At 72.6% G+C, this 57,671-nt stretch carries 50 protein-coding genes and 1 tRNA gene (2 of these 51 only partly in view); 30 read left to right on the forward strand and 21 right to left on the reverse strand.

The features are described from left to right. From ACYVOM_RS27830 to ACYVOM_RS27840, 3 genes are all read left to right on the forward strand, one after another. A protein-coding gene (locus ACYVOM_RS27830) for a serine/threonine-protein kinase (protein ID WP_460306477.1) crosses the window boundary here: on the forward strand, positions 1-776 show its 3' portion. 829 nt of this gene lie to the left of the window's left edge; 776 of the gene's 1,605 nt are visible here — the last part of the coding sequence; the start codon falls outside the window, past its left edge; the stop codon is at positions 774-776. A gap of 77 nt (positions 777-853) precedes the next feature. Next, a complete protein-coding gene (locus ACYVOM_RS27835; protein WP_460306478.1) occupies positions 854-1,285 on the forward strand; it encodes a Zn-ribbon domain-containing OB-fold protein in 432 nt (143 codons plus the stop codon). Further along, positions 1,282-2,469, forward strand: a complete 1,188-nt coding sequence (locus ACYVOM_RS27840; protein WP_460306479.1) for a lipid-transfer protein — start codon at positions 1,282-1,284, stop codon at positions 2,467-2,469. Before ACYVOM_RS27835 ends, ACYVOM_RS27840 begins: the two co-directional genes overlap by 4 nt. A 164-nt stretch (positions 2,470-2,633) precedes the next feature. Here the strand turns inward: ACYVOM_RS27840 and ACYVOM_RS27845 are convergent, their stop codons facing one another. The 3 genes from ACYVOM_RS27845 to ACYVOM_RS27855 form a co-directional block, all read right to left on the reverse strand. Beyond that, complete coding sequence (locus ACYVOM_RS27845) at positions 2,634-3,161, reverse strand: RNA polymerase sigma factor (protein ID WP_460306480.1); 528 nt, start codon at positions 3,159-3,161, stop codon at positions 2,634-2,636. 83 nt (positions 3,162-3,244) lie between these two features. Then, complete coding sequence (locus ACYVOM_RS27850; RefSeq protein WP_460306481.1) at positions 3,245-3,727, reverse strand: hypothetical protein; 483 nt, start codon at positions 3,725-3,727, stop codon at positions 3,245-3,247. 5 nt (positions 3,728-3,732) lie between these two features. Next, positions 3,733-5,922: a hypothetical protein gene (locus ACYVOM_RS27855; protein ID WP_460306482.1), complete on the reverse strand. Its 2,190-nt coding sequence runs from the start codon at positions 5,920-5,922 to the stop codon at positions 3,733-3,735. Between the two features lie 2,103 nt (positions 5,923-8,025). On the opposite strand from ACYVOM_RS27855, the gene ACYVOM_RS27860 reads away from it, so the two are divergent. After that, positions 8,026-8,595: a hypothetical protein gene (locus ACYVOM_RS27860; protein WP_460306483.1), complete on the forward strand. Its 570-nt coding sequence runs from the start codon at positions 8,026-8,028 to the stop codon at positions 8,593-8,595. Positions 8,596-8,721: 126 nt separating this feature from the next. Here ACYVOM_RS27860 and ACYVOM_RS27865 read toward each other — a convergent pair whose 3' ends face one another. Then, complete coding sequence (locus ACYVOM_RS27865) at positions 8,722-8,931, reverse strand: PspC domain-containing protein (RefSeq protein ID WP_460306484.1); 210 nt, start codon at positions 8,929-8,931, stop codon at positions 8,722-8,724. A gap of 434 nt (positions 8,932-9,365) precedes the next feature. Then, positions 9,366-10,004, reverse strand: a complete 639-nt coding sequence (locus tag ACYVOM_RS27870; RefSeq protein WP_460306485.1) for an HAD family hydrolase — start codon at positions 10,002-10,004, stop codon at positions 9,366-9,368. Between the two features lie 93 nt (positions 10,005-10,097). Here ACYVOM_RS27870 and ACYVOM_RS27875 point away from each other — a divergent pair, with 93 nt between their 5' ends. Next, the gene (locus ACYVOM_RS27875; protein WP_460306486.1) at positions 10,098-11,129 is read left to right on the forward strand and encodes a phosphotransferase family protein; all 1,032 of its coding nucleotides are present in this window, start codon (positions 10,098-10,100) and stop codon (positions 11,127-11,129) included. A gap of 45 nt (positions 11,130-11,174) precedes the next feature. Here ACYVOM_RS27875 and ACYVOM_RS27880 read toward each other — a convergent pair whose 3' ends face one another. Next, positions 11,175-12,275 (reverse strand): hypothetical protein, encoded by a 1,101-nt coding sequence (locus ACYVOM_RS27880; RefSeq protein ID WP_460306487.1) that lies wholly within the window; start codon positions 12,273-12,275, stop codon positions 11,175-11,177. 148 nt (positions 12,276-12,423) lie between these two features. Between ACYVOM_RS27880 and ACYVOM_RS27885 the strand changes: the two genes are divergently transcribed. Next, entirely contained in the window at positions 12,424-13,944 is a 1,521-nt protein-coding gene (locus tag ACYVOM_RS27885) for a serine/threonine-protein kinase (RefSeq protein WP_460306488.1), read from the forward strand. Positions 13,945-13,989: 45 nt separating this feature from the next. On the opposite strand, the gene ACYVOM_RS27890 is transcribed toward ACYVOM_RS27885, so the two are convergent. Continuing rightward, positions 13,990-14,937, reverse strand: coding sequence for an LLM class F420-dependent oxidoreductase (locus ACYVOM_RS27890; RefSeq protein ID WP_460306489.1), 948 nt, complete (start codon positions 14,935-14,937; stop codon positions 13,990-13,992). Positions 14,938-14,955: 18 nt separating this feature from the next. Further along, entirely contained in the window at positions 14,956-15,723 is a 768-nt protein-coding gene (locus tag ACYVOM_RS27895) for an SDR family oxidoreductase (protein ID WP_460306490.1), read from the reverse strand. 67 nt (positions 15,724-15,790) lie between these two features. Here ACYVOM_RS27895 and ACYVOM_RS27900 point away from each other — a divergent pair, with 67 nt between their 5' ends. Further along, positions 15,791-16,177, forward strand: coding sequence for a DoxX family protein (locus ACYVOM_RS27900; protein WP_460306491.1), 387 nt, complete (start codon positions 15,791-15,793; stop codon positions 16,175-16,177). Here ACYVOM_RS27900 and lysX read toward each other — a convergent pair. Next, on the reverse strand, positions 16,174-19,380 hold the full coding sequence (lysX, locus tag ACYVOM_RS27905) for a bifunctional lysylphosphatidylglycerol synthetase/lysine--tRNA ligase LysX (RefSeq protein ID WP_460306492.1): 3,207 nt from the start codon (positions 19,378-19,380) through the stop codon (positions 16,174-16,176). The genes ACYVOM_RS27900 and lysX overlap by 4 nt on opposite strands. 145 nt (positions 19,381-19,525) lie before the next feature. On the opposite strand from lysX, the gene ACYVOM_RS27910 reads away from it, so the two are divergent. The 3 genes from ACYVOM_RS27910 to ACYVOM_RS27920 are packed head-to-tail and all read left to right on the forward strand — an operon-like array spanning position 19,526 to position 24,046. Further along, positions 19,526-21,169: a serine/threonine-protein kinase gene (locus tag ACYVOM_RS27910; protein WP_460306493.1), complete on the forward strand. Its 1,644-nt coding sequence runs from the start codon at positions 19,526-19,528 to the stop codon at positions 21,167-21,169. Between the two features lie 28 nt (positions 21,170-21,197). Then, positions 21,198-22,808, forward strand: a complete 1,611-nt coding sequence (locus tag ACYVOM_RS27915) for a serine/threonine-protein kinase (protein WP_460306494.1) — start codon at positions 21,198-21,200, stop codon at positions 22,806-22,808. A 44-nt stretch (positions 22,809-22,852) separates the two neighbouring features. Beyond that, entirely contained in the window at positions 22,853-24,046 is a 1,194-nt protein-coding gene (locus ACYVOM_RS27920; protein WP_460306495.1) for a serine/threonine-protein kinase, read from the forward strand. Positions 24,047-24,052: 6 nt separating this feature from the next. Here ACYVOM_RS27920 and ACYVOM_RS27925 read toward each other — a convergent pair whose 3' ends face one another. Genes ACYVOM_RS27925 through ACYVOM_RS27935 form a run of 3 tightly spaced genes read right to left on the reverse strand, consistent with a single transcriptional unit; the run spans position 24,053 to position 25,961 of the window. Beyond that, entirely contained in the window at positions 24,053-24,904 is an 852-nt protein-coding gene (locus tag ACYVOM_RS27925; RefSeq protein ID WP_460306496.1) for a hypothetical protein, read from the reverse strand. Positions 24,905-24,928: 24 nt separating this feature from the next. Then, positions 24,929-25,375 carry a DUF6114 domain-containing protein gene (locus ACYVOM_RS27930; protein WP_460306497.1) on the reverse strand — a complete coding sequence of 149 codons (447 nt, stop codon included), beginning with the start codon at positions 25,373-25,375 and terminating at the stop codon, positions 24,929-24,931. Next, positions 25,362-25,961, reverse strand: a complete 600-nt coding sequence (locus ACYVOM_RS27935; protein WP_460306498.1) for a DUF6230 family protein — start codon at positions 25,959-25,961, stop codon at positions 25,362-25,364. The genes ACYVOM_RS27930 and ACYVOM_RS27935 overlap by 14 nt, the downstream gene beginning before the upstream one ends. A 275-nt stretch (positions 25,962-26,236) precedes the next feature. On the opposite strand from ACYVOM_RS27935, the gene ACYVOM_RS27940 reads away from it, so the two are divergent. Further along, entirely contained in the window at positions 26,237-26,845 is a 609-nt protein-coding gene (locus ACYVOM_RS27940; RefSeq protein WP_460306499.1) for a TetR/AcrR family transcriptional regulator, read from the forward strand. Positions 26,846-26,993: 148 nt separating this feature from the next. Further along, positions 26,994-28,205, forward strand: coding sequence for a PucR family transcriptional regulator (locus tag ACYVOM_RS27945; RefSeq protein WP_460306500.1), 1,212 nt, complete (start codon positions 26,994-26,996; stop codon positions 28,203-28,205). A 78-nt stretch (positions 28,206-28,283) separates the two neighbouring features. Here the strand turns inward: ACYVOM_RS27945 and nagA are convergent, their stop codons facing one another. From nagA to ACYVOM_RS27965, 4 genes are all read right to left on the reverse strand, one after another. Continuing rightward, complete coding sequence (gene nagA, locus ACYVOM_RS27950; protein ID WP_460306501.1) at positions 28,284-29,402, reverse strand: N-acetylglucosamine-6-phosphate deacetylase; 1,119 nt, start codon at positions 29,400-29,402, stop codon at positions 28,284-28,286. Next, entirely contained in the window at positions 29,399-30,004 is a 606-nt protein-coding gene (locus tag ACYVOM_RS27955; protein ID WP_460306502.1) for a hypothetical protein, read from the reverse strand. Before ACYVOM_RS27955 ends, nagA begins: the two co-directional genes overlap by 4 nt. Positions 30,005-30,133: 129 nt before the next feature. Next, entirely contained in the window at positions 30,134-30,733 is a 600-nt protein-coding gene (locus ACYVOM_RS27960; RefSeq protein WP_460306503.1) for a hypothetical protein, read from the reverse strand. An 88-nt stretch (positions 30,734-30,821) separates the two neighbouring features. Beyond that, entirely contained in the window at positions 30,822-32,864 is a 2,043-nt protein-coding gene (locus tag ACYVOM_RS27965) for a beta-glucosidase family protein (RefSeq protein ID WP_460306504.1), read from the reverse strand. 315 nt (positions 32,865-33,179) lie between these two features. Here ACYVOM_RS27965 and ACYVOM_RS27970 point away from each other — a divergent pair, with 315 nt between their 5' ends. The 9 genes from ACYVOM_RS27970 to ACYVOM_RS28010 all read left to right on the forward strand — a co-directional run bounded on the left by ACYVOM_RS27970 (position 33,180) and on the right by ACYVOM_RS28010 (position 44,321). Beyond that, positions 33,180-33,791 (forward strand): LuxR C-terminal-related transcriptional regulator, encoded by a 612-nt coding sequence (locus ACYVOM_RS27970; protein ID WP_460306611.1) that lies wholly within the window; start codon positions 33,180-33,182, stop codon positions 33,789-33,791. Positions 33,792-33,873: 82 nt separating this feature from the next. Continuing rightward, the gene (locus tag ACYVOM_RS27975; RefSeq protein ID WP_460306505.1) at positions 33,874-35,859 is read left to right on the forward strand and encodes a hypothetical protein; all 1,986 of its coding nucleotides are present in this window, start codon (positions 33,874-33,876) and stop codon (positions 35,857-35,859) included. Next, complete coding sequence (gene pelF, locus ACYVOM_RS27980) at positions 35,856-37,346, forward strand: GT4 family glycosyltransferase PelF (protein ID WP_460306506.1); 1,491 nt, start codon at positions 35,856-35,858, stop codon at positions 37,344-37,346. The genes ACYVOM_RS27975 and pelF overlap by 4 nt, the downstream gene beginning before the upstream one ends. Further along, positions 37,343-38,722, forward strand: coding sequence for a hypothetical protein (locus ACYVOM_RS27985; protein WP_460306507.1), 1,380 nt, complete (start codon positions 37,343-37,345; stop codon positions 38,720-38,722). The genes pelF and ACYVOM_RS27985 overlap by 4 nt, the downstream gene beginning before the upstream one ends. Before the next feature lie 10 nt (positions 38,723-38,732). Then, positions 38,733-39,764, forward strand: coding sequence for an SDR family NAD(P)-dependent oxidoreductase (locus ACYVOM_RS27990; RefSeq protein ID WP_460306508.1), 1,032 nt, complete (start codon positions 38,733-38,735; stop codon positions 39,762-39,764). A 40-nt stretch (positions 39,765-39,804) separates the two neighbouring features. Continuing rightward, on the forward strand, positions 39,805-40,518 hold the full coding sequence (locus ACYVOM_RS27995) for a sugar phosphate nucleotidyltransferase (RefSeq protein WP_460306509.1): 714 nt from the start codon (positions 39,805-39,807) through the stop codon (positions 40,516-40,518). Then, positions 40,515-41,360 (forward strand): NAD-dependent epimerase/dehydratase family protein, encoded by an 846-nt coding sequence (locus ACYVOM_RS28000; protein WP_460306510.1) that lies wholly within the window; start codon positions 40,515-40,517, stop codon positions 41,358-41,360. Before ACYVOM_RS27995 ends, ACYVOM_RS28000 begins: the two co-directional genes overlap by 4 nt. Next, positions 41,354-42,082: a spherulation-specific family 4 protein gene (locus tag ACYVOM_RS28005; RefSeq protein WP_460306511.1), complete on the forward strand. Its 729-nt coding sequence runs from the start codon at positions 41,354-41,356 to the stop codon at positions 42,080-42,082. The genes ACYVOM_RS28000 and ACYVOM_RS28005 overlap by 7 nt, the downstream gene beginning before the upstream one ends. Before the next feature lie 37 nt (positions 42,083-42,119). Next, on the forward strand, positions 42,120-44,321 hold the full coding sequence (locus ACYVOM_RS28010; RefSeq protein WP_460306512.1) for a hypothetical protein: 2,202 nt from the start codon (positions 42,120-42,122) through the stop codon (positions 44,319-44,321). Between the two features lie 6 nt (positions 44,322-44,327). Here the strand turns inward: ACYVOM_RS28010 and ACYVOM_RS28015 are convergent, their stop codons facing one another. The 5 genes from ACYVOM_RS28015 to ACYVOM_RS28035 all read right to left on the reverse strand — a co-directional run bounded on the left by ACYVOM_RS28015 (position 44,328) and on the right by ACYVOM_RS28035 (position 47,643). Further along, a complete protein-coding gene (locus ACYVOM_RS28015; RefSeq protein ID WP_460306513.1) occupies positions 44,328-45,221 on the reverse strand; it encodes a ribonuclease Z in 894 nt (297 codons plus the stop codon). Between the two features lie 56 nt (positions 45,222-45,277). Then, on the reverse strand, positions 45,278-45,799 hold the full coding sequence (locus ACYVOM_RS28020; RefSeq protein WP_460306514.1) for a hypothetical protein: 522 nt from the start codon (positions 45,797-45,799) through the stop codon (positions 45,278-45,280). Positions 45,800-45,938: 139 nt separating this feature from the next. Further along, complete coding sequence (locus ACYVOM_RS28025; RefSeq protein WP_460306515.1) at positions 45,939-46,676, reverse strand: hypothetical protein; 738 nt, start codon at positions 46,674-46,676, stop codon at positions 45,939-45,941. A gap of 199 nt (positions 46,677-46,875) precedes the next feature. Then, positions 46,876-47,184: an integration host factor, actinobacterial type gene (gene mihF, locus ACYVOM_RS28030; protein WP_123668907.1), complete on the reverse strand. Its 309-nt coding sequence runs from the start codon at positions 47,182-47,184 to the stop codon at positions 46,876-46,878. Between the two features lie 387 nt (positions 47,185-47,571). Continuing rightward, positions 47,572-47,643, reverse strand: a tRNA-Arg gene (locus ACYVOM_RS28035). A 125-nt stretch (positions 47,644-47,768) separates the two neighbouring features. Here ACYVOM_RS28035 and ACYVOM_RS28040 point away from each other — a divergent pair. The 9 genes from ACYVOM_RS28040 to ACYVOM_RS28080 form a co-directional block, all read left to right on the forward strand. Then, positions 47,769-48,149, forward strand: a complete 381-nt coding sequence (locus ACYVOM_RS28040; RefSeq protein ID WP_460306612.1) for a response regulator transcription factor — start codon at positions 47,769-47,771, stop codon at positions 48,147-48,149. Between the two features lie 76 nt (positions 48,150-48,225). Beyond that, a complete protein-coding gene (locus tag ACYVOM_RS28045; protein ID WP_460306516.1) occupies positions 48,226-48,873 on the forward strand; it encodes a hypothetical protein in 648 nt (215 codons plus the stop codon). Then, positions 48,870-50,294 (forward strand): diaminopimelate decarboxylase, encoded by a 1,425-nt coding sequence (gene lysA, locus ACYVOM_RS28050; protein WP_460306517.1) that lies wholly within the window; start codon positions 48,870-48,872, stop codon positions 50,292-50,294. The genes ACYVOM_RS28045 and lysA overlap by 4 nt, the downstream gene beginning before the upstream one ends. An 11-nt stretch (positions 50,295-50,305) precedes the next feature. Further along, entirely contained in the window at positions 50,306-51,574 is a 1,269-nt protein-coding gene (locus ACYVOM_RS28055) for a homoserine dehydrogenase (RefSeq protein ID WP_460306518.1), read from the forward strand. Positions 51,575-51,685: 111 nt separating this feature from the next. Continuing rightward, entirely contained in the window at positions 51,686-52,741 is a 1,056-nt protein-coding gene (gene thrC / locus ACYVOM_RS28060) for a threonine synthase (protein ID WP_460306519.1), read from the forward strand. After that, positions 52,738-53,658: a homoserine kinase gene (gene thrB / locus ACYVOM_RS28065; protein WP_460306520.1), complete on the forward strand. Its 921-nt coding sequence runs from the start codon at positions 52,738-52,740 to the stop codon at positions 53,656-53,658. Before thrC ends, thrB begins: the two co-directional genes overlap by 4 nt. 299 nt (positions 53,659-53,957) lie before the next feature. Next, positions 53,958-55,913 (forward strand): transcription termination factor Rho, encoded by a 1,956-nt coding sequence (gene rho / locus ACYVOM_RS28070; RefSeq protein ID WP_460306521.1) that lies wholly within the window; start codon positions 53,958-53,960, stop codon positions 55,911-55,913. 184 nt (positions 55,914-56,097) lie between these two features. Beyond that, positions 56,098-57,393: a sensor histidine kinase gene (locus ACYVOM_RS28075; RefSeq protein WP_460306522.1), complete on the forward strand. Its 1,296-nt coding sequence runs from the start codon at positions 56,098-56,100 to the stop codon at positions 57,391-57,393. Between the two features lie 52 nt (positions 57,394-57,445). After that, on the forward strand, positions 57,446-57,671 hold the 5' end (the start) of the coding sequence (locus ACYVOM_RS28080) for a response regulator (RefSeq protein WP_460306523.1). The gene runs 401 nt beyond the window's last position; only the first 226 of its 627 coding nucleotides appear in the window; it begins with the start codon at positions 57,446-57,448; its stop codon lies beyond the right edge, outside the window.

The raw sequence follows: 57,671 nt of genomic DNA on the forward strand, positions 1-57,671 counted from the left end.
ACCCGCATCCGACCGCACGGGATACCTTCCCCGTTTCCCCTTCCCCGCAGGCCACTCCTTCCTTCCCCGAAGCGCGCACCGATCCCGACCGGGACTCCGACGAGACCGTCGAGGCGCGGCGCGGAGGGCGTCTCGGCGTGGTCTTCGGAGCCGCGTCGCTGGTCGTGGCCCTGGCCGCGCTCGGCGGGGTCGGATACGTCGTTCTGGAAGGCAGGGGGACCGGCGGGACCGCCTCGGAAGGCGGCTCGGGAGTCGTCCCCCCGGACGATCCCGGCGCGCTGGGCGGAGGACTCGAAGGCGACGGCGCGGAAGCCGAGGTCTTCCCCGAGGAGGAGGTCGGGCAGATGCCCGCGCTGATCGAGCCGCAGACCACCGGCGAGGCGTGCGGGGCGACCGCGCTGCACGGCAGCGCCGCCGAGTGCACGGTGACCGCCGAGTGCTGGGCCGGGGTCGCCCAGACGGGCGACGAGCGGACGGCGGGTCTGCGCTCCTGCGACGAGCCGCACACGTGGGAGACCTTCGCGGTCGGGAAACTGCCGAAGGGCGTCGGCTGGAAGGCCGGCGCGGTCGACCGGAGCGCGCGGATCCGCGCGATCTGCGCGGAGGAGACGCTCGACCTGGTCCTCACCGGCAAGGGCCGCAAGCTGGCGAAGCCCGCGCAGTGGAGGATCGAGGTGCTGCCGCCGTCCGAGCACGAGTACGGGGGCGGCATCCGGTCGTACCGCTGCCTCGCCGGAATCGGGCTCGACGAGCTGACCTTCACCGTCACCCGCTGACCCGGGCCCGGGGTGTCCCGCGCGGGAGGCTTGCGGTTATAGTCAAGCGGTCGCTTGGTTGGTTTCGGAGGTGTCGGTTGGCTCAGAAGATGGCCGTCGAGGGATGGTTCTCGGTGGAGCCCGCGGCCCTGGTCGGGACGCGGTGCGCCGTCTGCGGGACGCCTTACTTCCCCCGCAACGAGATGGCCTGCCGCAACCCCGGATGCACCGGGGCCAAGGACGGGTCCGAACTGGAGCCCTACACCTTCTCCACGCGGGGCAAGGTGTGGTCCTACGCGGACGCGCGGTACAAACCGCCGCCGCCCTACATGTCGCCCGAGCCGTTCCGGCCCTACGTCGTCGCGGCCGTCGAACTCGAAACCGAGAAGATCGTCGTCCTCGGCCAGGTCGTCCCCGGTGTGGGCGTCGACGACCTCGCCGTCGGGCAGGAGGTCGAACTCACCGTCGGCACCCTCTACACCGACGGCGACGACGACTACCTCGTCTGGATGTGGAGGCCCGCCGAATGAGCCGGGAGATCGCCGTCCTCGGCACGGGCATGCACCCGTGGGGGAAATGGGGCAGGAACTTCGTCGGATACGGCCTCACCGCCGCCCGCGAGGCGCTCGCCGAAGCAGGTCTGGAATGGACCGACGTCCAGTACGTCGCGGGCGCCGACACCATCCGCAACGGGTACCCCGGCTTCATCGCCGGAGCCACCTTCGCCCAGGCACTCGGCTGGTCCGGCGCGCGCGTGTCGTCGAGCTACGCGGCCTGCGCCTCCGGCGCGCAGGCCGTCGCGAACGCCCGCGCCCAGATCCTCGCCGGGCTCGCCGACGTCGCCCTCGTCGTCGGCGCGGACGCCGCGCCCAAGGGCTTCTTCGCGCCCGTCGGCGGCGACCGGCCCGACGACCCCGACTGGCTGCGCTTCCGCCTCCTCGGCGCCACCAACCCCCTGTACTTCGCCCTCGCCGCCCGCCGCCGGATGGCCCTGTACGGGTCCACGCCGGAGGACTTCGCGCTCGTCAAGGTGAAGAACGCACGGCACGGCGCCGCCAACCCCAACGCCAGGTACCGCAAGGAGACCAGCGTCGCCGAGGTGCTCGAATCGCCCATCGTGGCCAGCCCCCTGCACCTCATGGAGATCTGCGCGACCAGCGACGGCGGCGCCGCGCTCGTCCTCACCTCGATGGAGTTCGCCAGGTCGCGGGGGCTGAACCCCGTCCGGATCGCGGGCCTGTCGACGGTGACGCCGACCTTCCCCAAGACCGTCATCGACCTTCCCGACTTCGCCACCGACGCGGCCATGACCGTCGCGGAACCGGCCAGGCCCTTCCGCGCCGACCTCGCGCACACCGCGTACGAGGAGGCCGGGGTGGCCCCGTCGGACGTGTCCCTCGCGGAGGTCTACGACCTGTCCACGGCCCTGGAACTCGACTGGATGGAGGACATCGGCCTGTGCGCCCCCGGCGAGGCCGAATCCCTTCTCCGAGCCGGCGAGACCGCGATCGGCGGGCGGATCCCCGTCAACCCGTCAGGCGGGCTGGCCAGCTTCGGCGAAGCCATCCCCGCCCAGGCGATCGCCCAGATCTGCGAACTGACCCGCCAACTCGAAGGCCGCGCCGAAGGCCGCCAGGTCGCCTCCCCGACGGTCGGCGTCGCCGTGAACCAGGGCCTCTTCGGCCACGGCAGCGCCACGATCGTCACCCGCTGACCCGCTGAGGCGCCCGCCGCGGCCACACCCCGGCGCGGGTGGAGCCGCGCGGCCAGGAGGTCGTGGAACCGGGCGATCGCGAGCGCTTCCCGCAGCGGGGTCACGATGCGGCAGGTGCCTCGCGCGGCGGGGGCATGATGCCGAGAGTGCCTCGCGTAGCGGGGTCAGGATCCGGCGAGTGCCTCGCGCAGCGTGTGGCGGGCCCGGTGCAGTCTGCTGCGCACGGTCGCAGATGCGATCCCGCAGCGGTCCGCGACCTCGGCGTCGGACAGATCCCAGTAACCGTGCAGGATCACGACACTCCGGTAGTGCGGCGCCAGCCGGACGACCGCCGCTCGCAGATCCACGGCGCCGGCCACCTCGTCCTCCATCGCGCCGCCCGGGTCCTGCGGCGGCTCGGGCATCCGCTCGACCGGAACCGGCAGCCGTCCCCTGCGCCGGTGCTCGTCGATCGCCAGATTGACCACCATCCGGTACAGCCACTTACTGAGCGACGCCCTCCCGTCGAAGCCGCAGGCCTTGGACCACGCCCGGATATAGGTGAGCTGCCGCAACTCATCGGCTTCATGGGCATCACGCGCGATCCGCCGGCAGTACCCGTCGACGATCCCGCCCGCCACTCCCACGAACTCCTCAAAGGCCCCCGCATCCCCCCGAGCGACCCGCCCCATCAACCCCACCTCATCGACCACCCCGCCCAGCCCCTTCCCTCGCCACTGGGACCGTAGAACCCGTCCCCACCCCGAACCCCCTCACCCGAGGGACTCCGTCCGGGTCAGAGGGAGTTGAGGTACTCGGCGGTCTGGGGGTCGAGGGAGAGGTCGGGGGCGGCGGCGCGGAGGGTGGTGGCGAGATGGGCCGACAGGTCGGGGTGGGCCGACAGCGCGAGCAGGTCCACGGTGAGGTCGCGTCCGGCCGTGTCCTCCAGATGGAGGGTCGGGCGGGGGGACGGGGCGAACTTGACCCTGGTCAGCTTGGAGACGCGGACCCAGGACGAGCCCGAGCGGAACCACTCGTTCCCGGCGGACATCGTCGCCTTGCGGGACCAGGCGATCAGCGCGACCACCCCGGCGAGGACGACGACGGCACACCAGACCAGCGGGTTGGCGACCCAGGCGAGGTCGCCCGTCGACAGCGTCAGCAGGACGGCGGCCAGCGCCACCGCGCCCGCGAACGCGGTGCCGTACGCGCGGGGCCCGCGCCCCGTCCAGACGACGGCGGGACCCTGGCCGGGTGGTGGTTTCGGACGGCGAGACACGGACCTCACCCTGCCAGAGACCGGACGGCATAGCGCAGACGGGCCTCGACGATGGCGTGTTCGTCGGCCGGGCAGGCCAGCAGCACGCGGGCGCGGGAGATCAGCGGTTCACCCGACAGCCCCGTCTCGGCCGCCAGGCCCGCGATGAGATCCCGCAGCTCGTCGCGCTGGTAGGCGACGATGGAGCGGCCGGGCACGAACCCGCTGGGCGGGCGCGGCGCCGGCACCCCGGGAGGTGCCGCGGCCGCGACGGGTGGTCGCGCGGTCCCGCTGGAGTCCAGCACGGTGAATCGCGCGGCGAGCGCGCCGAAGAACGTCGACGCGGGGGTAAGCGTCCGATCGGCGGGGATCTCCCCGCCCTCGCCCAGGATGATCACGCGGGGCGCCAGCCACAGCAGGAAGAGCGCCTCCGCGCCCTCCCCGGAGTGGTCGACGACGACCACGTCGAACGCGTCGGGAGTGGGGGACACGACCGTGGGCACCTTGTCCAGCGGCATGATCCACAGCGGCAGAGACTCGGGCGCCGGACTGCCGCCCGCCCTGCGCAGCGCCCAGGCCCACGCCTCTGCCGCGGCGAGCGCGGTCTTGGCCTCGGCGGCCTGCGCCTCGGCCCGCGCGAGCTCGGCCTCGGCCGCCGCCTCCGCCGCCGAGCGCGGCCGGTCCAGCAGGTAGGACGAGGCGTGCGCCCACCGCCAGGCCTCCTCCCACGTGTCGGGGGCGAGCACCGGGGACTCCGCGAGCGCGGGGTGGATCGCGTCGAGCCTCGCCAGGAGTTCCGCGCAGCGCAGCTCCGCGCGCTGCTCTTCCCGGGCGGCCTCCAGCGCGGCGAGGCACCGCTCGTAGGCGGGCAGGTCGCGTGCGGACAGGGCCGCGGCCGCCGCCGTCAGCTCCGGGGGCGCGCCGCCCCGCCGGATCTGGAGGTCGACGGCCTGGCGCAGCGACGCGAGCGCCGCCCACGCCGTCGAGGCCCGGCGCCGGACCCGGACGGTCTCCAGCGCGCTGCGATAGGTGATCCACTCCTCCGGAGAGGTCAACGGCACGGTGAGACCCGTTCGGCGGAGCAGGCTCGCGGTCTCGGCGATGGCGCGCAGCGCGGCGCGGACCTGCGCCAGCCGCGTGTACAGCCCGGCGAGCTGCGCGACCATGCCGTCGAGCGCCGGGGTCTCGGTCAGCTCGACGCCGGCCGCCGCCCAGGCCGAGACCAGTTCGTCGACGGCCTGCCGGCCTTCCAGCGCGGCGATGACCACGTCGAGCAGCTCCGGCGTGGCGGGCGGATCCCCGTCGACCGCCGCCTCGGAGAGCAGCGGCTCGGCACGGCGCTGGACGCCGGGGCGCAGCGGGCCGCGCTTCAGCGCGCCGCCGCCCGCGAGGTACTCGCGCAGCTCCCGGGCCACGGTGATCAGATCGCCTTCCGAGCCCGCTGGCAGCAGCACCCAGCGGGCGCCGACGGAGCGCAGCGCGCGGTCGGCCTCCGCCGCCCGCGTGCCCAGCGCGGCGAGCCGCTCCCAACCGGCGGACGGACCCGCCATGCCGTCGCGCAGCGCCCGCAGGGCCCAGTCGGTGCTGTCCCAGCTGACGCCGAGTTCCGTCAGGGCGCGGTGCACCGCGTTCGCGGCGGCCTCCAGCCGGTCCACCACCGCAGGGTCACGGTCGGCGAGGCGCTGGGCCAGATCCCCGGCGGGGTCCGGCGCGGGGACCTGCGCCACGCTGATCAGCGCCCGCACCTGGTCCGCCCCCGGCAGCGAACCCGGCTCCGGCAGCACCTGTCCGGCCCTGGCCTGACGCCTCGGGGTCCGCGCGGCGAGCAGCGTGCCCAGCTCAGCGGCCTCGGCCGCGCTCAGCGGTGGCCGCTCCGGCAGTCCCGGCAGCACCGGCGGCCAGGAGTATCCCGACCGCAGAAGCGCCCGCACTTCCTGCAGCGACCCGCGCAGACCGGGCCCGAAGTCGTAGGAGACGTCCGCCGCGAGCTCGACCAGCACCTCGCGCAGTCGGCCCACCTCCCGATCGCATGCCGCGGCCCGAGCCGCCCGATCGGCCAGAACCCGCTCATAACGCTCGGGATCGTGCACCGACACCCGCTGCCCGAGCCCCCGCACCTTCTCCACGACATCCGCCCGCCCGCCCGCGACCGTGACGGCGAGCCCCGCCAACTCCGGCGGCAGCGCGTCGCGCAACTCCCGCGGCCGCCCCGTCACCGCCAACACCCGCTGCCCCCGCCCCAACAGCGCCGTGAACAACCCTCCCGCCGCCTTCCGATCCCGCACATGCGCCAACCGATCCTCCACCCCCGGCCGCAAGAACCTCCCCACCCCACCCGGCACCCCCCCAACCCCAGGCACCTGAACACCACCCGGCACCCCCACGACGCCAGCCACCCCTACGCCGCCCGGCGACCCCACAGCACCAGGCACCTGTGCCGCGCCCGCCGTCGCCGCGACGCCAGGCACCTGAACGGTGCCCGCCACCCCAGCACCAGACGTCCCTATGCCGCCCGGCGTCCCAACGGCGCCAGGTACCTGAACGACGTTCGCCGCCCCCGCGACGCCTGGCAGCGAGCCCGGCCCAGAACCCGCTTCACGTCCGTCGGGCCCGGGCCCGCCCGCGTCGCCCCCTCCGACCGTTCCCTTTCCAGGCGCGGCCTCCCCGCTTCCAACCAAGCCCCCGCCCGGCTCCGAGCCCTCACGTCCCATCTCACCCTGAGCTCCCGCTTCGTGCGAGTCCCCGTCACCCCGCCCATCGGCCCCCAGGGTCGCCGCAGCATCAACGGCCTTCCCACCACGACCTTCAGAGCTGCCCGCGAGCCTGCCACCTGCGCCCTCTCCCAGGCTCCCGATCCTCTCTCCCGCCCCAGCCGCGGACACTGCCTCCACACCGTGCTCGGCACCACCATGCACGTCAGCTTCCAGGTGCTGCGCCTCGCCGACTCCGACCAGCCCGCGCCCTCCGGCCTCGCCTGTCCCAGCCGCTGCCGTGGCTGCGTTGCGCTCGGCTTCGCCGTGCGATCGCGTGCCCGACACCTCCGCTGCATCGCGGCCCACGCCACCCTGCGCGTCGGCTTCCGGGCGCTGTGCCCCGCCGAATCCCGCCCCGCCTCGCCGTCCGGCCTCGTCTGTCGCAACGCGCGCCGCGGCCGCGCTGGCCATGGCTCCGCCATATTCGTTCCGGTCGGGCGATTCCGCCCCTGAAACCCCTGCTGTGCCGTGCTCCGCGCCGCCTTGCGCGCCGCCTTGCGGGCGCTGCGCCCCGGCGAATCCGGCCCCGCCGCGCCCTCCGGCGTGGCCTGGTCCAGCGCCTGCCGTGGGCTCGGTTGCGGTGGCTGCGTTGCGCTCGGTGTCGCCTGTCGCGGTGGGCGCTGCCGGCTGGATCGCCGCGGCTGTGCCGTGCTGTGCTCCGTCGTGCGGGCGTGCGCCGGGGATCGCTGTTGCCGAGGGGCCTGGATCGGTGCGCGGGTCGGATTTGGGGGGCTTTATTGCGTTGGGGCTTGTCTTGTCGGTTGTTGCGAGGGTGCTCGCGTGGTCGTGGGCCGGTGTTTTCGGGAGCTGCGATGTGGTCGGTGCTGTGTGCTGCGTTTCGGGGCGCTCGGGGCCTGTCGTTTGGTCGTGCCTTGATTCGGAGCGTGCTGCGGCTGCTTGTGTCCCAAATCCGGGTTGCTGTGCGCTGGCCTGTGAGTCCGGTCCGTTCGTGTTCGAGGGACTCGGCGCGTCGGGTCCTGGAGTGGTTGCGGGTTCGCTTGTGTCGGGTTGGGGAGATGTGGTTCGGCTGGGGGAGGGTCCTGCCGCTGCTGCTCCGCGGAGTTCCGGAAGCGGCTCACCGCTGGTCGGGGTGCTCGGGATGGGGGCGCCGGTGGTGTGGCGGGTCGGGTTGCCGCGCCGGTCGGGTTCGGGTGCGGGGGTGGGGTGGGGGGCTGCCTCGTGGGGAGTTCTCGGCGGGCGGGTCGTGGCTTCCTGTCCGGCTCCGTGCCGGGGGAGGATTCTCTGGGGGTTCGAGGTGGGGTGGGCGGTCTCGCGGCGTGCCGGTGCCCCGGCGGCCGGGGCGGTGCGCGTATCGGCCCTATCTGCGGCGGCCCTATCTGCGGCGGCACTGTGTGCGGCGGTGCTGTGGCGGGGGGTGAGGGTGGTGAGCATGGCGTCGAGGTAGTCGACGAGGGTGAGGTCGGTGGGGGTGCGGAGGATCAGGGCGGGGGAGAGGGTGAGGCGAGGGGCGGGGACGGTGGGGGTTTCGGTCCAGGTTTCGTGGAAGGGGAGAGGGGCGGCGAAGGCGGAGTTGGACCATTTGCGGAGAATGTCGGGGGTGGAGTCGTGCAGGGCGGTGCCCTGGCCCGAGCGGACGGCGTCGCGGAGCCAGTCGGTGCGGGCGGCGTGGAAGCCGGGGAGCCCGTCGAGGAGTTCGCGGTCGCGCAGGACCGTCGGGCGGTCGGACAGCACCACGTCGACGCGTTCGGTCTCGGGATCGACCGCGATCCGGACGGGGGTGAGCAGCAGGTGGTCGCGCACCGCGGTGCCGTCGTCGGCGGTCCAGGTGAGCAGGCCCGTCGCCAGGACGAGTTCCCTGCCCTCGGGGATCTCGGCGTGGCCGCGCAGGGTGCGGTACCAGCGGCGCAGCGCGAGCCAGCCGTCGAACTCGGCGAGGGCGGCGGGCGGGGTGAGCGGGATCGGCGGCAGCCCGAGCAGCGCCTCTCCCGGGCGAGCGTCGGTGCGCACCTGGAGCTCGCCGGGCAGTTCGGCGAGCCAGTGGACCTCGTCGTGCTCCTCGACGTCCAGGACCCTGACCCGCCTGCCGCGGGCCAGTTCGCGCAGGAAGCGCAGGAGGTTCCCCGCCTCGTCGCTCAGCTCCCCGCGCACGGCGCCTCCTCCCGATCCCCGATCTAACACGCCGCCCCGCGAAACTCCAAGAGGCACGGGGCCGACCGGCGCGGGGGGCCGCGCGCACCTCGCGGTAGCGTACGGTGACGCAGTCGGTACCTTACGCATTTTCGCGGGTTCGGGATGGCGCCTTCAACCCATGCGGGCCCGGTGGCGGCTCTCGCTCGGCATCATGATCCAGAGGATCGCGTAGATCAGGAACTGCGGTCCGGGCAGGATGCAGGACAGCACCGCAAGGATCCGGACCACCGAGGCGCTGATGCCGAATCGCTGCCCGAGGCCCGCGCAGACACCGCCGATCATGCGTCCGTGGCCGCGATCCGGCCGGTAGAGCGTGCTCATCTTTCCGCCTCCCCTTCGTCCGCCCGGCGCGCCTGTCGCGGCCGGGTCGTACCTTCATCCGCTGCCCACGCTAGGCAGCGGCCGCCCGCCTCGAATCCCCTGTACGGACCGTCTCGAACTCATCCCGCGGCATTACGGGACATCCCCTAGGGGCCGCCAAATCCCGCAACCGCGGTACCGCGAACCCCGCCGTTCACTGACGCAACCGGCAATCCGCCCGCGCGGAGCAGGCCCCGCGAATGCCGTCTGGGCGGTGCCGGGTCCGCCGCGGTGACGGTTCTCGTCACCGGCTGGGCGTGCTCGGCTTCGGCGCGTGTGAATCCCGGCGGAGCGTAAACGATCTTCGGTGCGGGTGCGGGTGCGGGTGCGGGTGCGGGTGCGGGTGCGGGTGCGGGTGCGGGTGCGGGTGCGGGTGCGGGTGCGGGTGCGGTGGGTCAGGTGAGGAGAGTGACGAGGGTGTCCAGGTCGGGGAGGGTGTAGGTCGGTTCGACGGGGAGGGGGGTGAGGGACTGGACGTGGGCCCAGGGGCCGCGCAGGAGGAAGGCGGTGCGCAGGCCGTGGGCGGCGGCCGGGACGAGGTCGTTGTCGACGCGATCGCCCACGTAGAGGATGTCGGAGGCGGGAAGGGAAGCCTCCTCGCAGAGGCGGGTGAAGAAGGCGGGGGAAGGCTTCTCCACGCCCCACTCGGCGGACATCGCGGCTATGTCGGACTCGAGGCCCAGGGCGGCGAACCGGGCGGCGGCCTCGGCGGGCTGGTTGCCGGCGACGCCGACGACGAGGCCCGCGCTGCGCAGGGCGGCGAGGCATCGGCGGGCGTCGGGGTACAGGTCCTGCGCGCCGAACCCGTTCGGGACGCCCGCGGCGGCGCGCGCGGCCTCCTCGGCGGCGAGGTCGAAACCAGGGCGGAAGTGCTCGAAGACGTTCATGTGGTTCTCGCCGCGGGCGATGACCCCGCCGAGTACGGCGTGGAACGTGTGCCGGGGGACGCCGAGCCAGTCGGCCCACGCGTCGTAGATCCGGCCCTCGTTGATGAGGGTCTCGCCGATGTCGAAGAAAACCGCCTTGATCTCCACTTCTCAGATTTTAGGGGCGACCCTTCCCAGGCGGGCCGGGAGGGTTTACCTTGCGGAGAAATAACGACCAAGCGCTAGTTAGGTGGTGTTCACGTGCCGGTCCCCGATCAGCGCGACCCGGAGCTGACCCGCGCCGTCCTCGAAGGCTGGCTGGCCGACCGGCTGCCCGACCCCCGGGTGGAGCGGCTGGAGACGCCTTCCACGAGCGGCTTCTCGGCCGAGACCCTTCTGTTCACCGCCGGCGGCGCGGACTACGTCGCCAAGGTCGCGCCGACCGGTTACCAGATCTTCCCCGAGCCGCGTTTCGAGGAGCAGTACGAGGTGCTGCGGGAGCTGCGTTCCCGAGGGCTGCTCGTGCCCGAGGTCTTCTGGTACGAGCCCGACGCCTCGCTTCTCGGCGCGCCCTTCTTCGTCATGGCGGCCTACCCGGGACGGGCGCCGTCCGACATGCCGCCCTACCACCAGGAAGGGTGGGTCACCGAGATCGGTGAGGACGAGCGGGCCGCCTTGTGGGACGCGGGGCTGCGCGCGATGGCGTCGGTCCACCTCCAGGACGTCAAAGGCCTGGAGTACGTGGACCAGACGAAGTACGGGCCTACGGGGTGGGCCCAGCGCATCGCCTACTGGGAGCACTACCTGAGCTGGGGCTACTCCGGGAAGGTGCCTGTCGCGGACCGGGCGCTGGAGTGGCTGCGGGCGAACGCGCCCACCGAGGACAGGCCGCCCGCACTGCTGTGGGGCGACTCCAGGATCGGGAACCTGCTCTTCGTCGAAGGCGAGGTCACGGCCATCCTCGACTGGGAGATGGTCACCCTCGGCCAGCCGGAGGAGGACCTGGCCTGGTACCTGTACCTCGACCGGCACCACAAGGACGCCGTCGGGTCCGAGGGCCTTCCCGGGTTCCCCACGCGCGAGGAGACGATCGCCCGGTACGCGAGCCTCCTGGGCCGCGAGCTGGACGACCTCCGCCCCTACGACGTGCTGTCCGGCCTCAAGTTCACCGCGGTCATGGCCCGCATCGGCCAGCTCCTCATCCACTACGAGCTCGTGGGCCCGGACGACCCGTTCCCCTACGACAACACCGCCACCCGCGTCCTTGAGACGGTCCTGGACGAGCTGTCCTGAACGGGTCGCCCTGAAGTGGTCCGCCCCGCGGAGGCGGGGCGGACCTCACTCGGCGACGGCGAACCAGTCGGGGAAGCCGGTGGGGTCGTGCCGGCCCATGGCGGCGTGTTCGAACAGGCCCCAACCCTCGGCCCCGTCGCAGGTGGCACGGGCGACGTGGTCGATGACGCCGAACATGACGCGTCCCGCGACGTCGGGGGCGGTGATGTCGTAGGTGACGCGTTCGACGAAGCCAGGGCCTTTCCACATGCCGTGGGACCAGTCCGGGTCGCCGCCATAGCCGGCTCCGACGTGGATGGGGACGGCGAGCAGGGACTCGATCTCCAGGGTGACGGTCTTGCGGTCGGGCGTGGTGCAGATGATGGTCGCGCCGGTGGGGGTCCGAGTGCCGGGCGCGTACCTGACCTGGACGTGCGGCCACCCGAGCTGTTCCACCCTGCCGTCCTTCCAGACCCGGGTGCAGTCATTGAGGGTGCGGAAGCCGTCCGGCTGCTCCTGCATGATCAGGACGATGCCGTAGTCGTCGAACCGGAGGGGCGCGTAGGTCCACCACATGCCTTCGAACGGCGGATCGGCGGGCCGTCCCGCCGGCTCCGCTTCGCCGACGGGACGGATGCCCCAGGACCGGTCGCGGGTGCCGACCCATCGGTCGGGCGTCACCGCGATCTCCTCTCCGTCGACGGTCACCGTGCCGCTCCAGGTCCCCACCTGGGCGAAGCGCTGGGCGTCGAGGGTGATCCGGCTGCCCGTGCGCATCAGGTGCGGCTGCTCCTGGACGACGTCGAAGGACCCTTCCCACGTGAGGTCGAGGGCGATGCCCTCGGTCTCCGCCAAGACGACGCGCAGCCTTCGGAGCGGTTCGAGCACCTCGATCCGATAGGGCCCGACGTGCTGGTTCAGCCGGTCCTGGTCGATGGCGTCGCCGAGCCGCACGACGGTCTGGACGTCGCCGCGCCGCACGAGGACGAACGCGTCCTTGGTGCCCAGGTGGGGGTAGTAGCCGGCGCCGGTGATGACGAAGACGTCGCCGGTGCGGTCGTGGGCGTTGAAGTAGCAGCGGTCGTAGAAGTTGCGGTCGCTGGTGGCGGCCCAGGCCATGGGCAGGGCGGCCTGGTGGATGGGGTACTCGTCCAGGGGACCGATCATCGGGGTGGGACCTTTCCACGGGGAGGATCTCCGGACCACTATCCCCACCCGGGCCTAAATAGAACAAGTTCTAAATTGCCCCGGTTCCGCCACGCCACCCGGAGGAACGGATGGGCCGCGCGGTCGCGGAATGTCATGATCTGGTGCCATGGTGCTGCCTGAGTGGATAGGCCCGTATCGTCCGTTGGAGCGCCTCGGTGCCGGAGGGATGGGCGAGGTCTTCCTCTGCCGCGACGGCGACGGCCGCGTCCTCGCCGTCAAGGTGCTGCGGCCGGAGTACGCGGGCCGGGCCGACGTGCGGGCGCGGCTGCGCCGCGAGGCCGAGACGATGCGGCGCGTGGAAAGCCCTTACATCGCCGAGCTGGTCGCTGCGGACGGCGACGGGGAGACGGTCTACCTCGCGACCCGCTACGTCCAGGGAGGGACCCTGGGGGCGTACGTGGACGATCGGGGGCCGCTCGGCGGGGAGCCGCTGCGGGCGCTGGCGCACGGGCTCGCCGAGGCGCTCGTCGTGATCCACGCGGCAGGGTGCGTGCACCGCGACCTGAAGCCCGAGAACGTGATCCTGGCCGAAGGACGGCCGGTCGTCATCGACTTCGGCATCGCGCACGCGCTCGACGCCGGCCGGTTCACCACCACGGGCAGAGCCACCGGAACCCCCGCCTACATGTCCCCCGAACTCCTCACCGACGGCTCGGTCGGCACCGCCGCGGACGTCTTCGCCTGGGGCGCCACGGTCGCCTTCGCCGCCACCGGCCGCCGCGCCTACTGGTCGCACCTCTCACCCGATGCCTTGGGGAAGCTCCTCGACGAGGCGGAGCAGATGCCGCGGGAGATGCGGGGAGCCGTCGACGCAGCTCTGTCACCCGACCCGCAGGGCCGCCCTTCGGCACGGAAACTGGTGACGCTTCTCGATCGCCCTATCGGCGACCGGCCTTCGACACCGACACAGACACCGACACCTGTGCCCCGTCCCACCGCCTCCCCGCCGGGCAGGCGTCCGTCCGTCCGGCGTGGACGCAGACGCGCCCTCTGGCTGGCCGCAGCGGCGCTGGCCGTCGTCATCGTGCCCCGCGTCCTGGGCCCCGACGTGGAAAAGGAGCCGTTCTTCGGCCCGGACGCCGCTCCGACGGCTGCAGAGACGCAAACGGCCGCCGAGACCCCGACGGCGAAGTCCGCTGTCTTGGAGGGCCTGCCGCGCGAGGCCTGCGATCACGTGCCCGAGGCGATGTTCCTCGGTTATGTGGCGGACGGGACCAGGGTGAGCCATGGCGGGCCGAGGGCGGGCTCGTGCGCCTACTCGTCCTCGGCCGGGACGCCCTTCCTCAGGCTGGAGGCGCGCATCGCGAGCGCCGTCGGCGATGTGGACCCGGTGGCGACGGCCAAGTGGTCCTATGGGCAGGATCTTCAGATGGACTCCGAGGACAAGGGGACCTTGACGCTCCGCATGGAGGACAGGCAGGGAATCGGCGATGCCGCCTACGTCCGCGTGTACGTGGAGGCGGGAGAGGCGAAAGCGACGACGGCCAGGGTCGTGTCCCGGATCGGGAACGTCATCCTCACCGTTTCCTACAGCCTCTCCTACGTGAGGGAGGCCGAGGATGAGGCGCAAGCCTGCGTCGACGGTGCCGAAGCCGTCCTCAGGGAAGCCCTGAAGGTGTACGTCTGAAAAGTGCCGGGCCCGGCCCCCGGGTAGGGGCCGGGCGCAAGGGTGTCAGGCGTTGGGGGACAGGGCTCGGACGGCGTCGAAGCCGTTGAGCTGGGAGTTGGGGAGCAGCATGAGGATGGGCGTGGTGAGGCCGGCCGAGACGTAGGCCTCGACGCGTTCGCGGCAGGCCTCCGGGGAGCCGTGGATGATCAGGTCGTCGACGACCTCGTCCGGGATGGCCTTGAGCGCGCCTTGGCGGTCGCCCGAGGCCCACGCCTCGAACATCGGGTTCAGGGCCTCGCCCCGGCCGAGCCATTCGTGGAACGCGCGGTAGACGGGCACGTTCAGGTACGACGTGATCATCCAGCGGCCCAGACGACGGGCCTCCTCGGCGTCCGAGGTCGGGACGACGAACAGGCGCGCGAGGAGCTCCTTGTCGGGGTGGAACGCCGCGCGGACGGTGCGCACGTCGTCGGCCGAAAGCCAGTTGGTGATGGCGGCGTCGGCCTCACGGGCGGCCAGCCGCAGCATGCCGGGGCGCAGCGCGGCGAGCGCGATCTGCGGGGCGGTCTCGGGCGCGGCCTCCAGCTTGAAGCCCTTCACGCCGAGCGCCTCGTCGGTCACCTTCTCGCCGGCGAGGGCGCGGCGCAGGAAGCGCAGCGTGTCGCGGACGCGGGCGAACGGCTCGGTGAACGGGATGCCGTTCCAGCGTTCGACGATGGTGTCGCTCGACGTGCCGATGCCCAGGACGAACCGGCCGGGGGCCAGGTCGGCGAGGGTGGCGGCCTGCTGGGCCAGCAGCGCGGGGCCGCGCGTGTAGACCGGCACGATCGCCGGGCCGAGCCGCAGGCTCGGCGCCCACTGGGACGCCAGCGCGAGCGGGGTGAAGCCGTCATTGCCGTTGGTCTCGGCCGACCAGACGTCGGTGTAGCCGAGGGCGGGCAGTTCCTCAACGAGCGCCCGGTGGTCGGCGAGCTTGACGCCGGGCAGCGGAATGGTCAGTCCCCAGTTCATGCGAACTCCTTGAGAGGGTCAGGCGATCGCCGGGCGGATCACCGAGCCGCCGTCGACGACCATGGTCTGGCCGGTCATCCAGGACGAGCATTCTCCGGCGAGGAACACCGCGGCGCCCGCGATGTCCTCGGGCACGCCGAGGCGGCCGAGCGGAAGGGCCTTGGCGATGGCCTCCTCGTTGCCTTCCCACAGGCCCGAGGCGAGCTTGGTCTTCACCAGGCCCGGTGCGATCGCGTTGACCCGCACCTTGGGCGAGAGTTCCACGGCGAACTGCCGGGTGAGGTGGATGACTGCGGCTTTGGTGGCGTTGTAGTAGCCGATGTTGTGCTCGGTCACCATGCCGCCGATGCTGGCGATGTTGATGACCGTGCCGCCGCTTCGCTCCATCGCGGCCTTCCAGGCCAGCTGGGTCCACAGGACGACCCCGAACTGGTTGATCTCGACGGTCTTGGCCGCGCGGCCGGCGTCGATGTCGACCAGCGGGCCGAAGTGGGGGCTGGTCCCGGCGTTGTTGACCAGGACGTCGAGGCCGCCGAAGGCGCCGATGGCGGTGTCGATCGCGGCGGCGGCCGCGGCCTCGTCGCCGACGTGCGCGGCCTTGGCGAGGATGCCCGCGCCGGGGTGCGCCGCCTTGATCTCGGCGGCCACCTCGTCGAGCGCCTCCTGCCTGCGCGAGGTGAGCACCACGTTGGCGCCCTCCTCGGCCAGCGCGAAGGCGATCGCCTTCCCGATGCCGCGCGACGCGCCCGTCACCAGCGCAGTCTTGCCTTCGAGTCCCGTCCGCATGCCGCCCTCCCGAATGTCGTTCCGGCGCACTCTACCGAGTAAGTGACTCATGGGTTAGTTTGCCCCCATGACAGAGACCGCCGACCGCTCCCAGGCTCCGGCGCTCCGGCTGAGCGCGCTGCTCGCCGTCGCGGGGGTGCTGCACTTCCTCATGCCCAGGCCGTTCGACGGGATCATCCCCAGGGGCCTGCCCGGCACACCGCGCTCCTGGACGCACCTCAGCGGCATCGCCGAGATCGCCGTCGCCGCCGCGGTGGCCCTTCCGAGCACCCGTCGTCTGGGCGGGCTCGCGGCGGCAGGACTGTTCGCCGCGGTCTTCCCCGCGAACGCGCGGATGGCCCGCGACTGGAAGGACAAGCCGCGGCCTCTGCGCCTCATCGCGCTGGCCAGGCTGCCGCTTCAGATCCCCCTCGTGCTGTGGGCGCTCTGGGTGGCTCGCAAGGCCGACGCCTAAGACGGCTCGCGTACGCGGCCCGGCAGGGGGAAGGCCAGGACGTCGCGGATGGGGCGGCCGGTGAGCACCATGATCAGTCGGTCGACGCCGAGGCCGAGGCCGCCTGAGGGAGGCATCCCGTATTCGAGGGCCCGCAGGAACGCCTCATCCAGGTCCATCGCCTCCGGGTCGCCGCCCGCGGCCAGCAGGGACTGCTCGGTGAGCCGGACGCGCTGGAGCACCGGGTCGACCAGTTCGGAGAACGCGGTGCCCAGTTCCATGCCGCAGACGATGAGATCCCATTTCTCGGCGAGGCGCGGGTCCCGGGCGTGCGGGCGGGCCAGCGGCGCGGTCTCGGCGGGGAAGTCGCGGACGAAGGTCGGCGCGGCGAGGGTGCGCTCCACGAGGTGCTCGAACAGTTCCACGACGAGCCTGCCCGCGCTCCAGCCGGGGTCGGCGGGCATCCCGCGGGCGGCGGCGTGGGCGAGGAGGACGGCCGCCGGGGTCTCCGGGTCGATCTCCTCGCCGAGCGCTGCGGAGACCGCGCCGTGCACCGTCAGCGTCGGCCACGGCGCGGCGAGGTCGCAGGACAGGCCGGGACGGTCCAGCACGGCAGTGCCGAGCGCGGCCCTTGCCGCGTCGGCGACGAGGTGCCGGACGAGGTCGGCCATCGTGTCGTAGGTGCCGCCGGGCTCGTAGGCCTCCAGCATCGTGAACTCCGGGCTGTGCCGGGCGGACAGCCCCTCGTTGCGGAAGCAGCGGCCGATTTCGAAGACCGGGCCCGCGCCCCCGGCGAGCAGCCGCTTCAGGTACGGCTCCGGTGCGATCCGCAGGTACAGCGGCAGGTCGCGGGCGTCCAGCCGGGTCCGGAAGGGACGGGCCGCGGCGCCGCCGTGCACGGGGTGCAGGAGCGGCGTCTCGACTTCGAGGAAGCCGCGGGCGCGCAGCGCGTCGCGGACCGCGCCGACCGCGGCGGCCCGCGTCCGCAGGAGGCCGAGGTCCGCGGTCGGCCCGCGCCGTCCCGCCTTCGGCGTGCGCGCCGCCGGGCGCAGGCATTTGGCGAGGAGCGTCCACGAGGACGCCTCAACGGTCAGCTCGCCGGTGTCCGAGCAGACCACCTCGCCCCGGACCTGGACGCGGTCCCCGCGGCCGATGAGCGCCTTCCAGGCGGCATAGGACGGCAGCGCGGCGGTGAGCAGCACCTGGATGTGCCCGGTCTCGTCGCCGAGGTCGGCGAAGCACAGGCCGCCGTGCCCGCGCAGCCGCACGACCCGGCCCGCGACCTCGGAGACGGCGCCGGTGCGCGATCCGGGTTCCAGCCCGGCGAAGAGACCGTGCAGGGTGTGCGCTGTGTGGGAGCGCCCGTATGCGCGGGCGTAGGGCTCGATGCCCAGCGCGCGCGCTTCGGCGAGCTTGCTGTGGCGCGCCTCCTCCTCGTCGGTCAGTTTGCGCGAAGGGGCGCGCGCGGCTTCGGCGGCCTCCTCGACCTCCCCAATGGCGGCCAGCAGTTCGGGCGACGCCGCGGCGACGGCGAGGGGCGGCTTGCGAAGGGTGGGCAGGAACCCTTCGGCCCGCGCGGCGGCCAGGCCGATCCGGACGACGTCGCGCGATGTGGCGAAGCACAGGTAACGGGGCACCCACTCCGGCCGGTACTTGGCGTTGGACTGGTACAGCGATTCGAGCTGCCAGAAGCGCGACGCGAAGGACAGCACCCAGTAGCCGAGCCGCAGTACGGGGCCCGCTCCGAGCTCGCCGCCCTGCTCGAAGAAGGCGCGCAGGACGGCGAAGTTGAGGGAGATCCGCCGGACGCCCAGCGCAGGCGCTTCGGCCGCGAGCGTCGCCACCATGTACTCGGTGAGCCCGTTGTGGGCGGTCCTGTCCCTGCGCATGAGGTCGAGGGACAGGCCGGTGCGGCCCCACGGGACGAAGCTGAGCAGGCCCCGGCGCGTCCCGTCATGGTCGAAGGCCTCGACCATGACGCACCGGCCGTCGGCGCGGTCGCCGAGTCGGCCGAGGGCCATGGAGAACCCCCGCTCGGTCGCGCCTTCGCGCCAGCGGTCGGCGTCCGCGGCGAGGGAGGCCATCTCGGCGGGGTCGATCTGCGCGTGCCGCCGCACGCGGACGGTGTAGCCGGCCCGCCGCACCCGCCGGACAGCCTGGCGGACCTGCCGCATCTCGTGGCCGGTCAGCCGGAAGGACGCGGGGTCGAGGACCGCCTCGTCGCCGAGTTGCAGGGCGCGCAGGCCGTGCCGGGCGTAGGCGCCGGCCGCGCGCCTGCCCGCGCTGAGGACGCCGGGGATCCAGGCGTGCGCCCGGCACATGGCGAGCCAGGACGCGATGGCGGCGTCCCAGTGGTCGGGGTCGCCGAGGGGGTCTCCGCTGGCCAGGCAGACGGCGCCCACCACCCGGTAGGAGACGGCGGCCGTGCCTTGGGGAGCGGCGCACACGTCCTTGTCCCGGCGCAGGGCGAAGTACCCGAGGGAGTCCTCCTCCCCGTGCTCCGCGAGGAGCCTGCGGGCGGTCAGCTCTTCCTCGGGGGTGAGAACCGCCTCTCCGCGAGGTGGCTTGAACAACGCCCAGACGGTAAGGACAAGGAGGCCGCCGCCGAGGACGCCCAGGATCCCGTCCACCCATGAGGGCACCTGGACGCCGACAAGGTGGCCGGTGACGGCGGCGCCGAAGGTGGACTGGGAGACGGCGTAGACGACGTGGGTCCACCATCCGCCGGTGTGGTCGGTGTCCGTGGCGGCGACCAGAAGGCTGCCCGCGATGACGCCGACGACGAGGAATCCGGAGAAGACGAGCAGGGCGAGACGCCGATTGGCCCGGTCAGGAAGGGTGTCGAAGGTCTCTCGGGCGGCGAGGAGCCCGGCGAAGACGAGTCCGGTGGCCAGGGCGAGGACGGCGTTGCCCGTGCGTCCCGTGGGGTCGAGGGCGGCGACGACGGAGAGCAGGAAGACCGCGCCGAACATCACGCAGACGATCCGCCACGCGGCCTTCTTCCGTCTGCGGATGCCGTAGGACAGGAGGACGAGGGCGAGACCGTAGGGGAGACTGGGAGCCCAACCGAGAAGTACCAGCCAGCGCAGCGCCCAGATGCCCAGCAGATCCTGGATCGAATCCGAGGAAATCCACGCGATTATGGACAGGAAACCCGACAGGCGGACATACCAGAACACTATGCTTGGCGCGACGGTCCGCCAGTGATCCAGTGCGCTCCGCATCTTTCCCCCGAGGGGGAGCCGTACCCAATCCGTCCGTGACATCGCACGAACATCCACCGACTTCCGGCCGTCTAACGCAACCAGAGCGTGTTCCTGGTCGGGACGCCGCCAAAATGCACCTTCGAACCTGGATATGGTCGCTTCTATGCCGAACGAGACCCCGAGTGACCGGATGCTGGCACGTCGATACCGGTTGCACACGCAGGTCGGCAGGGGCGGCATGGGCACGGTGTGGCAGGCCTTCGACGAGGTGCTCGGCCGGGACGTCGCGGTCAAGGAGGTCATCCTTCCGCACGGTCTGACCGACGAGGAGCGCGACCTCCAGCACCGCAGGACCTTCCGCGAGGCGCGGACCGCCGCCCGGCTCGCCCACCCGGGCGTCGTCACCGTCTACGACGTGGTCGAGGAGGACGGCAGGCCCTGGATCGTCATGGAGCTGATCAAGGCCGACTCCCTCGACCGGGTGATCAAGGGCCAGGGCACCCTCGACTACCGCAGGGCCGCCAAGATCGGCGGTCAGATGATCAGCGCGCTGCACGCCGCGCACGAGGCGGGCATCCTGCACCGGGACGTCAAGCCGTCCAACGTGCTGCTGGCCGCGGGCGACCGCGCGGTCCTCACCGACTTCGGCATCGCCACCTCCACCGGCGACGCCACGCTCACCGCCACCGGCCTCGTCATGGGCTCGCCCGCCTACATCGCGCCCGAGCGCGCGCGCGGCAAGGTCGCCGGTCCGGCCTCGGACCTCTGGTCGCTGGGCATCACCCTTTACGCGATGGTCGAAGGCAAGTCGCCTTACGAGCGGCCGGAGCCGATGGCCTCCCTCATCGCGATCATCACCGACGATCCCGCCCCGTCGGAGAAGTCGGGGCCGCTCGGCCGGGTCATCGAGGGCCTGCTCGACAAGGACCCCGACACCAGGCTCACCGCGCACGAGGCGGGCCGGATGCTCGACGAGATCGCCCGCGACGGCAGGATCAGCGGCGAGTACGAGCGGCCGGTCGCGCTGCGCGCCGAGCCCGTCGCGGACCCGGCGCCGACCACCGCCCAGCCCGTCCCGGACACCGGCGTCGGCCTGCTCGGCGCCTCCACCACCGCCGTCCGGTCAACGGGCAACCGCACGACGGCGCTGATCGTCGCCGCGATCGTGCTGGTCACCGTGATGATCGTCGGCGGCATCGCGCTCGCGAACAGCTTCAAGGACGACGAGAAGCCGGGCGCAACGCCCACCACGGCGGCGACGGACACCCCCTCGACGGCCCCGAGCGCCTCCCAGACGCCCACGAAGCAGTCGACCCCGAGTCCTTCCGCGACCGCGGACGCGACGACGCCTCCGGCCGGATACCGCCTGGTCGAGGACCCGTCCGGCTACTCGATGTTCGTCCCCGACGACTTCGGTCCGGTCGACCGGCAGAGCGCCGAGAACCACTTCTACGACGGCGACGGCGGCGTCCGCGTGCAGATCGGGCAGACCTCCAGCCCGGGTCGCAGCGCGATCCAGGACTGGAAGGACCAGGAGCCGAACGCCAAGGCGGGCTTCACGGGCTATGCGCTGAAGGACATCAGGCCGACCGGCGACGGCCTGCCCGTCCCCAGCTCCGACGGCGTCAAGTCGTCGGACTGGGAGTTCACCTTCACCGGCAACGCGGGCGGCCCGATGCGGGCGCTGAACAGGGGCTTCATCATGGGCGACATGGGCTACGCCATCCTCGTGATGGCGCCGAGCGACAGCTGGGACGAGACGATGCGGAAGCTCCAGCCGCTGTATGCGAGCTTCAAGGGCAAATGACACAACCGCCGACGATGGGGACCGCCGGATGACGCAGGGCGAGGGAAGGGTGCTGGCGGGGCGGTACCGCCTGGACTCGGTGCTGGGCCGGGGTGGCATGGGCACCGTGTGGCTCGCCAAGGACGAGGTCCTCGGCCGGGACGTCGCGGTCAAGGAGGTCATCGCGCCGCGCGGTCTCGAAGACCACGCACGCGAGGTCCTCTACAAGCGGCTGCTGCGCGAGGCGCGCGCCGCGGCCCGGCTGAGCCATCCGGGCATCGTCGTCGTCCACGACGTCGTGGAGGAGGACGGGGCGCCCTGGATCGTCATGGAGTACGTGCGGGCGCGCACCCTCCAGGACTCGCTGGACTCCAGCGGGCCGCTGCCGGTCGACCGCGTCGCCGAGATCGGCAAGCAGGTGCTGGGCGCGCTGCGGGCCGCGCACGCCGCGGGCATCCTGCACCGTGACGTGAAGCCCGCGAACGTCATGCTCTCCGACGACCGGGTGATCCTCACCGACTTCGGCGTGGCCCAGCTCGAAGGCGACGCGACCCTCACCCAGACGGGCATCGTCATGGGCTCGCCCGCCTACCTGTCGCCGGAGCGGGCCCAAGGGCTGAAGCCGGGTCCGGCGTCCGATCTCTGGGCGCTGGGCATGATGCTGTACGCGGCGTGCGAAGGCACGCCGCCGTACGAGCGCCCCGAAGTGCTGTCCACTCTTGCCGCGGTGATGATGGAGCCGCTGCCCGAGCCGTCCCGTGCTGGGCCGCTCGCCCGGGTCATCAAGGGGCTGCTGGAGAAGGAGCCCGAGGAGAGGCTGGACGGCGCGACGGCCGCCGAGATGCTGCACCGCGCGCACGCCGAGGCCAAGGCGGTCCCGCTGACGCCGGCGCCGAGGCATGTGCCGGAGGCGCAGCGCAGCGGCGACACCTATGAGTCGCTGTTCAGGCCGCTCGCCCCCTCGCTCGCCACCACGCCGGATCCCGCGAGGGCGGCCTCCCGCCCCGCGCCTCCGCCCCGCGCCCCGTCCGTGCCCTCGGTGCCGGCTCCTCGGCCCGCCGAGACCCGGCCCGCGTACAGCGAGACGCCCTCGCCGAGGGCAGCGGGTCCGGGCCCCGATCGGCCCCGGACCTCGCGGAGGACGGCCTGGCCGGTCTACGCCGCCTTGGCCGTGGTCCTCGCGGTGGTGGCCGCGGGCTCCGTCTACGTGTTCCGGGACCGGGTCTTCGGAACGGAGCGGACGTGGGAGGCCCTCGGGTACAGCATCACCGTCCCCAAGGACTGGGAGCGGACCCAGTACGACGCGCAGCGGCAGTTCGCGACCTGGACCGACCCGGACACGGGCGCCTACGTGCAGCTCGACCTTCGGGACTGGTCGGAGGGCGGCAAGATCTCGACGCCGAGCGCGTCGTTCGAGGGCTACGGGGACCATTTCGAGGAGTACAAGCAGACGCGGATCGAGACCGAGCCGCTGAACGGCTCGCCCACGACCGAGGTGTGGCACAGGTTCAAGCGGAACGGCAAGTGGTGGCGCGCGGTCAACCGCCGGTCGGTCGAGGAGAACGGCGACCACCTCGCGCTGTTCGCGGTCTTCCCGGGCAAGAACTGGGGGAAGAACAGGACCACCGCCCTGAATATTCTGAATTCGTGTGCTTCATGAGATGGTGGTGAGCCTGTTCTCCAGAGCCCGGGGAGAGGCGCGTTATGGAACAGGGTTCGGGGCGGTTGCTCGGCGGCCGGTACAGGCTGCTCGGCGAGATCGGCAGGGGCGGCATGGGCGCGGTGTGGCGCGCCCGCGACACCATGCTCGACCGCGACATCGCGGTCAAGGAGGTCACTTTCGGTCCGGGGCTCAGCCACCGCGAGAAGGAGATCCTCAAGCAGCGCACCCTCCGCGAGGCCAAGGCCTCCGCCCGGCTCAACCACCCGAACGTGGTCACCGTGCACGACGTGGTGGAGGAGGAGGGCCGGCCCTGGATCGTCATGGAGCTGGTGCCCGCGCCCTCGCTCCAGGACATCCTCGACACCGAGCGGACGATCGAGCCGCACCGGGCCGCCGAGATCGGTGTCCAGGTCCTCGAAGCGCTGCGCGCCGCGCACGCCCGCGGCATCCTGCACCGCGACGTGAAGCCCTCGAACATCCTCATCACCGACGGCGTCCCGGCGCGCGTCGTCCTCACCGACTTCGGCATCGCGCAGATGGAGGGCGACGTCACGCTCACCCAGACGGGCCTGGTGATGGGGTCGCCCGCTTACATCCCGCCGGAGCGGGTGCAAGGCGAGCGGGCCACCGCGGCGTCCGACCTGTGGTCCCTGGGCGCGACGCTGTTCGCCGCGGTCGAGGGCTATGCGCCGTACGAGCGGCCGGACGCGATGGCCGCCTTGTCGGCCGCCCTTTCGGAGCCCGTTCCGCGGCCGCGCAACGCGGGCCGTCTGACCCGCGTCCTTGAGGGGCTGCTCACCCGCGAGCCCTCCGCGCGGATGACCGGTGAGCAGGCGCTGCCGCTGCTGTCGGACGTGTCTACGTCCCGGCCCAATCCGATGCCCACGCAGTTCGACGAGACGGTGCTGGACACCCCGCGCGCCAGGGACTCCGCGCTGGAGACGGTGCTGGACCCCACCGTCCGGCCGAGGCGCGTCCCGCAGTCGTCCTGGCAGCAGCCGGAGCCGGAGGCGATGACGATGCTGGAGCCGCCAGGCTGGTCGCTGGACCAGCAGGCGCAGGTGCCGCCGCCGCAACCGCCGCCGCCGTACGGGTACGCCCCGCAGCCCTACCAGTCCCACTCACACGGCCCGCCGCCTTCCGGAGGCCCGGCGACGCGCCACACGATCGTCATCGCGCTCTCCGCGCTGGTCGTGGTGGTCGCGATCGTGGTGGCGGTCCTGCTGCTGCGCTGACGGCCGTCAGCGCTGGGTGAGGCCGGTCACGTCGACCGTCGTCGCGGTGACCGCGGTCCCGGTGACGGTGACGTCGGTGAACATCATCACGGGCAGGACCAGCGGGGGCGGGGAATCCGGCGTGAGCGTCATCGGCAGCGCGCCGAACGCCTTCCCGGTGATGCTCGCGGCGTACATGACGACGGAGCCGGAGAAACCGAACTCGGTCGCGCCGAGCGTCATGCCCCCGGCCGTCTGGCTCAGGCCCTTCAGCGTCGCGGTCTTCATCGAGAACTTCAGCAGCCGCTTCGAGCCGGTGGACGTCGGGAGGGTGACGACGCCGTCGTAGGACAGGCCCGTCTGGGTGAGGGAGTCCGCGGTGAGGGTGACGTCCTCGGTGTAGGTCGTGAAGGGATCCGCGGACGCGGCCTTGGCCGCGGGGGCGGTGCAGTCCGCCGCCTTCCACGCCTTGTAGAAGGCCGCCGCCTCCGCCTGGGTGACGGCGGAGGCGTCTTGCGGGATCTCCGGGCAGTCGGCCTTCTGCTCCTCGGCCTTCTGCTCCTCGTCCTGCGCGGTCGCCGCATCCGCCGCCTCGTCCGCAGCGCCTTCACTCGCGGTGTCTTCGCTCGCGGTGGCGGCGGGCTCGGACGCCTCCGGTGAAGGCGAGGCCTCGGTGGCGGACGGCGCGGGCGTCTCCGCGGAGGGCGACGGAGACGGAGCCGGGGAGGACGGCTCCGCCTCCGCCGTGGGAGAGGCCGCGGGGGAGGCGGCCGTCCCGGGGACCGCCGTCTCCGGCGTCTCCTCCGCGAGGGCGGGGGCGGCGCAGAGGACGGCGAGGAGCGGCGGGAGCAGGGTCAGGGCCAGGGGCTTGGCGCGCACGGGGAGGCTTCCTAAGGACGTCGGTCAGGAGACGAGGTCGGGGACGATCTCGTCGCGGGCGCGGGCGCGGGCGCGGGCGCGGGCGCGGGCGCGGGCGCGTTCGGGGACGGCGCCCGGCGTCCAGGCGAAGACCATGCCCGCGCCGACGACGCCCAGCAGCAGGCCGAGGAGGAACCCGCCGAGGTTGGAGGTGGGGAAGGAGGCCAGCGCGGCGAGCATCGCGACGATGCCGTAGAAGTGCCGCTGGACCGGATGGGCCCAGGCCAGCACGCCGCTCGCGATGAGCAGGACGCCGACCAGCCAGGACGAGACCCCGGGCATGCCCTGGTGGATGCTGACGGCCAGTGGCGCGAAGGGGACCGAGATGAGTTCGAGGCCCGCGAGGACGGCGAACACGCCACCCCAGAAGGGGCGTGTCCGCCGCCACTGCCGGAAACCGGCGAGCGCGGGGAGGGCGCTACTTGCAGACATCGCCGCTTCCGCCGAAGCCCAGGTGCAGGTTCGGGAGCTTGAACGTGCCCGCGGTGGTCGCCCACGCGGTCTGGTCGAGGCCGGTGATGGTCACCTTGTCGGCCTGCTGGCCGAACATGCCCACCGGTCCCTGGACGTCGCCCGCCTTGTCGAGGGTGGAGGCGTCCCGGCCGATCTCCATGTCCGAGAACACCGCGTCGCCGGACAGTTCGGAGATGTCCAGGACGAGGTTGGAGGCGCTGACCGGGGTGCCGGCGTCGCCTGCGGTGAGGCGCAGCGTGATCGGGCCGAGCGAGACCGACTGGCACATGTTGGTGATCGTCGCGCTCTTGATGCCGGAGACCGCGACGGGGACGTCGCCCTTGCCGGCCGGCTTGACGGTGCTGCCGTACTGGACGAAGCCGTCGCCTTCCAGCTTGTCGGCGGTGACCTTGAAGTTGCTGCCGGAGATGGCGAAGGACGACGCGAGGGCGCCGGAGGCCGTGGCGAGACCGAACGCGCCGACGACGATGCCCGCCGGGACCATCATCAGGCCGAACCGCTTCCAGCTGACCCGTCCGGTTTCGGACGCTGCCGCATGCTTCATGTGGGGGTTCCCCAAACTCGGGATTTAACGGGGTGATTCCTGACACTTCGTCAGGCAACCGTCAAGTTACTCCTAAGTACTTACTTGCGGCAACCCGGGTGGATGTCCCTCCATGCATGTTGATCAGCGAAAACAGTCCACGGAGGAGTCTGGTCGGGCTCTATGGTCTAGACCAATCACTTCTGACTCGCCTCACGTAAGGGCAAACCGGGCCCGGGGGGTGACGGCGTGATCCCGGTGCGCGAAGATGCTCTTGGAAAAGTGGAGGTGCCACCTTGGCCGGCGACGTACGGATCACCGTCACGCGCACTCTGAGCAAGGAACAGCAGCTGCGGCGCGCACGGCTGATCCAGGCCGCCCACGAACTGGCGAGCGAGGGCGGCTACCCTGCGGTGACGATGCACGACGTGGCCGACCGCGCGGGCGTCGCGAGGGCGACGGTCTACCGGTACTTCTCGTCCAAGGACCACCTGCTGACCGAGGTCGCCGCGGACTGGGCCCGGGTCATCGAGGACGTGGGCGGGTCCCTGGCCGCCGGCGATCCCGTCGAGCGGCTGAGCGCCCTGCTGGAGGCGCTGGTCGCGATCGCCTCCGACAACCTCCAGCTGACCTCGGCGATCGTGCAGGCCGCCACGTCCCTGGACTCCGGCGTCGACGACGCGCGGGGCGAGTTGTTCCGCTACATCCGCGACCGCTTCGGCGGTGCGATCGACCCCGACCACGCGATCGAAGAGGTGGCGGGGGTCCCGGTCGAGGACGTCGAGGTGGTGATCGGGCACCTTGTGCTGTCGGCCCTCATCGGTCTGACCACCCTGGCCCGCCCGCGCGAAGAGGTGAGCTCCATGGTCCGCACCGCGGCGAAGCTGATCATGGGAGGGCTCTGACCGGGCTCGCGGACCCCTCTTTTATCACCTGACTGACAAACCGCCCGGTTGTTTTGTCCGCCACTGTGGTGCGCGGCTGCGTACGCCCCGGTAACTTGCCATCCGCAACAGAACGGAAAAACCGGCGGCACCCCCGGGAGGTGAGGCGATGTCCATCACGCTGGACGGCCCGTCGCACAGGACGTTCCCGCAGCTTCCCGGTGACTGGAACGCGTTCTTCACCCCCTTCATCGGCGACGTCGCCGACCAGATGATCGAGGAGATCAAGGCGGGGGTCCCGGAGTTCGCCCGGATGGAACCCGCCTACGTCACCAACATCCGGACCGCCGTCGAGGGCGCGCTCCAGCACTTCGTCCAGCTCATCACCGACCCCGACGCCTCCCTCGACAAGCTCACCGAGGTCTTCCGCTACATCGGCTGGGGCGAGGCGCGCGTCGGCCGGAGCCTGGACGACCTCCAGATCGCCATGCGGATCGGCGCCCGCGTCGCGCTGCGCCGGATCACCCTGGAGTCCGAGCGGCACGACCTGCCGCGCTCGTCGCTCGGCGACCTCGCCGAGGCGATCCTGCTCTTCCTCGACGAACTCGCCGCCGCCGCGTCGGCCGGCTACCACACCGCGAGCGAACAGGTCGCGGGCGAGCAGACCCGGCGCAGGCGCCGCCTGCTGGACATGCTGCTGTCGGACCAGACCCCCTCGCCGTCGGCGATCGCCGAGGCGGCCCGCGACGCCGGATGGCGCCCGCCCAAGGCCGTCGCGGCGGTGGCCCTGCGTGAGCGGCGCACTGAGGAGTACCTCCAGCCCGCGCTGCCCGCCGACGTCCTCATGGACCTCAACCGGCACGAGCCGTGCCTCATCGTGCCCGACCCCGACGGCCCCGGCCGCAGGCAGGCTCTGGAGAAGGCGCTGCGCGACTGGTCGGCGGCGATCGGCCCGACCGTGGAGCTCGCCGACCTCGGCAACTCGCTGCGCTGGGCGCGCGAGGTCCTGGCGCTGGCGCACCGCGGCGTGGTGCCCGACGACGGCCTCATCCGGTGCGTCGACCACCTGCCGAGCCTCGTCGTCTTCAAGGACGAGGACCTCGTCTGGACGGTCGCCCGCGCGCGGCTCGCGCCGCTGCTCGACATCCGCGCCCGGCACCGCGACAGGCTGGCCCGCACCCTGCTGGCCTGCCTCCAGAACGGGTTCAACGCCACCGAGGTCGCCGCGCGCCTGCACGTCCACCCGCAGACCGTCAGGTACCGCCTGCACCAGTTGGAAGAGCTGTTCGGCGAGCAGCTGTACGACCCGGAGGCCCGGATGGCCTTCGAGATGTCGCTCCGCGTCTGGCTGACCCTGCACGCCGAAGGCCGCGAGTCCTAGCTGCCGGCGATCCTCGGCCTGCGGGGAGTTCTGGCCTGCCGGAATCTCCGCCTGCGAGAGATCCGGCCTGCGAGGGCTCTAGCCTTCGGCGGGGACCTCGACGACGCGCAGGTCCTCGTCCAGGACGACGAGGTCGGCCCGCCTGCCGGGGACCAGGGCGCCGCGGTCGGCGAGGCCCAGCACCCCGGCGGGGACCGCCGAGGCGTAGCGCGACGCGGTCTCGATGGGGATGCCCACGTCCTTGACGGCCCTGCGCAGCGCCGCGTCCATGGTCAGGGTGCTGCCCGCGAGGCTGCCGCCCTCGGCGAGCCGCGCGGTGCCGCTCTCGACCCGCACCCGCATGGCGCCGAGCAGGTACTCGCCGTCGCCCATGCCGGTCGCGTCGATGGCGTCGGTGATGAGGGCGAGCCTGCCGGGCGCGAGCCGGTCGACCATCCGGACGATCGCCGGGTCGAGGTGGATGCCGTCGTTGATGACCTCGAGGACCACCCCGGCGCGCTCGGCGGCGGCCACGACCGCGCCCGGCTCGCGGTGGTGCAGCCCGCGCATCCCGTTGAAGGCGTGGGTGATGAGCGACGCGCCCGCCGCGAAGGCGGCCTTGGCCTGGGCGTACGTGGCGTCGGTGTGCCCGACGGCCGCGACGACGCCGCGCGAGACGAGTTCGCGGACGAGGTCGAGGCCGTCCTCGCCGGTCTCGGCGTTCACCAGTTCCGGCGCGACGGTCATCTGCCGGATGGTGCCGCGCCCGGCGTCCAGGAGCAGCCGGAGTTCGGCGAGGCTCGGCGGCCGCAGCGCGGTGGGGTCCTGCGCGCCGCAGTGGGCGTGCGCGAGGAACGGGCCCTCGAAGTGGCAGCCCGCGACCAGGCCCTCCTCGGTGAGGTCGGCGATCCAGCCCGCCGCCTCGGCGAGGTGCGTGAGCGGCGCGGTGACGAGGCTGACCAGCGTCGTGGTGGTGCCGTGGGCGCGGTGGAAGGCGACGGCCTCGCGGATCGCGGCCTCGGACGTCATGGCCGAGTGCCCGCCGCCGCCGTGCACGTGCAGGTCGACGAATCCGGGCAGCAGCCAGTTCCCGGCGAGGTCGTGTCCACGCCGGTCCCCGGTGCCGACCCCGGTGATGCGGCCGTGCTCGGCCTCCAGCCAGCCGCGGCCGATGACGCCGGTCGGGGTGACGATCCTGGCGTTGGTGTAGACGGTCATTTCACCCGCGTAAAGAAGCGTTCGATGGTCATCTTGTACCCGTTGACGGAGAAGCCCGACTTGAGGGTGAGGGATTTGCCCGCGCAGGTGAACGACGACTTCACCGGGGCGATGCTCTCCTGCCCGCTGCCGCGGTAGGTGGTGCGGAGCTTCCAGGTGCGCTCGGCGCCGATGTTCGGCACGGTGGCCTTGTACCGGCCCGTCGCGCCTCCCTCGGCGCTCTTGGGCTTCACCTTGACGGTCCCCGACGAGGAGCCGGTGACGGTCGCCTCGAAGGACAGCTTCTTGTCGTACTTCGTCCAGGCGGACCAGTGGATGCCCTCGACGTGGCCGGACGCGGTCTCCTTGGCCGACCTGGTGAAGTCGTAGTCCACCGTCTTGCGGGTGATGGTGAGCTTCACGCCGGCCCCGCCGTGCACCTCGCTCAGCGCGTCGTCGGAGACCGCGGTGCCGTTCTCGCCGGTCTGCTTCCAGGTGCCGAGGACGCAGGCCTTGCGCGCGCCGGGGTCGCCGGGCGCGGCCGAGGCGGCCTGGGCGGGGACGGCGACGCACAGGCCGACGACGGCGGCGAGCGCCGTGCGTGATGCGACCACTGAGACCACGGGGAACTCCTCGCTCGGGGCAGGCGCCCAATTTATAGCGGACGGGCCGGACACGGCAGTCGAAACGGATGAACGCCGCGTGAGCGCCGTCCTGGCGGAAGGCGTCCCGCGGGAAGTGCGGACGAGAACCTAGGAGACGCGGCTGAAGACGCGCTTGACCGTCGTCTTCTCGGCTCCGTAGGTGATGGTCGACTTCAGCGTCAGCTTCTTGCCCGCACAGGTGAACGACGCCTTGGCGGGGGCCACCGACTCCGAGCCTCCACCGCGGATGTTCTCGGCGAGCCGCCAGGTCAGGGGCTCGCCCTCGGTCGGGCTGGTGATGCGCGACGTGCCGGTCGCGCCGCCCTTGACGGACTTGGGCTTGGCCGCCATGGTGCCGGCGTCGGCGCCCTTGACCGTCGCGGTGAAGGTGAGCTTGCCCTTGTACTGGGTCCAGCCCTTCCACTTCGTGCCGGTCGCGGTGATCGAGGCGATCTCCCGCGCCGAGCCGCCGAAGTCGTAGGCGAGCGACTTCCGCTTGACGGTCAGCTTGACGCCCTTGGCGCCGCTGGTCTTCTGGCGGTAGTTCACGCCGACGGTGTCGGACGTGTACGAGGTCTGCTTCCACTTGCCGAGCACGCAGGCCGCGGGTGCGGCGGCGGCGGGCGCGGGGGTGCCCGCGAGCACGCCCGCGCCGAGGGCGGCGGCGAGCGCTGCGGCCCGCGCCTTCCGGTTTCCGATGACGAACAAGACGTCCTCCCACCTTCGAAGCTGCCCCAACCTACCGATCTCGGCCTTCTCGCCGATACCGGGTCTCCGAAACCGGCGTCGCCTAAGGTCAGCGGCACAGGCGGGCGGCCAAGGGCAGCACCTTGCTCGACGCGCCCACCTCGACCGTGTAGCAGCCGTGCGGGGTCTTCCATCCGCCCTTCCTGACAGACCCGCCCTTCCAGACAGAAAGCGCGCGCTTGTCGAGCGTGAAGGTGACGCGGCGGGACCGGCCGGGGTTCAGCTTGATCCGGGTGAAGCCCTTGAGCTGGCGCGGCGGCTCGCCCGCGGTCGGCGGGAACGTCAGGTAGAGCTGCGGGACCGCTGTGCCCGCGCGCTCGCCGGTGTTGGTGACGGTCACCTGGACGCGTCCGCCGGTCACCTTGATGCCGCTGTACTTGAACGTCGTGTACGTCAGGCCGTGGCCGAAGGGGTACGCGACGGGTGTCTTGCGCGTGTTGACGCGGCGGTAGCCGACCTGGAGCCCTTCGGTGTACCTGACGGTCCCGCCCTTGGCCGCCTTGACGTCCGCGACGGGGAAGGTGACGGGAAGCCGTCCGCCCGGCTCCGCGTCGCCGTACAGGACGCGGGCCACGGCGGCTCCGCCGCGCTCGCCCGGGTACCAGGCCTCGACGACGGCCGCGGCCTTGCCGCGCCAGGGGGTGAGCACGGGCCCGCCGGTCTGGAGCAGCACGACGGTGTTGGGGTTGGCCGCGGTGACGGCCCGCACGAGCGCGTCCTGGTCCTCCCGCTCGGGCGCGCCGCACGCCAGCCTCAGGCACTTGAGGTCCTCGGCCTCTTCGCGCTGGTCGGCGACGACGACCACGGCGACCTGCGCCGCCCGTGCCGCCGCGACGGCCTGGCCGAGGTTCGATCCGTCGGCGTAGGCGACGGGCCCGCCCGCGCGCGCTTGGAGGCCCTCAAGGACGGTGACGGGGTCGCGCGGGGTGACCCGGGAGGACCCGATGCCGCTGACGTACTCGTTCGCGGACGAGCCGATGACAGCGAGGCCGGTGCCTTCCGCGAGCGGTAGGACGCCGTTGTTCTTCAGCAGGGTGATGCCGTTCTCGGCGACGGACCGCGCGACCGCGTCGTGGGCGCCCACGTCGATGGTCTGCGGCTGGTCGGGGTAGGCCGTGCGGTCGAAGACGCCGTGCGCGAAGAGGGTGCGCAGGTAGTTCCGGACGCGGGCGTCGATCTGCCCGCGGGTGATCTTCCCGTCGCGCAGGGCGTCGGTCAGCCTGTCCCGGCTGTAGATGAGCCCGACGGGCATCTCCACGTCCATGCCGCCCCGAACGGACGCGACGGTGTTCTTCGCGCCGACCAGCCAGTCGGAGGCGACGAAGCCCTGGAAGCCCCAGTTCCCGCGCAGGACCTTGCCGAGGAACGTCCCGTTCGCGCAGGACGGCGTGCCGTTGACCTTGTTGTAGCCGCACATGACGGCGGCGGCGTCGGCGCCGCGGACCGCCTTCTCGAAGGGCGGGAGGTAGATCTCGCGCATGGCCCGGGCGCCGACGACCGCGTTCATGAGGTAGCGGTCGGTCTCCTGGTTGTTGGCGGGGTAGTGCTTCACCATCGCCATGACGCCGCGCCGCTGGGCCGCCTCGATCCAGGAGGCGCCGAGTTCGGCGGTGAGGTAAGGGTCCTCGCCGTATGCCTCGTAGGAGCGGCCCGCGTTGGGGAGCCGCATGATGTCCAGGGCGGGGCCGAGGATGATGTCGTTGCCTTTGCGCCGGCCTTCGTCGCCGACGAGCGCGCCGTAGCGGGCGGCGTCGGCGCGGGAGAAGGTGGCGCCGAGGGCGAGGGGCGCGGGCATCGCGGTGCCCTCGCCCTGCCGGATGCCCGCGGGGCCGCCACCCGCCATGCGCACCGTCGGGACACCGAGCCGGGCGATCCCCTCGATGGTCCCCTCGTGCGCGGTGGCCTGGGTCTCGGTCTGGAGCGGGCCGAGCGCGTCGTCACCGGCCATCATCGCGATCTTCTCGTTCAGCGTCATCGCCTTGAGCAGGAGGCGGGCGCGCGCGTCGGGCTTGAGGTCCCGGTCGCACCAGGGGCGCGCGGAGACGCTGCCGCAGGCTCCCGGCGCGGCGGCGGACGAGCCGGCGACCGCCACGAGGGGAACTCCGAGAAGGACGGCGAATGCCAAGGCTGCGCTTCGGGAAATCACAAGCGGTCATTATGTCCAGCCAATTCCAGGCGATGGAATCGGCATTTCGTAACGAATCAGGCATCTTCCGTGGTGACCCGGACTGACTTGCCTTGTTACCGGGGGTATCGAAGGCACTTGGGGGACGATGGGTGCCGGACCAGTGACTTTCGGTGAACGGAACGGGGTCCGCGAACGCGACGAGCCGGGGGTGGGTGGACCCGGGTGGACTTCGGGTGGACCCGGTGGACTTCGGGTGGACAAGGACGTGCGGTGGAGGAGATGTCGTCTGGCGCGGTCGGGGTCCAGGTGGTCGAGCGCAATCCCGTCCTGCGGCTGGGGGTGGCCGCCCTGCTGCGCGACGCGCCCGGGATCGAGGTGGTCGAGGAGGGCGCCGCCGTGGCGGTCGCGGGGATCGACGGGCCGCGCGGCATCGCCGAGGTGGAGCGCCTGTCCGCCGCGCACAAGGTCGTGGTGCTCGCCCCGGAGGACAGCCCGGCGCTGCTGGTCAGGGCGCTGCGGGCGGGCGCGCACGCGGTGCTGGCGCACGGCCACTTCGGCGCGGCCGAGCTGGCCGAGGCGGTGGCCGCCGCGGCGCGCTCCCATGGCTACCTGTCGCCGCCGGTGGCCACGGCCCTGGTCGAGTGGCTGCACGGGGGCTCGCCGGAGGCCCCCGGGCGCACGCGCGGCTTCGGCCACAGCCTGACGCCGCGGGAGGCCGAGGTCATGGAACTGATAGCCCGCGGCTGGACGAATCGGAAAATCGCCAATGAGCTCTACATATCCGAGAAGACGGTAAAGAACCACGTTCATCAGATCTACCGCCGACTCAAGGCCGACGACCGCGAGCACGCCGTCGCGCGGTGGCGGGTCCTAGGACCGGCCCGTTCGTGAAACGGGACCCGATTCTTCCGCGCGGCATGTGCCGGATGAAAGACGCTACACACGGCAACAAGCTGATTACGGAGGAGACTCTATGAAAGGTCCCGGCATACGGGTCCTGTCGGTGTTCGCACTGACCGCGGGCCTCGTGGCCCTCCCGACGGCCGCGCAGGCCGCGGGCCCGCGGATCGACCTGAAGGTCCTCGTGGTGACCGACGGGTCGAGCCCGTCGGTCGCGGCGATGGTCGCCCAGCTCGACAGCGAGGGCGTCCCCTACGACCTCGTCGACCTGAGCGCGGCTGGCCGCCCCGCCATCACCAAGGCGTTCCTCCAGGACACCGTCGGCGGCGCGGCACGGGCCAAGTACCAGGGCGTCGTCCTGCCGAACGCCGCACCGTTCTCCGACGCCGCCGAGATGACCGCGCTCGCCGAGTTCGAGAAGCAGTTCGGCATCAGGCAGATCAGCTCGTACGTGTACCCCACCCCCGACGTAGGCCTCGACTACCCCACGAGCGCCGGACCGGTCGACGGGACCACCGCGGAGCTGACGGCGAGCGCCAAGGCGGGGGCCTTCCGCTACCTCAAGGGCTCCGTGCCGTTCGAGGACCTCGCGGCCGGCATCCCCGAGACGTACGCCTACCCCGCCACGCCGCTCCCCGACGCGGCAGGAGCGCACTTCGAGCCTTACCTCACCTCCGGCGGCAAGACCCTCGCCGGGGTGTTCACGAGCGGCGCCAGGTCCCAGATGGTGCTGACGTTCAGCGCCAACCAGTACCAGAGCCAGTTCCGGGCCCTGGGCCACGGCCTGGTCACCTGGCTCACCAAGGGCGTCCACCTCGGCATCAACCGGCAGTACTTCAGCGTCCACGTCGACGACGTCTTCGCGCGCGACTCCCGGTGGAGCGCCGACCAGAACTGCACCCCCGGCGAGAACTGCGCCGACCCCGCGATCACCACCCCCGACATCCGGATGTCCCCCGACGACGTCACCTACGCCGTCAACTGGCAGGCGCAGCGCGCGTTCCCCCTCGACATGTACTACAACGGCGGCCCGAGCAAGCAGATCGTGGCGGACGAGGGCGGCGACGGCCTCCTGACCGCGTTCAAGGCGCAGCGCGCCAGATTCCGCTGGGCCAACCACACGCTCGACCACACCTACCTCGGCTGCGAGCAGGACTTCACGGTCAGCCCGTGGGCGTGCAAGAAGGACGCCCAGGGCAAGACGGTATGGCAGACCCGCGCCTACCTGAAGGCGCAGATCGCCGACAACCGCACCTGGGCCTCCCAGCAGGGCTTCGCGATCCAGCCCGACGAACTGGTGACCGGCGAGCACTCCGGCCTCAAGATCGTCCCGCAGCAGCCGGAGGACAACCCCAACCTCCCCCTCGCCGCCGCCGACACCGGCGTGAAGTGGCTCGGCTCGGACGCTTCCCGCGACTTCGAGCAGCGCCCCGTCGGCGCCGCCCTGACCGTCCCGCGGTACCCGATGGCCAACTACTTCAACGTCGGCACCGCCGCGGAGATGACCGACGAGTACAACTGGATCTACACCTCCCGGGCCGACGGCGGCAGCGGGATCTGCGAGGACAACCCGCAGATCATGACCTGCATCCGGCCCCTCGACCCCGCGACGGGCTACCAGCAGCACATCCTGCCGCTGGACGCGCGGATCACCCTCACGCACATCATGCGCAACGACCCGCGCCCGCACTACGTGCACCAGTCGAACCTCGCCGAGGAGCGCATCCTCTACCCGCTGCTCGACAAGGTCCTCGCCGACTACGCCGCACTGTTCGACGCAGGCAGCCCGCTGGTCAACCAGCGGATGCGCGACAACGGCGCGGAGATGAAGCGCCAGGCCGCCTGGCGGGCCGCGGGCAGGCAGGTGACCGCCTACCTCCAGGACGGCAAGGTCAGGATCTCCGGCGCGCCCTCCGGCGTCCAGGTGCCCGTCACGGTGCCCGAGAACACCAGGACCGGGCTGCTGAACCTCGTCGTCTTCGGCGAGAAGTACGCGGGTGAGCGCTCGGCCTACCAGTCGGGTTCCGTGACCCTCACCGTGGGTGCGACGACGGTATGAAGATCACCCTTGTCACCGAGGGCACCTACCCGCACTCGTTCGGCGGGGTGAGCGTGTGGTGCGACCAGCTCGTGCGCGGCATGCCCGAGCACGACTTCCGCGTCGTCGCGCTCACCGGAACCGGGCTGGAGAAGCGGGTGTGGGATCCGCCCGCGCACGTCCGCGTCGAGCCCTTCCCGCTGTGGGGCCCGTCCCCGCGCGGCAGAAAGCCGACCGGCAGGTCCGCCCGCGCCTTCGCCGAGGCCTTCCGCGCCCTGCTGTCCCTGACGGCGCGGGGCGCCGAGGCGCCGGGCGGCGGCGACGGACGGTCCGGCGACGCCGACGAGACCGCCGAGTTCGACAGGGTCCTGCGGGCCCTGTTCGACCTCGGTCCCGGACTCGTCGCCGCCCTGGGTGACGAGGGTCCCGTCGTCTGGCTGATGGAGGAGTGGGCGCGCAAGGCCCTGCCCGAAGGGATCCGCCCGAGCGTGCACGACGCGCTCTCGGCCGTCTCCCTTCTGGACCACGCCCTGCGCCCGCTCGCCCTTCCCCAGCCGAAGGACGACCTGACGCACGTCGTGTCCAACGGCGTCGCCGTCCTGCCCGCCCTCGCCGCGAAGTGGGCGCACGGGACGCCCATCTGCCTCACCGAGCACGGCATCTACCTCCGGGAGCGCTACCTCGGGTACGCCCGCGGCTACACCTGGCCGGTGAAGGCGCTCATGCTCAGGTTCCTGCGGCTGCTGTGCGCCGAGGGCTACCGGGCGGCCGACCTCATCACCCCGGGCAACCGCTACAACCAGCGGTGGGAGGTGCGCTGCGGAGCCCGCGCCGAGTCCATCCGGACGATCTACAACGGGGTGGACCCCGCGGTGTTCCCGCCGGCCGGGCCGGAGCCCGCCGTGCCCACCCTGAGCTGGGCGGGGCGGATCGACCCGATCAAGGATCTGGAGACGCTCATCCGGGCGTTCGCCCTGGTCCGCGCGGAGGTCCCCGACGCCGTCCTGCGGCTGTTCGGGGGCGGCGACGCCGGGTACCGCGCGAAGTGCGAGGCGCTCGCGGCCAAGCTCGGCACGGCCGACGCGGTCGCCTTCGAAGGCCGGGTGGAGAACATCCGCGACGCGTACGCGGCGGGGACCGTGGTGATGCTCTCCAGCATCTCCGAGGGCTTCCCCTACACCCTGATCGAGGCGATGACCTGCGGCAGGCCCACGGTCTCCACCGACGTGGGCGGCGTGGCCGAGGCGGTCGGGCCGGACTCCCGGGGGCGGGAGTGCGGGCTGGTCGTCCCGCCGCGCGATCCGGAGGCGATGGCCGAGGCCGCCATCGGGCTCCTGCGCGACCGGGCGGCGCGCAGGCGCATGGGGGAGGCGGCCCGGAGCCGGGCGCTGGAGGACTTCACCGTCGACCAGGCGGTCGCCTCCTTCCGGACGGTCTACCGGGAACTGGCGCGGACCTCTCCCGACGGTGTCCGGCCGCCCGCCGCGCGAGAGCCGGTGGGCGCATGACGGAAGTCCTCACCTGCTTCGACGACCTGGGCGACGACCTGCCGGACGGCCTCGTCCCCGACGAGACGGAACTGCCCGAGGGCCTTCCGGGTCTGCTGGCCTCCGCCGTGGACCCGCTGGAGGTGACCGCGGCGCTGGAGGCCGAAGGCTTCGGCGACAGGGCGGCCCACCGATACGGATTCGACGACGTGTTCACCCTTGCGCAACGCCTCTACGACACCTCGGTGCGACGGCCCCCTCGGCCGATCGCCCACGACAACCCGTGGGCCGCCGAAGGACCCCTGTGGAAGACGGCCCTGCGGTACCTCCTGCGCGGGGTGCTGTTCGGGCTTCCCGGCCTCGGCTATGTCGCGGCGGGGCCGCTGCTCGGGCAGCGCTCGGGAGGCCTCGTCCTCACCCTCTCGCTCGTCCTGTGCTGGCCCGTCTCGCAGGGAGTGGCGGCCATCGCCTACTCCCGCACGGACGGGGCGCGCAGGCGGATCCTGGCCCTGGGCATCCTGATCGGCACCCCGCTGCTGTCCCTCGTGGCGGCGGCCCTGGGGCTGGCGGTCGGGTCGGGACCGGCGATCATCGCCGTCGCCTGCGCCCAGAGCTTCTACCTGCTGGCGGCGACGGCCGCGCTCGTCATGGGCGCGGAGGTGAGGCTGCTGGCCTGCCTTCTGCCGGGCAGCGCGGTGACCCTGGCCGGGCTCGCCTGGCAGTTCCAGGTGTTCGGCTGGGCGCTCACCGGGCTGTCCGTGGCGGCCCTGGCCGCCGAGCGGACCCGCGGCGGGGACGATCCCGGCGTGAGCTGGGTGATGGTCTCCAGGGCCGCGCCCTACGCGGCGTTCGGCCTGCTCGCGGGCGGCCTGCTCACCTTCACGATCGTCGCGGCGTACGGCGGTTACGGGGCGCCCGCCCCGGCGACCAGCGCCGCCATGGTCGCGCTGTCCGTGGCGATGGGCCCCGCCGAATGGCTGCTGACGGCGTTCCGGGCGCGCGGCCACGGGCTGCTGCACACCTCCGAGACCCCGCACGGCTTCGCGGCGAGCGCGCGGGCCGCGTTCGGCGACCTCCTCGCCCGGTTCCTCCTGGTCCTGGCGCTGCTGCTGGGCACCGCCATCGGGATCTCCGGGCCCACGTCGGGGGAGGGGCGGGTCTTCGTGTGCTTCCTGCTCCTCGGCGGCGCCCTGGTCGTCGCGCTGATCCTCCAGTCGTTCGGCCGCACCGCGGCCCCGGTCGGGCTGTGCGCGGGCGCGCTGCTCGCCGAGACCGCGGTCCTGATGACCGCCGCGCCCGACCCGGGCGCGGTCCAGCTCCACGGCGCCGTCCTGCTCTTCGCGGCGCTGCTCGCCTACGCCGTCGTGGTGCTCGGGCGCGCCACGACGCACCGGTGAGACCCCTCAGATGACGCACTTCAAGAACACGAACTTCAAAGACGAAGGACGGAACATGCAGAACCTGGTCGCGGTGACGGGAGCCGACGGCTTCATCGGCTCCCATCTCGTGGAGTTCCTCGTGGCGCGCGGCCACCGGGTGCGCGCGATGGCCCAGTACAACTCCCAGGGCTCCTGGGGCTGGCTCGACACCCTTTCCCCGGACGTCCTCGGCAGCGTCGAGGTCCAGCTCGGCGACGTGCGGGACCCCGGATCCGTCGGCGCCCTGGTGGACGGCGCCGACGCGGTGTGCCACCTCGCCGCGCTGATCGCGATCCCGTACTCCTACCGGGCGCCGCGCAGCTACGTCGACACCAACGTGACGGGCACGCTCAACGTGCTGGAGGCCGTCAAGGAGCACCGGACGCCCCGCATGGTGCACACCTCCACCAGCGAGACCTACGGGACGGCCAGGACCGTCCCCATCGCCGAGACCCACCCGATCCAGACGCAGTCCCCGTATGCGGCGTCCAAGGCCGCCGCCGACAAGCTGGTCGAGAGCTACCACGCCAGCTTCGGGTTGCCGGTCGTGACGCTGCGGCCGTTCAACACCTTCGGCCCCCGCCAGTCGGCGCGCGCGTTCATCCCGACCGTGATCTCCCAGATCGCCGCGGGGATGAGCGAGATCAAGGTCGGCGCGCTCACCCCGACCCGCGACTTCACCTACGTGCGGGACACCGCCGCGGCCTTCCACGCCGCGGTGAGCACCCCGGGGATCGAGGGCGAGGTGTTCAACGCGGGCGTCGGCGGCGAGATCTCCATGGGCGATCTCGCCGCGACGATCGCCGAGGCCATGGGCCGGCCCGAGGTCGGGTTCGTCAGCGAGGCGGAGCGGATGCGGCCGGACGCCTCGGAGGTGATGCGGCTGGTCTGCGACTCGACCCGGCTGCGCGAGGCCACCGGCTGGGCCCCCGAGCACACCCTGCGGGACGGCCTCGCCGAGACCGCCGCGTGGCTCACCGGGAACCTCGACCGGTACCGCCCCGGCGTCTATGCGCTCTGACGGCTCCTCCTCCGCGACCGAACTTCCCGAAAGGCATCCCATGCACGCTGTCATCCTCGCCGGGGGCAAGGGCGTCCGCCTGCGGCCGTACACGACGACCCTGCCGAAGCCGCTCGTCCCGATCGGCGACCGGTACTCCATCCTGGAGATCGTCCTGCACCAGCTCGCCGCGCAGGGCTTCGCCTCCGTCACCCTCGCCATCGGCCACCTCGGCCACCTGATCCGCTCCTACGTCGGCGACGGGGCCCGCTGGGGCCTGGACATCGACTACGCGCCCGAGGACTCGCCGCTCGGCACGATCGGCCCGCTGCTGGCCATGCCGAGTCTTCCCGAGGACTTCCTGGTGATGAACGGCGACATCCTCACCGACCTCTGCTACGGCGAGCTGCTCGCCACCCACCGCGCGGCAGGGGCGCACCTGTCGGTGGCGACCTACCGGCGCGAGGTCAAGATCGACTTCGGGGTGCTCACCACCACCGGCGGCAAGATCACCGAGTTCGCCGAGAAGCCCTGCTACGACTACCGCGTCAGCATGGGCGTCTACGCGCTCAACCGCGGGGTCCTCGACCGGTACACCCCCGGCCTCCCGCTCGGCTTCGACGAACTCGTCCTCGACCAGCTCGCGGCGGGCCAGAGCCCCCTCGACTACGCCTTCGAGGGCTACTGGCTCGACATCGGCCGGCCCGACGACTACGACCGGGCGAACGCCGAGTTCGACGCGCTGCGCCCGGCCCTGCTCGGGAGCCGCGGATGAGGCGGATGCTGCTGCTCGGCGCCACGGGATTCCTCGGCAGGCACGTGGCTGAACGCGCCTCCGGCTGGGAGGTGATCACCACGTCCCGCGCTGAGGACGCCGCCGACGTGAAGCTCGACCCGACCCACGACGGCCTCCGGGACCTCGTCCGGAAGCTGCGGCCCAGCTCGGTCGTCAACTGCGCGGGGTCGGTCTCCGGATCGCCCGCGGAACTCGTCTCGGGGAACGTCACCCTGGTGTCGGCCGTCGTCGAGGCGGTCCGGGCCGAAGGCGGCAGGCTCGTCCACGTCGGGTCGGCCGCCGAGTACGGACGCGTCACCGAGGGCGTGCCCGTCACCGAGGCGACCGCGCCCAGGCCCGTCGGCGCCTACGGGATGACCAAGCTCGCCGGGACGGAACTGGCGCTCAGCGTGCCGGGCTCGGTCGTGCTGCGGGTGTTCAACCCGATCGGGCCGGGCGCGCCCCGCGCGTCCCTGCTCGGCGGCGTCGCCGGGCAGCTCGCCGAAGGCGCCTCGGAGGTGCGCACCGGGCCGCTCGGCGCGGTCCGCGACTACGTCGACGTGCGGGACGTCGCCGACGCGGTCCTGGCCGCCGCCGCCCGCGCCGCCACCGGCATCCTCAACGTCGGCAGCGGCACCGCGACGGTCTCCCGCGACCTGGTGCGCTCCCTGCTCGCCCTCGTGCCCGGCCGCACCCTCGCCGAGGACGGCGACGGCTCGGCCAGGTCGGCCGCCGTGCCCTGGCAGCGCGCCGACCTCGGCACCACCACGGCCGCACTCGGCTGGACCCCCGTGACGCCCCTGGCGACCGCCGTCAGGGACCTCTGGGAGAGCCCTTGCTGAGCAGGCGCAACATGCTGTGCGCGATGTCGGCGGCGGCCGTGCCGCCGCCGGCTCGCGCCGTCTCACCGCGCGTGATCGTCCCCGCCTACTTCGCGCCGCACGTGCGGCCCGGCCTGTGGGAGCGGATCGCCGACGCGCGGCTGCGCTGCGTCGTGCTCAACATCGCCAACGGCCCCGGCACCGCGCTCGACCCGGTCTTCGCCCGCGCCACCGACCGGATCGCCGCGCGGCGCGGGACCATCGCGGCGTACGTGGACGTCTCCTACGGCCGCCGCGACACCGCGCTCGTCCTGGCCGACCTGCGGCGCTACCGGCGCTGGTACGGCGTCTCCGACGTCTTCTTCGACCAGGTCCCGGCGGGCGTCGACGGCCTCGCCTACATGCACCGCGTCACCGGCGAGGCCCGGGACGCCGGGGCCGGGCTCGTCGTGTTCAACCACGGCACCCACCCCGACCCGGCCTACCTCGCCCTCGCCGACGTCCTCGTCACCTTCGAGGGCCCCGTCACCGCCTACCCGGCGGCCGAGCCCCCCGCCTGGACCCTCCTCGCCGATCCGGGCCGCTTCTGCCATCTCGTGTACGCCTGCCGCCCCGAGGACCTGGAGGTCGTCACGGCCCTTGCCCGCCGCCGGAACACCGGCGTCCTCTTCATCACCGACCGCGCCGGTGCCAACCCCTACGACGGCCTGCCGTCCTACTTCGAACGGCTCATCGGCGGCTGACCGCCGACGGGAGCCACGCACCCTTACGGAGCCGGGAATGCTCGACCTGAGACTGCGCGACACCCTCGACACCTCCCCGCTGCCGGCGGCCCGCCGCGGCCTCGTCGGCCGAGACGCCGAACTGCGGGAGCTGGCAGGGCTGTTGCCCGCCTACGGCGCGCTGACGCTCACCGGACCCGCGGGCATGGGCAAGTCGGCCCTGGCCCGCGGACTCGCCGCCCTGCTCGGCCCGCGCTACCCCGACGGCTGCGCGTTCGCCGACTGCGCCGTGCTGCCTCCCGACGCGGCCTCCGGCGCCGCCGCCGACCTCCTCGTCTCGGCCCTGCGCCTGGCACACGGGCCGTCCGGGCCGCTCTCGACGCTGCTCGGCGCGGTCCGGGACCGGCGCGCGCTCCTCGTCCTGGACAACGCCGGACAGCTGACGGCGGGGGCCCGCCGGGTCGTCGAGGACGTCGTCCGGGCCGTCCGCGAGGCGGGCGGCTCCGGCGCGCACGTCGTGGCGGTCTCCCGGGAGCCGCTCGGCGCGGAGGGCGAGCGGGTCTGGCAGGTGCCGCCGCTGAACGGGGGCGCGGCCGTGCGGCTGCTGCTGCCGCGGCCGAGCGCCCCCGCCCTCCTCGGCCCGCCCGCGCCCCGCCACGCGGCCCCCGAAGGCGCGCCGGACACCCGGGCCGACCTCGCCGAACTGCTGGGCGGGGTGCCGCTCGCGTTGGAGCTGGCCGGCGCGCTGCTCGGCAGGGTCTCCGCCGCGCGGCTGCGCGACCATCTGCGCCGCCGCCGCGACCTGCACGCCGCGTTCGGGCTGCCGTGGCCGTCGGAGGTCGCCGACTGGGTGCCCGACCTGCTGCCCGCCCGCGAGGCCGTCCTGCTGGGCCGGATGGCGGTCTTCCCGGGCCCGGCCGGGCCCGACGCCGTCGCCGCGGTCTGCGGCCACGACCCGCTCAGCGCGGGTGAGGTGCCGGAGCTGCTGGAGTCGCTCACCGTCGCGGGCCTGCTCACCGAGGAGGGCACCCTGCGGCAGGGCCTCGCCGAGTCGTGCGCGGCCCGCTGCGCCGACCCCGCCCTGCTGCGGGACAGGCTGCTCGCCTACTGCCTGCTCACCGCGCTGGAAGGCCGCCGCGCCGCCGCCGCCGACACCCTCGCCGCGCTGGCCTGGGCGCTGCGGCCGGACGCCGGCCCCGCCTCGGTCCGCGCCGCGGCCGACCTGCTGGGCGCCGCGGGCGCCGACCTCGCCGACGACACCGGCCCCGCGGAGGCCCTCGCCTGGACGCTCCGGGCGCTGCACCACCCGGCGGGGCTGCCCCGGCACGAGGCGGGCCTCCTGCACGCCCGCGCGGGCGCGCTGCGCGCCGGGATCGGCGACGGGGCCGAGGCGAGGACGCACTACGAGACCGCGCTCGGCCTGTTCGGGGTGGAGCCGCGCGGCCTGCGCCGCCGCGCCGAGGTGCTGGGCCGCCTCGTCGACCTCGACCTGAGCGCGGCGCACCCGAGCACCGCGGCCCTGGTCGCGGGCGCCGCCGCCGAGGCGCGCGCGTCCGGCGACCCGCGCGCGATCACCGCGGTGCTGCCCTCCCTCGCGGTCGCGCTGGCCTGCCTGGGCCGCGAAGAGGACGCGCTGGCCCTCCTCGCCGAGGCCGAGGCGGCCGGGCCGCTGCCCGCTCCCGAGGAGGCCGCCTTCGTCCATCTGCGCGCGGGCGATTCCGTCGAGTGCCTGGCCAGGACAGCGCCCCTGACGTCCCGGGGTGGCGCCGTCGGGGCCAGGGCCCTGCTCGCGCGCGGGTGGGCGCGCATGGTCGACGGCGACCTTCCCGAGGCCGCCGAGACCCTGGCCCGGGGCGAGGCGCTGACGGGAGGCCCGGCCGCGCAGGCGCCGGTCCTGCTCGCGGCCTACGACGAGGCGTTCGCGCACGCGGCCCGGCTCTCGGGCGACGCCCCCTCGGCGGCCCGCCGGACCGCGCGGATGCTGCGCAGGTCCGTCGAGCGGCGGGACGTCCTCACCGGGGTCAGGGCCGGCTGCCTCGCCCTCGTCCTGCACGCCGACACCCACCCCGAGGCCGAGCGGATCGCCGCCATCGTCCGGGAGTGCAGGCTGCGGACGGGCCTGCCCGCCTGGCCCTTCCCCGACGCCGAGATCGCCGAGTTGGAGGAGGCGCTGGGCGCGACGGAGACCCCGCCCGCGGGCTGGTACCCCGACACCGTCCCGGCCCTGCTCGCCGAACTCCTCGATCTTCTGGAGTCCTAGCGGGGCTCACGGGCTCACGGCGCGGCGCGGGGGCACGGGCACGCGGTCGAGATCGTGCGCGAGGACGGCGCCGGGGAAGTCCGCCTGCTCGAGGAAGAGCGGGTCGCAGGCCTCGTCGTACCGTTCGGAGAAGTGGGTGAGGACGAGGGTCCGCACCCCGCAGGCCCGCGCGACCTCGCCCGCCTGGCGCGCGGTCAGGTGCCCCCGCTCGAAGGCCTGGTCGGTCTCGGCGTCCAGGAACGTCGACTCGATGACGAGCATGTCCGCGCCGTCGGCGAGGGCGTAGACGTTGTCGCACAGCCGGGTGTCCATGACGAAGGCGACCTTCTGGCCGGGACGCGGGACCGTGCACTCCTCCAGAAGCGCCCCGGACAGCTCGCGGATCGCAGGGCCGGAGATCCCGTGCGCGCGCAGGCGCTCGGGCAGGTACGTCCGGCCGTCGGGCTCGGCGAGGCGGAAGCCGTAGGTGGGGATGCTGTGGTCCAGCGCGAGGGCGGTCAGGGCGAAGCCGTCACCTTCCAGGACCTCGCCGGGCCCGGAGACGGGATGCTCCACCAGCGAAGGGGCGCCGTAGTAGCTGGTCGCGTGCTTCAGCCGCTCCCAGAAGCGGGCGCCTTCGGCCGGGAAGACCGCGTGGACGTCATGCGGGACGCCGTCCCTGCCGAGGCGCTGCACGATCCCGGGCACGCCCAGGGCGTGGTCGCCGTGGAAGTGGGTGACGCACAGCCAGCGCAGCTCCGTGGCGGAGGCGCCCGCGTGGGACATCTGCCGCTGGGTGCCCTCGCCGGGGTCGAACAGGACGCCGTTGCCGTCCCAGCGCAACAGGTACCCGTTGTGGTTGCGGCGCCGCGTGGGCACCGCTCCGGCGGTGCCCAGCACGACGAGTTCCCTGGCGGACATGGCCCCATCCTCGCGGGAAGGAACCCCGTAAGGCACGCCCTTTTTCGGGGCCGCCGCTAGACGGAGGTGAGGATCAGCCGGGGCGAGACGACGGTGCCGTCGGTCAGCGGGACGATCCAGTGGTCGCGGTAGAGGCTGTGCAGGGCGAGGTGCAGGTCGTCCACTCCGGCGAAGCCGTTGACGTGGCTCTCGTGGACGAAGCTCGCCTCGTGGCCGACGGTCTCGATCCCCTGGAAGTCGATCGCGACGGCCTCCAGCACGGCGAGGTCCGCGGGGATGAAGTCGCCGTAGCGGGCGAGGATCGCCGTGCAGAAGTACTCGCCGTCGTCCCAGTCGGCCATCCAGTCCGACACCCACGGCTGGTCGAGGAACTCGCGCCGGTCCCACACCAGGCCCGTCGCGGGCTGCCAGGCCGCCGCGTTCTCGGGGTCGGCGGCCCGGGCCAGTTCCGCGAGGGTGAGCCACGGCTCGGCAGGGGCCAGGCGGTACCGAGCCGGGTCGTAGACCCGGCCCGCATAGGAACGCCCGGTGCAGCGCCACAGCGGCCGGACCCGCCGCCCGACCCGCGATCTGCCCATCGCAACCCCCGACCCGTCTGAGCCCGCCAAGGACGCTGCGATCCTAAACACCCACCGCGCCCACCACCGCCCACGTCGTCCAGATAAGGAGAATGCGCACCCCCGCTTTACCAGCCCGCCACCTGGGGCCGGACGCGGCTCACGGCAGCCGGAGGCTGACGGGGAGATTCGGGCAGCGCCAGAGAGTGCGCAGCGTGTCGCCGCAGGCCTTGGTCCGGTGCGCGAGGTGCCGCAGCGGCCCGCGCGCCCGGCCCGAGCCCGCCTTGCCGCCCTTGGGCGAGGCTGTCGCGGTCGCCTGGGCGTGGGGGTGCCCGGTCGCGGGGTGCGGCGCGGGCTCGCCGCTTTCGGGTGCTTCTTCCGGCGTGTCCTCGGCGGAGGGGGACGCGGGCTGCGAAGGGCTCGCCGCGGCGAGGACGGGGCCGTGGGACGGTTCGGCAGCGGCCGGGTGTCCGACCTCCTCAGCGGCGGTCTCAGGGCCGTCCTGGGGCTTTCCGGGAGCGCTCTGGGGTTCGGTCTCGTCGGTGCCGGCGTCCTGCGGGGCGGCGGGGGCGTGGCCCGAGGGCTGCACGGGCGGGACGCCGCCGACGGCGCCGGGCCGCGACGACAGAGGGGTCGCGTTCCCCGCGGTGGTCAGCTCCGGGACCTCGAGGCGCGGCGCGGCGACCCGGGTCGGCTCCGGCACCTCGGCCCAGTCCACGGTCTGCTCGGCGCGCGGGGCCGCGAGGCTCAGCTCGGCCGGGGGAACGGTCCCTGTCGACAGCAGGGCGAGACCCACGACGGCCCAGCCGGACAGGGCGATGACGGGGAGGACGGACGCCACGACCACATGCCCTCGCGACGTAGGGGCAGCGGCGTGCGACGCTGAGTATCTGCTCACGGGGGGAGAGTTGCATAGCCGAGGCGATTCGGCTGGGCTTTTTCCTGCTTTCGTTATGCTTCCTCGAAGTGCCCGCACGCCCCCTCACCTGCGTGGTAATGCGCGGGGTAACGCCGGAAAACCGGTCCGAAAACGGCGGAACCCCGCCATGCGCGCGCATGGCGGGGTTCCGTGCAGGGGCCTGTCGGCCGGGGGCGCCTCAGCCGCCGATCTCGGCCAGGAGCTTGGCGCGCTGCTGCTCGCCGAGGCCGCCGACGCGGCGGTTCTCGTCGATGCCGAGCTTCTCGATCAGGGCGGAGACCTTGGCGGGGCCGTAGCCCGGCAGCGCCTTCAGGACCTGGGTGACCTTGGTCTTCTTGGCCACGGTGTCCTCGCGCGCCAGCACATCGGCCAGCTTGAGCGTCCCGGCCTTCAGCGCCGCCAGCAGCTCGCTGCGGGCCTTGCGGGCCTCCTGGGCCTTGGCGAGAGCTTCGGCCCGCTGCTCGGGGGTCAGCGTCGGCAGAGCCATCGTTTCTCCTCGTTGTTGATCGAACCGTCCGCACCGTCGGCACGGACGTAGTGACCATCATGGCGAAGAGGACCGGCCGATGCCCACTTGAGCAGCGGATTAGTTCGATCTGACGGTGTCCGGTGACCCATCGTGATCGTTTTCGGTCTGCCGGTCGAGGCGCGCGGCCACGGCCAGAAGGCGCAGGGAGTGGGTTTTGAGCGCGGGATGGGCGGGTTGTTCGCGGCGTCGGACGACGGTGTTCATTCTCCTCCTGATTGCGTTGCGTGCGGAGGGGCCATAGGCATGCAACGCCCTGGAGGGGGCTGGATATTCCGCGGGGGAGGGGCGGGAGAAGAGAAGAAGGCGCGAGTCCGGGGACTCACGCCTTCGTCGCGCCGCTTCGTGCGCTCCCGGCAGGATTCGAACCTGCGCTTTTGCCTCCGGAGGGCAACGCTCTATCCCCTGAGCTACGGGAGCTTGTCGCTTGTGCAACGGGAAACAACAGTACCAGGGTTCGCCCGGGGGCGCGCACGAGTTCGTTTCAAGTGCGCCATGGCACCGGTAAGGCTAGCCTCAGCCTTGTGGTCGAGAAGCTCGGGCGGGTGCTGGTCGTCGATGACGACGAGGTGATTCGGCAGCTCATCGCGGTGAACCTGCAGCTTGAAGGGTTCGACGTCGCGACGGCCGTCGACGGGAGGGACTGCCTGGACAAGGTCCGCGAGGTCGCCCCCGACGTGATCACTCTCGACGTGATGATGCCGCGGCTCGACGGGTGGATCACCGCGGTCCGCCTCCGCGAGGACCCCGGCACCGCGCACATCCGGGTCGTGATGATCACCGCACGGGCGCAGGAGCGCGACCTCGACCGCGGCATCGAGATCGGCGTCGACGCCTACGTCACCAAGCCGTTCGACCCGGCGGAGCTGATCCGCACGGTGCGTCGGCTGTCGGCGGCGGTGCCTCCGCCGAGGCCGCCGTCCTAGTCGGCGCTCCCGGGTGTCCGGGCGGGTCCTGATAACGGTTGGGTCGTCCACATGCTGGTCGGCTACCCTCGGGACCGTGACTCCCGGTGACCTCGACGCGGTGATCGTCATGGCGGTGCGCGCCGTGACCGGGATCACCGTGCCCACCGCGGCGATCACCTGGGAGGACACCTACGTGTCGCCCGTCGCGGCACGCCACGGGCTGCCCGCGGGGCCGATCGCCGACCGCGTCGCCGAGCACCCCGACATCTCACATGTCGAGACACGCGGTCCGCTGCTCGCCGTCGGGCTGCGCGAGCCCGGCCGGATCGCCGAGGCGATCACCCGGGACTCGGCCTACGGGACGGGCACGGCCATCCGGGCGGAATGGGCGGACTTCCCCAGAACGTTCCACAACCCGGGCTTCCGCGTCAGGTTCGCCTACGAGCGCGCCTGTTCCGCCGTGCGCCGCGCCCGGGACCTCGGCGTCCCGCAGGGCGACCCGGCGGCGCTCACCGCGCCCGGCGAGCGGAAGCTGCTCGGGCTGCTGGCGGGGTTCGACGGGCACCGAAAACCGGTGCTCCAGCTGGAACGGATCGCCGACGCCTACCACGACGTCCACGAGACCTTCCGCGAGGAGCCGACCCCTTCGCACGGCGCCCGAGTCATCCTCGCCGACGCCGTGCGCGTCACCTTGAGCAACGGGCTGCGCAGGCTCGGAGAGACCCCAAGAGAGAGATTGTGAGCAGAGTTCACCCGGCGGGCGGCAGGCACGAGAACGTCCTGCCCGAAGACAACCCTTCGCCGGCCCCGGCCGACCTGAACGACCTGGCCCCTGCCGTCTGGCCGCGGACCGCGCTCCGCCAGGAGGGCGGGGACGGAGCAGGCGCGCTGCGCGTCGGCGGCGTCGACGTGCGCGACCTCGCGAGCGAGTTCGGCACCCCGCTGTACGTCGTCGACGAAGAGGACTTCCGCCAGCGCGCGCGCGAGTACGCCGCGGCTTTCTCCAGCGCCGGCGGCCACGACGGCAGCGTCCACTACGCCGGCAAGGCCTTCCTGTGCGGCGCGGTCGTGCGCTGGCTGGCCGAAGAGGGCCTCGGCCTCGACGTGTGCTCGGGCGGCGAGCTCGCCCTGGCGCTCGCCGCCGGGTTCCCGCCCGAGCGGATCACCATGCACGGCAACAACAAGTCCGCCGAAGAACTCGTCATGGGCCTGGAGGCGGGCGTCGGCCGGATCGTCGTCGACTCCTACGAGGAGATCGCCCGTCTCGGCTTCCACGCCGAGCGCCTGGGCCTGCGGCCCAAGGTCATGGTCCGGGTGACCACCGGCGTCGAGGCGCACACCCACGAGTTCATCGCCACCGCCCACGACGACCAGAAGTTCGGGTTCTCCCGCAACTCCGGCGCCGCCCTGGAGGCCGTGCGCCGCATCCTGGCGCTGCCCCAGCTGGAGCTGGTCGGCCTGCACTCCCACATCGGCTCGCAGATCTTCGAGACCGACGGGTTCGAGGTCGCCGCCCACCGCGTCGCCGAACTGCTGGTCGCGATCCGCGACGAGCACGGCGTCGTCCTGCCCGAGCTCGACCTCGGCGGCGGCTTCGGCATCGCCTACCTCGAAGGCGACGAGCCCATCGACGCCAAGCTCATCGCCGACAACATGCGCGACATCGTCGCCCGCGAGTGCAAGTCCTACGACCTGCCCGTCCCGACGCTGACGGTCGAGCCCGGCCGCGCGATCGTCGGCCCCGGCGGGATCACCCTGTACGAGGTCGGCACGATCAAGGACGTCGAAGGCATCCGCACGTACGTGAGCGTCGACGGCGGCATGAGCGACAACCTCCGCACCGCCCTCTACGGCGCGGAGTACACCGCCGGCCTCGTCAGCCGGTCCTCCGCCGCAGACCCCATGCTCAGCAGACTTGTCGGCAAGCACTGCGAAAGCGGGGACATTGTCGTGCGTGACCTATGGTTGCCCGAAGATATTTCGCCCGGAGACCTGGTGGCCGTCGCCGCCACGGGCGCTTACTGTCGATCGATGGCCAGCAACTACAACCACCTGACCAAGCCCGCCGTGGTGGCGGTGCGGGACGGGGAGGCGCGGGTCATCGTCCGGCGGGAGACGGTCGCCGATCTTTTGAGGCTCGACATGGAGGTTGGACAGCCGTGAAACCGGTGCGGGTGGCTTTGCTGGGATGCGGTGTCGTCGGCACCGAGGTCGTCAGGCTGCTCCAGGAGCAGTCGGCCGATCTCGCCGCGCGCGTGGGCGCGCCGGTCGAGCTGGCGGGCATCGCCGTCCGCCGGCCGGACCGGGTGCGCGAGGGCGTGCCCGCGGACCTGCTGACGACGGACGCCATGGGCCTGGCCACCCGCGCCGACGCGGACATCGTGGTGGAGGTGATCGGCGGGATCGAGCCCGCGCGGTCCCTGATCCTCGGCGCCCTGAAGTCCGGCAAGTCGGTCGTGTCGGCGAACAAGGCGCTGCTCGCCGAGGACGGCCAGACCCTGTTCGGCGCGGCCCGCGAGTTCGGCGTGGACCTGTACTACGAGGCCTCGGTGGCCGGGGCGATCCCGCTGCTGCGCCCGCTGCGCGAGTCCCTCGTCGGCGACCGCGTCCACCGGGTGCTCGGCATCGTCAACGGCACCACCAACTACATCCTCGACCAGATGGACACGCACGGCGCCGGGTTCGCCGACGCCCTGTCCGAGGCGCAGGCGCTCGGCTACGCCGAAGCCGACCCGACCGCCGACGTGGAGGCCTTCGACGCCGCCGCCAAGGCCGCGATCCTCGCCCAGCTCGCCTTCCACACCCCCGTCACCGCGGCCGACGTGCACCGCGAGGGCATCACCGAGGTCACCGCGCAGGACGTCGCGGGCGCCAAGGCGATGGACTGCGTCGTCAAGATCCTCGCGATCTGCGAGCGCGACGGCGACCGGGGCGTGGCCGTGCGGGTCCACCCGGCGATGATCCCCAGGACCCACCCGCTCGGCTCGGTGCGCGGCGCCTACAACGCGGTGTTCGTCGAGGCCGAGTCCGCGGGCAGCCTCATGTTCTACGGCGCGGGCGCGGGCGGCGCCCCGACGGCGTCGGCGGTGCTCGGCGACATCGTCGCGGTCGCCCGCAACCGGGTGAACGGCGCGTCCGGCCCCGTGGAGACCACCTACGCGGCGCTGCCGATCCTGCCGATGGGCGAGACCGTCACCCGGTACTACGTCCAGCTCGACGTCGCCGACCAGGCGGGCGTGCTCGCCCAGGTCGCCGAGGAGTTCGCGCGCCACGGCGTCTCCATCCAGGCGGTCCGCCAGGAGGGCAGCGGCGAGGACGCCCGCCTCGTCATCGTCACCCACCGCGCCACCGACGCGGCCCTCGGCGCCACCGTCGAGTCCCTCCGCAGCCACCCCTCGGTCCGCGAGGTCGCCTCGGTCATGCGCGTCGAAGGCGACATCTGATCTTCGTCTAGACTCGCGTTCCATAAAGGCAGGTCAATCCCCGGTTCGGTGATGCCCCTTTCGGGCGTGGGCCGGACGCCGCCCCGGCGGCACGCATCAGGAGGAAAAGCCGTGAGCGCTTGGCGCGGGCTGATAGAGGAATACCGTGACCGGCTGCCGGTCAGCGACAAGACTCCCGTGGTGACGCTCCTCGAGGGCAACACCCCCCTGGTGCCCGCCCACAGGGTGTCCGAGCAGACCGGCTGCGAGGTCTACCTCAAGGTCGAGGGCCTGAACCCGACGGGGTCCTTCAAGGACCGCGGCATGACCATGGCGATCTCCAAGGCGGCCGAGGAAGGCGCCAAGGCCGTCATCTGCGCGTCCACCGGCAACACCTCGGCGTCGGCCGCGGCCTACGCGGTGCGCGCGGGGATGACCTGCGCGGTGCTGGTGCCGCAGGGCAAGATCGCCATGGGCAAGCTCGCCCAGGCGCTCGTGCACGGCTCCCGGCTCCTGCAGGTCGACGGCAACTTCGACGACTGCCTGGAGCTGGCCCGCAAGCTCGCGGTGGACTACCCGGTCGCGCTGGTCAACTCGGTGAACCCCTACCGGCTCCAGGGCCAGAAGACCGCCGCCTTCGAGATCGTCGACGCGCTCGGCGACGCGCCCGACATCCACTGCCTGCCCGTCGGCAACGCGGGCAACATCTCGGCCTACTGGATGGGCTACAAGGAGTACGCCGCCGACGGCGTCTCCACCAAGCGGCCCCGGATGATGGGCTTCCAGGCGAGCGGGGCCGCGCCGTTCGTCGCGGGCGCCCCGGTGAGCAACCCGCAGACCATCGCGACCGCGATCCGGATCGGCAACCCCGCGTCCTGGGACCTCGCCTCGTCCGCGCGCGACGAGTCCGGCGGCGCGATCGGCTCGGTCACCGACCGGCAGATCCTCGCCGCCTACCGGCTGCTCGCCCGTGAGGAGGGCGTCTTCGTCGAGCCCGCCTCGGCGGCGTCGGTCGCGGGCCTGCTCCAGGCGCGCGAGCAGGGCGCGATCCAGCCCGGCCTGAAGATCGTGTGCACCGTGACGGGCAACGGCCTGAAGGACCCCGACTGGGCGATCTCCGGCGCCCCGAAGCCGACCACCGTCCGGGTGGACGCGCACGAGGCCGCCACCGCGCTCGGCCTCGCATGAGCCAGAGCGTCACCGGCGTCACCGTCGAAGTGCCGGCCACCAGCGCCAACCTGGGGCCGGGCTTCGACTCCCTCGGCCTCGCCCTGACCTACTTCGACGAGGTCACCGTCGAACTCGCGGGCGACGGCGTGGAGATCACGATCGAGGGCGAGGGCGCCGAACTCGCCGGACTCGGCGAGGACCACCTGATCGTCAAGGTGTTCCGGCTCGCCTGGGCCCGCATCGGCGGCACCCCCTCGCCCGCGGGCGTGCGGCTGCACTGCGTCAACCGCATCCCGCACAGCCGCGGCATGGGCTCGTCCTCGGCGGCGATCGTCGCGGGGATCACCGCGGCCCGCGCTCTGCACCCCGAAGGCGGCGGCTTCTCCGACGATGACGCCCTGGCCCTCGCCACCGAGATCGAGGGCCATCCCGACAACGTCGCGCCCTGCCTGGCCGGCGGCCTCACCATCGCCTGGACGGGCCCTGCGGCCGAGACGAGGCTCGTCCGCCTCGACATCGACGTTCCCGTCACCGTCTTCGTCCCCGACCAGCGCCTCGCCACGGAGCGTGCGCGCGGTCTGCTGCCCGAGACCGTCCCGCACGCGGACGCCGCGGCGAATTCTGCCCGCGCGGCCTTGCTCATCGCGGCACTGACCAGCAAACTGGGCTACGACGTGCTGTTGGACGCGACCGAGGACAGGTTGCACCAGTCGTATCGCGCGCCCGCGATGCCGGGCTCCGCCGCGCTGGTGGAACGGCTCCGTCGGGCGGGAGTGCCGGCCGTGATCTCCGGGGCCGGGCCTACAGTTCTGGCGTTCGGGTGGCCTACTCCCGGTTGGCCCGAAACCGATGCGGGTAATGGCTGGGATATGTACCGGCTGAACGTCAGCCCGTACGGTGCCCGCGTGCAGCCGCGCGACTCGCGAACACGCTGACCTCAGGGAATACAAGTGCGCCGTGGTGGTGTTAGGCTGGAAGCCGCACCAGATGCCCCGCTCGGGTTTCCACTGCTCGGGGCCGTAGGCCCATCGGCATATCCAACGCCGATGCGCCCGTGCACCAGGCTCTCCACTTCTGATTCCCTTCGGCTTGGGGACGAGTACGCGATCATCTGGCTGTCTTCGGAATTTCCGCATGGCGAATTGATCGCCGGATTCGGCGCCCCCGCCGAGTCGAAACATCGGGTAGATCGGCCTCCTATCGGCCCACACCCGCTCCCTGGGAAGGACCCTTTGTGAGCGAATCCAGCGAACTGCTCAACGAAGCGCCGGCCGACGCGCCCGCGCCCAAGCGCGCCCGCCGCGGCACCGGGCTGTCCGCGATGGTGCTTCCGGAGCTGAAGACCCTCGCGTCGCAGCTCGGCATCAGCGGCACCACGGGGATGCGCAAGAGCCAGCTCATCGCTGCCATTCAGGAGAAGCAGGGCGGAGCGTCCGCGGGGGCGGCGGCCAAGCCCGAGACGAAGGCCGAGGGCCGGGCCGCCGAGGCCAGGAGCACCGAGGCCAGGAACGACGTCAAGGCCGAGGCCACGACCGAGCCGACCCGTACCCGCCGCGCCCGCGCCGCGGCCCCGCGTGAGGACGCCGAGCAGGCCGAGGCCCGCACGGAGGTCAAGCAGGAGACCCGCCAGGAGCGGCCCGCCGAGCAGGCCAAGGGCGAGGCCCGCCAGGAGCGGTCCGGCGAGGAGCACGGCGAGAGCGGCGAGGGCCGGCGCGAGGGGCGTCAGCGCACCCGCAGCGGCCGCGAGCGCGGCGACCGCCAGCGCGACCGGGGCGAGCGCCAGGACCGGGGCGAGCGCCAGGAGCGCGGTGACCGTCAGGACCGGGGTGACCGCCAGGATCGCGGCGACCGTCAGGACCGCGGCGACCGTCAGGACCGGGGCGACCGCAACCAGGACCGCCAGGACCGCGGCGACCGCCAGGGCGGCGGCCAGCAGGTCGCCGAGCACGACGACGAGCGCGGCTCGCGGCGCGGACGCCGCTTCCGCGAGCGCAACCGGGGCCGCGGCACCGGCGGCGGCCGGGACCGCTACGAGGCCGAGCCCGTCGTCTCCGACGACGACGTCCTCATCCCCGTCGCGGGCATCCTGGACATCCTCGACAACTACGCGTTCGTCCGCACGACCGGCTACCTGCCCGGCCCGAACGACGTCTACGTCTCGCTCGCCCAGGTCCGCAAGAACGGCCTGCGCAAGGGCGACGTCATCACCGGCGCGGTCCGCCAGGCCCGCGACGGCGAGCGGCGCGAGAAGTTCAACGCGCTGGTCCGCCTGGACACCGTCAACGGCATGGAGCCCGAGCAGGCCCGCGGCCGCGTCGAGTTCTCCAAGCTGACCCCCCTGTACCCGCAGGAGCGGCTGCGCCTGGAGACGGACGCGAACATCCTGACGACCCGGATCATCGACCTGGTGAGCCCGATCGGCAAGGGCCAGCGCGGTCTGATCGTGTCCCCGCCGAAGGCCGGCAAGACGATGGTGATGCAGTCGATCGCCAACGCCATCACCAAGAACAACCCCGAGTGCCACCTCATGGTCGTCCTCGTCGACGAGCGGCCCGAAGAGGTCACCGACATGCAGCGGTCGGTCAAGGGCGAGGTCATCCACTCGACCTTCGACCGTCCCGCCGAGGACCACACCACGGTCGCCGAACTCGCCATCGAGCGGGCCAAGCGCCTTGTGGAGCTGGGCCACGACGTCGTCGTGCTGCTGGACTCGATCACCCGTCTGGGCCGCGCCTACAACCTGGCCGCGCCCGCCTCGGGCCGCATCCTGTCCGGTGGTGTGGACTCCACCGCGCTGTACCCGCCCAAGCGGTTCTTCGGCGCGGCCCGCAACATCGAGAACGGCGGCTCGCTGACGATTCTCGCCACCGCGCTGGTCGAGACCGGCTCCCGGATGGACGAGGTCATCTTCGAGGAGTTCAAGGGCACCGGCAACATGGAGCTCAAGCTCTCCCGCCAGCTCGCCGACAAGCGCATCTTCCCGGCGGTGGACGTCGACGCGTCCAGCACCCGCAAGGAGGAGATCCTCATGGCTCCCGAGGAGCTGCGCGTCGTCTGGCAGCTGCGCCGGGTGCTGCACGCCCTGGACACCCAGCAGGCGCTGGAGCTGCTCCTGGAGAAGATGAAGGAGACCAAGTCGAACGCGGAGTTCCTGCTCCAGGTCCAGAAGACGACCGTCGCGCACGACTGATCCCCGCACCAGCCCCGAGGCCCGCACGGTTCGCCGCGCGGGCCTCGCGCTTTTTTTCTCGCGCGGCGCCTCCCCGTCGGCGTCCGGGGGTTATCCCCACCCTGTGGACGGAGGGCCGCACCATGGTCGGCGGCCTCGCGTTCCGGAAGTCTTGAGGACGTCGAGAGAGAAGGAGAGATCCGCGATGGCAGACCCCGCCGGACGCCAGCCGAGCGTCATCGCCGTCCCCAAGCCCCAGGACCTGATGCGCGACGCCGCGGTCTGGAAGGCCGCGCTGTACTTCCCGCTGAGCTCGCCCCTCGGGCTCGCCTGGCTCGTCATCCTGGCCGCGGGGGTCCCGCTGGCCGCCGCGACGACGATCATCTGGGTCGGGCTGCTCGTGTGGGCGCTGCTCCTGCTGCTGCTGCGCTCGGGCTCCATGCTCGACCGGCGGCTCATCGGCGCGGTCTTCGGCACCCGTATCCCCGACCCCTACCGGCAGACCCCGCAGGGCTCGCTCCTGGCCAAGGGCAGGACGATCCTCGGCGACCCGGCCACCTGGAAGGACCTGGCGTTCCAGATCATCCGGATACCGCTGGCGTTGGGCTACTTCGTCGGCTCGATGGTGATGTGGGCGGTGACCGCCGCGCTGATCTTCGCCCCCGTCGGCGGGCAGATCAACGAGGGCTTCGTGCCGGACTTCGGGAACTACGAGCCGCGGATCGGCTCCTGGTACGACGGGCTTCCCTTCATGCTGCTCGGGATCGTGTGCCTTGTGCTGTCCCTCTACGTCGTCAAGGCGGTGAGCGTCATGCACGTCGCGCTCGCCAAGGCGCTGCTCGGGCCGTCGGAGAAGCAGACGCTCCGCGCCCGCACCTCCCAGCTCCAGGCCAGCAGGGCGCGCGGGGTGGACGCCGCCGAGGCCGAGCGCCGCCGCATCGAACGCGATCTGCACGACGGCGCCCAGCAGCGCCTCCTCGGGGTCGCGATGGACATCGGCCGCGCCCGCACCAAGATCGACAACGATCCGGAGGCCGCCCGCGCGCTCATCGAGCAGGCGCACGAGGGCGCCCGCGCCGCGATCGCCGAACTGCGCGACCTCGCGCGCGGCATCTACCCGGCGATCCTCACCGACCGGGGACTGGAGGCCGCGCTGTCGGCCCTCGCCGCGCGCTGCCCGGTGCCCGTGCGGATCTCCGTGGACCTGCCCGAGCGGCCTCCCGCGGCCGTGGAGTCCATCGCCTACTTCACCGTCGCCGAGGCCCTGACGAACGTCGCCAAGCACGCCGGCGCGGCCCAGGCCGCCGTCGAGGCGCGCAGGGAGGGCGCCGACGTCGTCGTGGAGATCCGCGACGACGGGCGGGGAGGCGCGGCGCTCACCCCGCGCGGCGGCCTCGCCGGGCTCGCCGACAGGGCCGCGACGATCGACGGCGCCCTCACCCTGGACAGCCCCGTCGGGGGCCCGACGGTCGTCCGGGCCGTCCTACCCTGTTCCTGGTGACAAGTGGGTCCAGGTGAACGAGAGGGTCCTGGCGAACGGAAGGGGCGGAGCCGTGCGCGTCGTGATCGCCGAGGACTCGGTCCTCCTGCGGGAGGGCCTGGTCCGGCTGCTCGCCGACGAGGGCGTCGAGACCGTCGGGGCCTGCGGCGACGGCGACGCGCTCGTGGCCATGGTCGCCGACCTCCGCCCCGATCTCGCGATCACCGACGTCCGGATGCCGCCCGGATTCGGCGACGAAGGGCTGCGGGCCGCCCTGGCGATCCGGCCGACGCCCGTGC

This window comes from Actinocorallia aurea (assembly GCF_054783995.1).

Excerpts from the sequence above, each read along its gene's own strand:
- ACYVOM_RS27865 (WP_460306484.1), bottom strand. The coding sequence starts at position 8,931 with ATGAGCACGCTCTACCGGCCGGATCGCGGCCACGGACGCATGATCGGC.
- nagA (WP_460306501.1), bottom strand. The coding sequence starts at position 29,402 with ATGACCGTCTACACCAACGCCAGGATCGTCACCCCGACCGGCGTCATC.
- ACYVOM_RS27975 (WP_460306505.1), top strand. The coding sequence starts at position 33,874 with ATGAAAGGTCCCGGCATACGGGTCCTGTCGGTGTTCGCACTGACCGCG.
- ACYVOM_RS27970 (WP_460306611.1), top strand. The coding sequence starts at position 33,180 with ATGTCGTCTGGCGCGGTCGGGGTCCAGGTGGTCGAGCGCAATCCCGTC.
- ACYVOM_RS27995 (WP_460306509.1), top strand. The coding sequence starts at position 39,805 with ATGCACGCTGTCATCCTCGCCGGGGGCAAGGGCGTCCGCCTGCGGCCG.
- ACYVOM_RS28010 (WP_460306512.1), top strand. The coding sequence starts at position 42,120 with ATGCTCGACCTGAGACTGCGCGACACCCTCGACACCTCCCCGCTGCCG.
- thrB (WP_460306520.1), top strand. The coding sequence starts at position 52,738 with ATGAGCCAGAGCGTCACCGGCGTCACCGTCGAAGTGCCGGCCACCAGC.
- ACYVOM_RS27915 (WP_460306494.1), top strand. The coding sequence starts at position 21,198 with ATGACGCAGGGCGAGGGAAGGGTGCTGGCGGGGCGGTACCGCCTGGAC.
- ACYVOM_RS27890 (WP_460306489.1), bottom strand. The coding sequence starts at position 14,937 with ATGAACTGGGGACTGACCATTCCGCTGCCCGGCGTCAAGCTCGCCGAC.
- ACYVOM_RS27910 (WP_460306493.1), top strand. The coding sequence starts at position 19,526 with ATGCCGAACGAGACCCCGAGTGACCGGATGCTGGCACGTCGATACCGG.
- pelF (WP_460306506.1), top strand. The coding sequence starts at position 35,856 with ATGAAGATCACCCTTGTCACCGAGGGCACCTACCCGCACTCGTTCGGC.
- ACYVOM_RS28020 (WP_460306514.1), bottom strand. The coding sequence starts at position 45,799 with ATGGGCAGATCGCGGGTCGGGCGGCGGGTCCGGCCGCTGTGGCGCTGC.
- ACYVOM_RS27840 (WP_460306479.1), top strand. The coding sequence starts at position 1,282 with ATGAGCCGGGAGATCGCCGTCCTCGGCACGGGCATGCACCCGTGGGGG.
- ACYVOM_RS28000 (WP_460306510.1), top strand. The coding sequence starts at position 40,515 with ATGAGGCGGATGCTGCTGCTCGGCGCCACGGGATTCCTCGGCAGGCAC.
- ACYVOM_RS27945 (WP_460306500.1), top strand. The coding sequence starts at position 26,994 with ATGTCCATCACGCTGGACGGCCCGTCGCACAGGACGTTCCCGCAGCTT.
- ACYVOM_RS27930 (WP_460306497.1), bottom strand. The coding sequence starts at position 25,375 with ATGTCTGCAAGTAGCGCCCTCCCCGCGCTCGCCGGTTTCCGGCAGTGG.
- mihF (WP_123668907.1), bottom strand. The coding sequence starts at position 47,184 with ATGGCTCTGCCGACGCTGACCCCCGAGCAGCGGGCCGAAGCTCTCGCC.
- ACYVOM_RS27880 (WP_460306487.1), bottom strand. The coding sequence starts at position 12,275 with ATGATCGGTCCCCTGGACGAGTACCCCATCCACCAGGCCGCCCTGCCC.
- ACYVOM_RS27990 (WP_460306508.1), top strand. The coding sequence starts at position 38,733 with ATGACGCACTTCAAGAACACGAACTTCAAAGACGAAGGACGGAACATG.
- ACYVOM_RS27920 (WP_460306495.1), top strand. The coding sequence starts at position 22,853 with ATGGAACAGGGTTCGGGGCGGTTGCTCGGCGGCCGGTACAGGCTGCTC.
- lysX (WP_460306492.1), bottom strand. The coding sequence starts at position 19,380 with ATGCGGAGCGCACTGGATCACTGGCGGACCGTCGCGCCAAGCATAGTG.
- ACYVOM_RS28075 (WP_460306522.1), top strand. The coding sequence starts at position 56,098 with ATGGCAGACCCCGCCGGACGCCAGCCGAGCGTCATCGCCGTCCCCAAG.
- ACYVOM_RS27935 (WP_460306498.1), bottom strand. The coding sequence starts at position 25,961 with ATGAAGCATGCGGCAGCGTCCGAAACCGGACGGGTCAGCTGGAAGCGG.
- ACYVOM_RS27900 (WP_460306491.1), top strand. The coding sequence starts at position 15,791 with ATGACAGAGACCGCCGACCGCTCCCAGGCTCCGGCGCTCCGGCTGAGC.
- ACYVOM_RS28015 (WP_460306513.1), bottom strand. The coding sequence starts at position 45,221 with ATGTCCGCCAGGGAACTCGTCGTGCTGGGCACCGCCGGAGCGGTGCCC.
- ACYVOM_RS27895 (WP_460306490.1), bottom strand. The coding sequence starts at position 15,723 with ATGCGGACGGGACTCGAAGGCAAGACTGCGCTGGTGACGGGCGCGTCG.
- ACYVOM_RS27885 (WP_460306488.1), top strand. The coding sequence starts at position 12,424 with ATGGTGCTGCCTGAGTGGATAGGCCCGTATCGTCCGTTGGAGCGCCTC.
- ACYVOM_RS27985 (WP_460306507.1), top strand. The coding sequence starts at position 37,343 with ATGACGGAAGTCCTCACCTGCTTCGACGACCTGGGCGACGACCTGCCG.